Source organism: Virgibacillus sediminis (assembly GCF_042643265.1).
GTDB classification, from domain to species: domain Bacteria; phylum Bacillota; class Bacilli; order Bacillales; family Amphibacillaceae; genus Virgibacillus_O; species Virgibacillus_O sediminis.
This window is the reverse complement of sequence record NZ_JBHRRZ010000038.1, coordinates 115,343-173,013: the sequence shown is the minus strand read 5'-3', so window position 1 is coordinate 173,013 and position 57,671 is coordinate 115,343. Positions and strand designations below refer to the sequence as shown.

The window sequence follows — 57,671 nt, the reverse complement described above, 5'->3', positions numbered from 1 at the left end:
GCGAAGCGGCCGGATCCCGGGCAGTGAACATGTTTTTTTCGGGTCCCATTCCAATCCGGAAACACAGGAGCTTCTGGAAGATAACAGAATCAGAGAGAACTTTGAGAAGGCTGGCGCATTAGATCCCGATAAAAAGGTCATTACCTACTGTGGCAGTGGAATTGCCGCCACCTGGAATGCCCTGCTATTGAATAAATTGGGACAAACTAATGTAGCAATGTATGACGGTTCGATGACTGAGTGGACGGAAGATCCATCCCTGCCATTGGAAAAAGGAGAAAAGTAAAAACGGGGTTCGACAAAACAAACTAATTTCCCGGGAAATAATTGAGATAGTGACATATAAGGGGAGCTTTGCGGCATGACCGCAAAGCTCCCTTTTAGCATTATTTCGGATCTCGGCACATCCCTGGGATAAGAAAGATATCAATCACGAGCCAAACCCACAGAATCGCCAGCGGAATCCAACCTATTAGGATGGCTGTTGTCGCCCAGCCGCTGATTCCAAGGAGCAGCTGGATGATACCAGTCCCGGCCCTGCCTGTATAGAAACGGTGGACACCGATTTGACCAAGGAAAAACCATAGGATATATGCAATTGCCAAACTTTTTTTATACATGCGGTCACCTCCTGCTTCTATATATATAACCTAAAATGAAGGAAGTGAATCAGGGCCGGTAGTATTGCTGCAATTTTGTATCTGGTATTTTTATAGAGTGATGGCTGTAATAGTCTTGACCAGGCCCGGCAAATCAAATAAAGTAGAAGATAAATTAAAGAATGAAGAGGGAAGAAATATGACTAGTTATGCAAAAGAAACACTAAAGAATTATCAACAGAAGAATGCTGATCGTGCACGGTTCCTGATCAACTGTCCGGACCGGCCGGGAATCGTAGCCGCAGTATCCCAGTTCCTGCAGGGGCATGGAGCGAATATTGTAGAATCCGATCAGTATACAATGGACCCGATGGGCGGGGAATTTTTCATCCGTATCGAATTTGACTGCCCGAATCTGATCCAGAAGTCCAAAAAATTGGAAGAGGATTTCCAGCCAATTGCAGAAGAATTCCAAATGGATTGGAAGATCATGTATGTGAGTGAAATCAAAAACATGGCGATCTTCGTATCCAAGGAACCTCATGCACTATTGGAATTGCTATGGGAATGGCAGTCCGGTGATCTGATGGCCAATATCGGTCTGGTGATCAGTAATCACGAAGATGCCCGTGAAATGGTAGAATCGCTGGGAATTCCGTTCTATTACATACCGGCAAATAAAGAAATACGCAGGCAAGTCGAGGAGAAACAGAAGGAATTGCTGGCCGAGTATGATATTGATGTGATTGTATTGGCCCGGTATATGCAGATCCTGACACCGGACTTTGTCGAAAGCTTTGAGAACAGAATCATCAATATCCACCACTCTTTTCTCCCGGCATTCGTAGGAGCAAAGCCATATGAGCGTGCCTACCAGCGCGGGGTAAAGATGATTGGTGCAACGTCCCACTATGTAACAAATGATTTAGATGAAGGGCCGATCATCGAGCAGGATATTGGAAGGGTGAACCACCACGACGATGTCGATGCCATGAAAAAGATCGGGCAGAAGATCGAGCGCAGTGTTCTGGCCCGTGCGGTGAAATGGCATCTTGATGACCGCATCATAGTCCATGGCAATAAAACGATTGTCTTTTAAGTAGATAACAGCATAAGCTTTCATGCTGACCAGGGATACGAGTCACTATCGATGTCGTATCCCTGTCTTTATATGTCTCCGAAATAGGTCGGCGGCAAGATAGGAGGGATTAAGTGGATATCAGACTGGAACAAGTCACAAAAAAACCAAATGATTGAAAATATAAAGGGTTACTTTGAAGAGGAACATGGAGAGAACTTGGGTAATCTGGCAGCAGAGAACTTTCTTGACTTTATCACGAAAGAAATCGGACCGTACTTCTATAATCAGGGCTTGGATGATGCTGGTGAAATGGTGGATCAGAAACTGGTGAATATGGAAGAGGATATACAATCATTGAAAAAAGCTGTTCATCATTTTGGAAAGAGGTAAAAGGAGACGAAGGAAGGCTGCAATTTTATATTATCCTGCTCAGAAAAAACAGGCCGCTGACGGCCTGTTTCTTTGATTATTATTTCTTTGGTTCTTCTGTCGGCTTCTCGTCGTCCATGATTTCGCTGGTTGCTTTTTTGAACGAGGAGAGTGTTTCGCCGAATGCTTTACCGATCTCCGGGAGTTTCTTCGGCCCGAAGATGATCAGGGAGATGAGCAGGATGAGAATCAAACCGGGTATTCCGATATTGGATAGTCCCATGGCACTGGCTCCTTTACTATCATGCGTATGGAGAATTGTTCTATAGCTAAAGTATAACCGTATGTATGGAAATATATACTTTACTAGAACCCGCTGCGGAAATATGCTTTGCTTTCCGCAGGGGGCCTAGGTGAGCCTCCTTATGTTATCGTACTGCGGGTCTCGCCTAGAGCTGTCCTTCCGCAGGAGTCTGCGCATATTTCCTCCGCTGATTCCGTGCATCGTTACACTTTTGATAGAAACAATTTAGTAGGTCCTAGCCCTTTTAATATCAAGATTGTTCTTTTTTAGGTTTTTCTGCAGTATCATCATCCTCCATTAAATCAGCTGCTGCTCTTTTGAAGGAGTGCAGTGTTTCCCCGAATGCTTTGCCAATTTCCGGCAGTTTTTTCGGTCCAAAGATGATCAAAGCGATAACTAGAATGAGAATCAGGCCGGGTATCCCTATGTTGGAAAGTCCCATGGTAGTCCTCCTTTTCTTACGATTTGTTGGGAAAATAATAAATTTCTTTGTATTTCCTTTACCCTAAATGTTTCGTTTTAAAGCAAAAGAGTAATATATAACAACAAAAAGAAAAAAGGTACAGGTTAATTAGTTAAAAATTTAAAGATAAGGATGAGGCTACCATGAATATTCTAATATGCAGTACAGGAAGCAGAGTGAAATTTGTGCAATACTTGAAAAAAGCATTAGAAAATGAAGGGGGCGGCAAGGTGATTGCTGCCGATTGGGATAAATATTCTCCCTCTTTATATACAGCAGATGAGGCGGAAGTAATTCCTCGGACGGACGAAGAGGGATATATTGATGAAGTGTTGGAGGTATGCCGCAAACATGACATCAAGGGCATTGTTCCTGTGCTTGATGAGGAAGTTCCATTACTTGCCCAACACAAGGAAAAGTTTGACAAACTAGGTGTGACCTTGGTACTCTCCAAACTGGAAATCGTGGAAATGTGCTGCGATAAATTGAAAACCTATGAATATTTGAAAGAGCGGAGTCTTCCTGGAGTACCGACCTATAATTTGCTGAAAGATGCAAAGGCTGGATTGGAAAGAGGGGAACTGGACTTCCCAATGGTAGTCAAGCCGGAAGATGGCAAAGCCAGTCAAGGTGTCCAGATAGTCGAGTCGGAGGCTGAACTGGAGGATGCGTTATCCCAAGAGGGGGAGTACATCATCCAGCCGCATCTCAAAGACCGTGAATATGGGGTGGATGCCTATATAGATATGGTCAGTGGAGAATTGGTGGACCTGTTCATCAAGGAGAAGTTTGAAATGACAGGCGGCGCCACCAGCAAGTCAATTTCCGTGAGAAATGAAGAATTGCAAGGACTTGTCCAGGACTTTATTTCCCAAGCGGAATTTGCCGGTCCGATCGATATCGACTGCTTTGAATATAATGGGAAGTTCTACCTTTCCGAGGTAAATCCCCGTTTCGGCGCAGGTTATCTCCACGCCTATGAGGCAGGCTGCGACTTTATGACCTACATTGTCCGCAATCTGAAAGGAGAAGAGAATCCTCCTTATCAGGGAAGCAGCTATGAGGATGGTGTAGCGATGCTGAAGTATCCGGAAGTGGTGCTTCACCGAATCGAATAGATTTCTTCAGGCAAAGGAGGCAAATGTTTGAGGGAAATTTATGACCAACTGAAACAGGATGAGGAGATGATGGTAGATTACTTGCAAAAAATAGTAGAAAAGGAATCACCATCTCTCGATAAGGAATTAGTCGATAAGGTAGCCGATTGGGTTGCGAAAACCTTTGAGGACCTGACCGGCGGCAAGAGCACCATCATTGAAAATGCCATTTACGGAAATCATGTGAAAGCGGAATGGGGCGAGGGAGAGGAGCAGATTCTCGTCCTGGCCCATATGGATACGGTCTGGCCACGTGATACCATTAAGAAAATGCCATTCACCATCAAGGACGGCAAAGCCTATGGCCCGGGCGTATTTGATATGAAAGGTGGTCTGATCCAAGGGATATTTGCCGTCAAGGCGCTGAAGGATTTAGGCATCAAGCTCAATAAAAAGGTAGTATTCCTTTTCGATTCCGATGAGGAAATTGGCAATCCTTCCTCTAAAAAAATGATCGAGGAAGAGGCGGAACAAAGTGAGTTCGTCTTTGTACTGGAACCGGGCATGTCGGAGAAAGGCAGCCTGAAGACAACAAGGAAAGGTCTTGGTGTATTCCATATTGAAGTGACCGGAAAGCCGTCTCATGCGGGCATGGATCCGGCTAAAGGGGTGAGCGCTATCGAGGAGATCGCCCATCAGACCCTTTACCTCCATTCCCATAGCAACCTGGAGACGGGAACTACCTTCAACGTAGGGAAAATCGAAGGAGGCAGCGCAAGTAACGTAGTAGCCGAAAAGGCCCGGGCGGAAGTCGACCTGCGCGTGGAGTCCGAGCAGGAGCTGGAGCGGGCGGTGCCGCTTATCCGTAATCTGGAGCCAAAGCTGGAAGGTACAAAAATCCAGGTGGAGGGCGGTATCAACCGTCCTCCTCTCGAGCGTACGGACAGAGTTGCCGATCTATTCGCCACAGCTAAAAAGCTGGCCAAAGACCACCTTGGTTTCGAACTGACCGAAATGGCCAGCGGCGGTGCGAGCGATGGCAACTACACGGCCCCACACGCACCAACCTTGGATGGCCTTGGCCCTGTAGGAGATGGGGCCCATGCCAATCATGAACAGGTCGTGCTGGACCAAATGCCCGTGCGCAGCGCCCTGTTCGCTATGCTGCTCGCTGAATGCGGCGGCAAGAAATAAAGATTCTTAGTAAATGGACCCGGGGGAAATGCACCCCGGGTTTTATATGGAATAATGGCGGAGCGGCATATACGTGCCGTAGCTATGTTCACTCGGGCGCCAGTCCCCGCAACTTGTGCCGTAGCCATGCTTACTCGGGCTGCAGCACCACACACTCCACTTAATGCCTCAACCGAATCAGTGGCCGGATGTCGTCCGGGGGATGATCCAGCGGAGAAAGCAGCAGAAAACTAAAAATGGATAGATTCAGAGAGCCTCGTCTGTTGCCGAGGCTTTTTTTATGTGGCAGTGGTGCTCGCTAAGGAAAGATAGTCAATTAAATGACAATGGGGCCCGGAAATTCATCCGGACCCCATTTGCTATACTCGGGCGCCAGCACCCAAACTCGAGCTTCAACCAGTCTCACTCGGGCGCTAGCCTTCCGTACTCGGGCCTCAGCACCTTACACTCAGGCGCCAGCATCAAAACTCGTGCGGCACCCCAGCTCCCTCGGGCGCCAGCACCACACTATCCAACTACTTTTTCTCTTCCTTCATTTGATAAACGCGCACCAATTTTTCCAGCCTCTCCAATTCTGTAAACAAATCAATGATACTGTTGGCGACAGGGAAGACTTTCGTCCACTTCTGGAAATCAGAGCCCTGCAGTTCAGTAATCAGATCATTAATCGTCAACCTCATTGCCGACTTCGTCTCACGCTGCAAGTCCTTATCCAGGATGATTTTCCCTTCAAACATCATCATGATATTCTCGCTATAGTTATTGATCTCTTCCATCAGCTTCTTGATGAGGAACGACTTATTTTCCGACATTTCCTCAATCTCACTCAGCTTCCGATCGAGGCTTTCAATCAATGTGTACTGTCTTTCAAGCACAACAATCATCTGCTTATATACAACAATGGTCCGGAGAAAACTCAGCCGTTCCTTAATGAACATTCGATTCCGCTCATCATAAATCACTTGATAATAATCTCTTGCTTTTTTATTTTGCTCTTCCAAAGTTTCCTCGTCTTCCTTCATCTGCGGAATGCTCATTTTCTTATTTGGAATCGCCCGCAACAGCAGATGGGAGCGGTCACTGGAAGTCTTAATCATCTTATATAGCATTTTCTTATGATTTGGCGGAAAAATGAGTGCATTTACCACAAAAGCTGATAGTACACCAATTGCCACAAGGCTTACCCTTTGTAAAGCGTAGAGCAAATCGATTTCATTGCCGGTACTGGATGCCATCAGGGTGACAACCATCAATACGACCAGGTTTACGGTACTTTCCAGATCCAGTTTAATTACCACTGCAATGGAAATGATTACTACGAATCCGATGGCTATTGGCTCCGTGCCGAGCAGAATTGCTCCGAGAATAGCGAAGACGATGCCGACCGTATTCGCAAGAGCGACGTCCTTGATGTAGGTAAAGGAGCGCATGATCGACGGACGCATGGCCATGATGGAGGCGATCGCCCCGATGAACCCAAGCTCCAGGGAAAGGAGGGAGGTCACCATTAATGTCAAAGCTACAGCCAATCCGGTTTTAACCATTCTTGGCCCGATTGTAAAGTCCATGTATGTTTCACCTCTGAGTTGATGATCACTCTTTTTCTTACAAGAGCGATTGGAACACGTATTTGATTATACACGTTTTCCATTGATTTAGATGTTATAAACGTCTACTTTCATCTTTTTCCCATAGAAAAATCTTAAAAACTTCTCTCTCTCTCTCTCTCTTATATTCTAAGCATTACTTTTCCGCTATTTAACAAAACAGATCAAAAAGCCAGCCGTCCCAATCTTATGGGACAGGCTGGCTTTTTCGTCATTCTAGTGCCCGGATGCGTTGGAAAGCCCGCCGATCTTGCTTTTCAGCTGCTTGCTTTCCGCATTCAAGCCTGTATAGGAAACGTGAATGCCGTTTTGCTCAAATTTCATTTCTATCTTATCAAGTGCTCCAATTGCCGAGTCATCCCAGAGGTGGGCGTTTGTCAGGTCGATTTCTACTTCCTTGACTGTATCTGTATAATTGAACTTCCCTGGGAAATCATTGACAGAAGCAAAGAAAAGCTGTCCGTCTACATGGTAGATTTTCTTTTGTTCCGTCCAAACCAGTTCTTCTGTTACTTTCACCTTAGAAATTTTAGCGGCGAAGAAGATAGCACTCAAGAGTACACCTGCAAGTACACCAATGGATAAGTTGTGGGTGACAAGCACAATCGCAACAGTAGTCACCATGACAGCGCCATCCGTCTTAGGGAGCTTGCCAAGATTCTTGACAGAGGACCAGTCAAATGTACTGATCGATACCATGATCATGACACCGGCAAGAGCTGCCATTGGAATCTGAACCACCACACCGCCGAGGGCGATAATCAGGAACATGAGGAAGACACCAGCTACCAGGGTTGAAAGACGTCCATTACCACCGGATTTTACATTGATGACGGACTGGCCGATCATCGCACAGCCGGCCATCCCGCCGAAAAATCCGGTAACCACGTTGGCAATACCCTGTCCGCGGCTTTCTTGGTTCTTGTTGCTCTCTGTATCTGTCATATCATCAACGATATTCGCAGTCAGCAAGGACTCAAGCAGGCCGACAATCGCCAAAGATAGGGAATATGGGAAGATGATCATCAATGTTTCCCATGTAAACGGAATGGATGGAATCAGGAATACCGGAAGCTGCTGGGTTAAGGAACCCATATCACCAACCGTACCCACTCCCAAATTTCCGAAGATCGCAATAGCGGTAACTACCACAATCGCGACCAAAGTGGAAGGTACTGCCTTGGTTACTTTGGGGAAAAGGTAGATGATAGCAAGAGTCAATGCCACCAACGCGTACATTACCCATGTTTCGCCGACAAAATGCTGCAATTGCGACATGAAAATCATGATTGCTAAAGCATTGACGAAGCCTACCATGACAGAACGCGGTACAAATTTCATTGCTTTCGCCAATTTAAAGATACCGAATAAAATCTGAATAATACCGGTAAGAATAGTTGCTGCAAGTAAATACTGTAGTCCATGATCAGCAATAAGGTCGACCATCAGCAGAGCCATGGCACCAGTGGCGGCAGAAATCATTCCCGGTCTGCCTCCGGCGAATGCGATGACGACTGCCATCGTAAAGGATGCGTATAATCCGACCATCGGATCGACACCGGCGATGATGGAGAAAGCGATAGCTTCCGGAATCAGCGCCAGCGCTACAACAATCCCGGCCAAAATATCGCCTCGGACGTTGCCGAACCATTGTTGCTTAATTGTTTGTATATCCAATAAAAGCACCTCTCTTTAATATAGTTATAGATTACTTCTGCCCCTGACAGAAGTCATTTCCGCTTTCAATAACACGAATCATACCATAGGCTTTGTTGGTTGCAAAATGCTAAGAAAACGCGAACATTAACCATATGCTTTCAAATTCGCCACTTTACTTCTATTTTCATGCCAAATCTATAAAATGCACTTTTTCTTTATAATGAGTATAATGTTTTATAACTGAGTATAATTGACTGATAAAGTTATTAAAAAAGGGCAAGGTTTATGGTATGATGGTGGTATGTTAGGAATTTGGAGGCACTTTTATGGAAAGGGAAATCATGACGGTCTCGCAAGTGGCAGAATATCTGCAGCTAAGTGAAATGACCACTTATAAACTGGTGCAGGACGGGAAGATTCCCGGATTTAAAATTGGCCGGCACTGGAGAGTCAAGAAGGAAGATCTGAACGAATTTATTGAACGCCTGAAAAATGGAGAAAGATTATAAATACAGACCGGGCCCCCTTGCTTGGGGGCCTTCGTTGTGCCGGCAGATGAAAGCTCCGGTCCAAATTAAAGAGAAGAGTACAAGCGAGTGCTTACTATATAGAGAAGGGAATTTTTTAACATGAGTATTGGAGATGAAGTTGGCCAGCGGAAGACGTTTGCCATCATATCCCACCCAGATGCTGGGAAAACAACGCTTACCGAACGAATTTTGCTGTTCGGTAATTTGATTCGCTCGGCAGGGACAGTAAAAGGAAAGAAGTCCGGAAAGTTTGCGACATCGGACTGGATGGAAATTGAGAAGCAGCGTGGAATTTCCGTTACTTCCAGTGTCATGAACTTTCGCTATGACGGCTATCGGGTAAATATTCTTGACACTCCAGGCCACGAGGATTTTAGTGAGGACACGTACAGGACGCTGACGGCAGTGGACAGTGTGGTCATGATCATCGATGCCACAAAGGGGATCGAGGCTCAGACGCTCAAGCTATTTAAGGTGTGCCGCATGCGTGGCATCCCGATTTTTACATTCATTAACAAACTGGACAGGGAGGGCAGAGAGCCTCTAGAACTTTTGGAGGAAATTGAAGAAGTGCTGGATATCGGCACGTACCCGATGAACTGGCCGGCTGGGATGGGCAAACGCTTCCTCGGTATCTTTGACCGGCAGAATGAGCGGTTCATTCAATATAACGGAAACGAAGAGGAGACCTACATTCCATATAGCGAACTGGATCAGCCGGAATATGAGGATCTCGTTTCCCAAGGATCGTACCAGGCTGCTAAGGACGAGTTTTCTTTAGTGGAAGAAGCAGGAGATGATTTTTCCTTGGATTCCGTACTTTCTGGTGAACAGACACCGGTGTTCTTCGGCAGTGCCTTGGCGCCATTTGGGGTGGACACTTTCTTCGATACGTTCATAAACATGGCGCCAGTTCCTGCTCCGAGGAGATCAACGGAAGGACTTGTTTCCCCGGATAATCAGGATTTCTCCGGTTTTGTCTTTAAGATCCAGGCAAATATGAACCCTGCCCACCGTGACCGTGTAGCCTTCCTGCGTGTCTGCTCGGGCAAATTCGAGCGAGGAATGAGTGTCACTCTGTCACGGACCGGCAAGCAACTCAAGCTTGCCCAATCCCAACAGTTTGTCGCCTCCTCACGCGATACAGTAGAGGAAGCTTATGCGGGTGATATCATCGGCATCTATGATCCGAACATGTATCAAATCGGTGATACGCTGACAGAAGGCAAGGGCGGCTTTGAATATAACGAACTGCCCCAGTTCCCGCCAGAGCAGTTCAAGCGTGTTTCCGCCAAAAACGTCATGAAATCGAAGCAGTTCTATAAAGGGATCGAACAGCTTGTACAGGAAGGAGCCATCCAGCTCTTCCATGGCAGCCGAGGGGGATCATTTATATTGGGTGCCGTCGGCGAATTGCAGTATGAAGTATTCCAATATCGGATGAAAAATGAGTATAATGTCGAAGTGCTTCTCGAGACGATCGGCGACAGAATACCACGCTGGATGAAAGAGGAGCAAGTCGACGACTCCCTTTTCGATGAGCGGAATATGCTTGTACGGGACCGGGAAAACAACCCAGTAGTCCTGTTCAAAAATGAGTTCTCCCTTAATTGGTTCCGCGACAAGCATCCCGATATTGAACTGATCGATCTGTTTGAAGTGAATGCCTACGATCAGGCACATGAGTAGAAACAAATAAGCGCAGCCGGAGCGGCTGCGCTTATTTGCTTTCTAAAAAAACTCGGGCGCCAAAGCAGGAACTCGTGCCTCACCGCCGTTCACTGGACGCCGCCATGCTCAAAAATTGCCCAATCTACTTCTTCTTAAATTTGCTTCCCTTGCTTTTTGCACGTAACTTGGCCATTAGGTCGGATGATTTGCCGGACTGTTCATCGGTTTGTTCTTCATCCTTTGACATCACACGGTATTCGCCGTCCCGCTCCTCCACCCGAAGTACTGTATTTACATCACTTCCAGCTGGAAGCTCACTCCGATCGACAATCAGCTCTTCCTTGATTTCTTCTAGGAGAATGACGGCTTTATCATTATCCTCAAATCGGTCCACTATGCCTTTCATTTTTTTCCTCCTATTCTATGCACATGCTTTTCCTTCGGCTTTGATATCGTCTATCCTGGCTGGGCCGATGCCATTGATGCGTTCCAGGCCTTCCACTGAGTTATAAGGGCGGCGTTCAATAAGCTCACCTGCACGCTCAGGCCCGATATGGATGATTTCCTGGATTGCTTCCTCTGACGCTTCATTGATATTTATGCATCCATCTGCTGTACTTTGTTCTCCATCCGCTTCCGTTTGATCCTCCGCTTGCTCTGTTTCCGTCTGCTCGGTGGCACCAGTGCTTTCCGGACTGATGGTGCCGTCCGCCCGGGTAGCAATACTGTAGTCCTGGCCGTCCGTGGTAACTACAATTGTCCCATGGATGTCGGTGCCATACAATTCAATGTCCCTGTCTTGGATGGCCGAAACCACCTCCGGACTAGGATGTCCATAGCTGTTATTTTCACCGGCACTGTAGATTGCCACTTCGGGGTCTACCGCATCGATGAAGGCCGGAGCGCTGGATGTGTTGGAGCCGTGGTGTCCCAGTTGCAGGATGTCTGCGTCCACACTTATTTCACTGTTCATCATATATTGCTCTCCATCTCTTTCCGCATCCCCGGTGAACAGGAATTCGATGTCCCCATAGGTGAATTTCAATGAGAGAGATTCCTCATTGCTGTTGCCGGAGATGGTATCAGGGTATAAGACATCAATTTCCAGCGGCCCGATGGCAAACTCGTCGCCTGCCCGTGGCTCCTCATAGCTTGCATCACTTGCCAGTACCGCCTCCATTGCTCTCTGGAAAGTCTGGGAGGTGCTTTCATTTCCAGTCATCCATACCTCTCCCACTGGATAGGTGCCGATGATTTCTTCCATTTGCCCGATATGATCCGCGTCCGGATGGCTTATAGCGAGGACATCAATCTCTGATATATCCTGTGTGGACAGATATTGAACCACGTTATTGCTGCGCCAGTCGCCGGTATCGTAGAGGATGCTGTATTCCTCACTGCCATCTTCATACTGGAGCAGGGTAGCATCCGCCTGTCCGGCATCAATATAATGAACCTCCAGGTCGGATAACGGCTCATTACTTGCCGATTCATCTGGCTCGTCTGCAGGAGTCTCGGCTTCTATGTTATTGTCTGTCTCTATGTCTTCTCCTTCAGTTGTTTCCGGTTCCTCGTTTTCCTCTTCCTGAACTTCTTCCGTCTGATTTTCTCCTGTATTTGCCTGCTCTGCGCTTTCTGATGTGTCTTGCCCGGTCTCCTCCCCACAGGCAGCTAGCAGGAAGGCAAATATGATTGGCATGAAAACTCTCCGGTACAATTCCCTACCTCCCGTCTGTCTATTATTTATTTTATAGGTTATCAAACTCTTATTCCAGATTCTAGCAGATTAATTCCATAGCCCAGGCAAATTAATTTGAAAAAGGATGAATTATAGATTTCTCATGATTACATCATTTGGTTTTGCTGTTTTTCCTATATGAAATTGCAGTTCATCTATGTTTTTTGAGGCCAATTCTATATTTTGGCAAGATGCGCTTTTGGTAAAACCCTGAAATAATGGAAAAAAAGGAGGTGAGATTATGACCCATATTATCGCAGGAAAAATATTGCTGACGTCCCTATTGCATTTGTCCACATTGCTCTCCGGATATCCTTTGCAACAAGATGGAGTCTCGGTCAGTGTGAAAGCAGTTGTCGACCGCATGGAAGGGGAGTATGCTGTTATCCTCATGGAAAACGATGAAGCAGAGATCGTTGTCCCTGCAGCTGATCTTCCAGAAGGTACGAGAGACGGTGTCTGGCTGGATATCGAGTTAGAGAATGGAACACTTGCAAATGTAGCAATCGATTATGAGTTAACAGAAGAAAGAGAACAAGCAGCACGGGATATGCTGGAAAGGTTAAAGGCAAAATGGAGATGAACACCAGAGAGGGTAAGGAAATAAATTAACACTCATATAAATTACCATGTTCCCTCCAACACCCACTCGGGCGCCAAGCACCGCAACACGTGCCTCACACCCACCCACTCGGGCGCCAAGCACCGCAACTTGTGCCCCCCCGCTCCCACTCGGGCGCCAAGTACCCCAACTCGTGTCCTACATCCACATCCCCAGCATGCAATCCCCCCCTTAATCCCATCAACACCACAGAACATTATCTGTCTCTCCAATCACTTGATAGAAATGCTTCTGCAGTTTAGACTTTAAGTAGCTGATAAAGAACGGTGGCAAGGAAGGGGAGGATGCTGTTGGGAAAGCTGTTCATTCATAATACGACCATCCACAAGGAACAAGAAGTCATCCATAATGGCTCCATACTTTTAGACAATGGCAGGATTGCTGAAATATATAAACAGCCGCCATCGGAATTTCCGCAGAATGCCCATTTCATTGATGGCAGCGGCTATCAGGCTGTTCCGGGTTTCATTGATGGACATATCCACGGAGCGAATGGTGCAGATGTTATGGATGCTACGGAAGATGCGCTTGATTCCATTGCAAGTGTGCTGCCGGAGGAAGGGACCACCAGCTTTCTGGCGACTACTATCACCCAGTCACAGGAAGCCATTGAACAGGCACTTGCCAATGTTGCTTCTTATCAGATGAAGCCCGGGCATGCCGAAATGGTTGGTGTGCATCTGGAAGGGCCGTTTGTGGAGAAGGAACGGGCGGGCGCCCAGCCTGTGGAGCATATCATCCAGCCGGATCTTTCCCTTTTTCGGAAATGGCAGGAAATTTCGGGCCATCGGATAAAAACAATCACCATGGCACCTGAGCATGATGCCGATGGAGAATTCATCCGCATGTTGGCGGATGAGGGGATCAATGTCTCAGCGGGCCACACCGGGATAGATTTTGCTGGAATGAAGAGGGCGGTCGAGTCGGGTGTCCGTCAGGTTACTCATTTATGCAATGCCATGTCAGGCATTCACCACAGGGACATCGGAGTGGTCGGTGCTGCATTTCAGCTCAAGGATCTTAGGGCTGAATTGATTGCAGACGGCATTCATGTTGCTCCAGAGATGTTGGAGATTATTTATAAGAATGTCGGCCCCGAGCGGCTGATCTTGATCACCGATGCCATGCGGGCCAAGTGTTTATCTCCTGGTGATTATGAACTTGGCGGCCAGCCGGTGAAGGTGACGGAAGACCGTGCCGTACTTGAGGATGGAACATTGGCCGGAAGCATCCTGAAACTGAAAGATGGTGCAAAAAGGATGCTGGGGCTTGAAGGAGCGACACTGGAGGCTGTCACTCAAATGGCATCCGCCAATCCGGCCAAACAGCTTGGTATGTTTGATCGAAAGGGCAGCATTGCAGTTGGCAAGGATGCCGACCTGCTGCTTCTGGATGATGAGTTGAATATCAAATATACTATCTGCCGTGGAGTGATAGGGTATCGGGAGGAGCAGGAATAATGGACATCATAGAAGTGAGAGACTATCAAGAAATGAGTGAAAAGGCTGGAACAATCGTCATGGAGCAGGTGAAAGAGCGGTCACATCCAGTGCTCGGCTTGGCGACAGGGTCCACGCCGGAGGGGGTCTATCAATTTTTGATCCGCCAGTTTGAGCAAGGTAATCTTTCTTTTAAGAATACCTCCAGCTTCAACCTCGACGAATATGTCGGAATAAGTGAGGACGACCCCAACAGTTATCACTATTATATGAAGGAAAAATTCTTTCAACATGTAGATAATCAAGGGCCAATACCCATCTGCCAAATGGGGCGGCAGACGATCTGCAGAAGGAATGCCGGGATTATGAACAAAAAATCCGGAATGCCGGCTATGTGGATGTGCAGCTTCTCGGCCTGGGCATGAACGGCCATATTGGCTTCAATGAACCGGGCACATCCTTTGGCAGCAGAACACATGTAGTAACATTGAAAGACTCCACCCGAAAGGCAAATGCCAGGTTCTTCTCCTCTCTGGAGGAGGTGCCGGAACAGGCAATCACTGCGGGAATTGCCACCATCATGGACAGCAGGAGAATACTGTTGCTTGTATCAGGTGAGAATAAAAGGGAAGCACTCGCACGGCTGGTGGAGGGAGAAGTAAGTGAGGAGTTTCCTGCTTCCATCCTTCATCAGCATCCGAATGTCCAACTTATCGTCGATCAGAAGGCCTTGGGTAAATAATGCATCAAACCGGGAGATCCTCCCGGTTTTTTAATGCTGCTAATTTTTCCGTCCAAATCAATGTCCATCTGACCACTGGAAAAATCGCATATACGGTGGTATGATCAATCAGTAATCTGTCAGGCTTAAGGGGATAAAAATTGTGAGCAGCTATTTGATCAATAAAGTTTTAAATAATAATGTGCTGATCGCAGAAGGCGAAGACCAGCAGGAAGTCGTTGTCATCGGCAAAGGGATCGGTTTTAATAAAAAGAAAAAAGACAGGATACAAGCAGAGACGATTGAAAAGTTATTTGTCCTCCGAAGCCAAGAAGAGCAGGAGCAGTATAAACAGCTGGTGCCGCAGATGGAGGAAGAGACGATGGATGCCATCATTTCTTCGATTGAGATGATCCGCGGGCGGACAGATGCAATCCTCAATGAACAGGTGCATGTGGCCCTCACGGATCACTTAATGTTTGCAATCCACCGGCTAAACAGGGGGATGCAAATAAGGAATCCTTTCCTGAAAGAGACGAAAGCCTTGTATCCGGCTGAATACGAGATAGCGTCCGACGTAGTGGACTACATCAACCAGTCCCTGGAAATTAACCTTCCGGAAGGGGAAGTAGGCTTTGTCGCTCTCCATATCCACAGTGCGATTACCAATAAGACGATTTCCGATATCAATCAATACTCCCAGCTCGTCACAGAATTGATTGATCTGACCGAGCGGCAGCTGGGTATTACGATTAACCGAGACGGGGTAGAATACATTCGGCTTGTCAGGCATCTCCGTTTTACCATTGAACGGGTACTTCAGGGAGAAAAGCTGGATGAACCGGCAAAAATCGCCAGTCTCTTGAAAACGGAGTATCCGTTGTGCTATAATTTGTCCTGGAAGCTGATTAAAGTGATGCAGCAAGCACTCAAGAAGCCCGTCTACGATGCAGAAGCGGTTTATCTGACGATGCATCTGCAGCGGCTTAGCACTAAATTTGAATAATAATTTTTCTTACGTGTAACTGATTCGATCAGGCATGAGTGGGAAATCATCAACTGTCTAAAGTATGGAGGAGAAGTATATCTCCCATACTTGTAGTTGACTGGTTTTTTACTCATGCCTTTTTTAATGGTTCCAAAAAACTGTAAATTCCTGGGCCAGTTTGTGCCTGTGTTTTGGGGTTTAGGAGGGATTTAGGCATTCTCCTTTTCCTATGCTGCTTCATTTTAAGCGCTTACTTTACTAACTGGAGGTTTTATTATGAAAAAGGCTTTTGGTGTCCTGCAAAAAGTCGGTAAGGCACTGATGTTGCCAGTGGCCTTGCTGCCGGCAGCGGGGCTTCTGCTCGGGTTCGGTAATGCAGCCCAGCAGGATACCATGCTTAATTATCTTCCGTTCTTGGAAGCAGGATGGATACAGCTTCTGGCCACGGTAATGGAAGATGCTGGCGGAATCATTTTTGACAATCTTCCGCTTATCTTTGCCATCGGTGTAGCAATCGGTTTGGCAGCAGATGGTGCAGCGGGACTTGCTGCGCTTGTCGGTTACTTGGTGCTCAATCAAGTGATGGGCTCATGGATCGGAGTGACACCGGAGATGGTGGAGTCCGACCCGGGGTATGCAAATGTTCTTGGCATACCTACCCTGCAGACAGGGGTGTTTGGCGGAATTATCGTCGGGCTGATTGCGGCGTTCTGTTATCAGCGCTACCATGATATCGAAATGCCGTCATTCCTCGGTTTCTTTGCCGGTAAACGATTCGTGCCGATCATGACGGCGGCTGTATCATTTGTAGCCGGACTGCTGCTCATGATTATTTGGCCTCCAATCCAGGAAGCCATGAACAGTGCGTCCCACTGGCTGATGGAGGAAAGCACCTATCTGGCTGTGTTCTTCTTCGGTTTCATTAAACGGTTGTTGATCCCGTTCGGTCTTCACCACATATTCCATGCACCGTTCTGGTATGAATTCGGCTCGTATACTACTGCAGCGGGAAATATTGTCCGAGGCGACATGACTATCTTCTTTGCTCAGCTCAGGGATGGTGTGGAGATTACAGCCGGTAACTTTATGGCTGGTGAATTCCCAATCATGATGTTCGGTCTCCCTGCAGCCGCACTTGCCATGTACCATGCTGCACGTCCGGAAAGGAAGAAGGCGGTTGCCGGCTTGCTTGGTTCGGCGGCATTGACCTCATTCCTGACCGGGATTACAGAACCGCTGGAATTCTCGTTCTTGTTTATTGCACCGGTCCTGTTCTTCATTCATGCCGTACTTGATGGTTTGGCCTTTGTGCTGATGGCCATGTTTGATGTGAATATCGGTTATACCTTCTCTGGCGGCGCCATCGACTTTATACTCTTCGGCATCCTGCCGGGACAAGAACCATGGTGGATTGCCATAGTGCTCGGTCTGATATTCGCTGTTGTCTACTACGTCCTGTTCCGTTTCTTCATCTATAAGTTTGATTTGATGACACCAGGCCGTGAAAAAGCGGATGCAGAGCAGGAGAAGGAAATGGAAGGAAAAGCGGGAAAAGGAGAACTTGCTTATAATGTTCTGCATGCGATGGGCGGACAGGAGAATATTTCCCATTTGGATGCATGTATCACCCGTCTTCGTGTGTCTGTAAACTCAATCAGTGACGTAGACAAAGAGGAGCTGAAAAGGCTGGGGGCTTCCGGTGTGCTGGAAGTGGGCGACAATATCCAAGCCATTTTCGGACCACGTTCTGAAACAATTAAAGGACAAATGCAGGATATCATATCAGGAAAGACTCCTCGCCCGGTGGAAACCGACCAGCAGGAGGAAGTACAGCAGCAGATTGAGGAAGTCAATCCAGAAGCGCTGCAAAATGATTTCGTCCATGAAGACATCATTTCTCCCCTGAAAGGGAAAATCATTCCGGTTACTGATGTACCAGATGAAGTATTCTCAGGAAAAATGATGGGTGACGGATTTGCCATCGAGCCTGCAGAAGGACAGGTCGTTTCTCCAGTCAATGGAAAAATCGTCAACGTTTTCCCGACAAAGCATGCAATCGGCATCCAGTCCGATGGCGGCAGGGAAATCCTTGTCCATGTCGGTCTTGATACCGTCAACTTGAAAGGCGAAGGATTCGAAGCATTGGTGGAAGAAGGCGATATTGTAGAAGCAGGCCAGCTGATCTTGAAGGCAGACTTGAGCTTCATCGGCAAAAATGCCAAATCGACCATTACACCGATTGTATTCACCAACTTGAAGGATGGCGAAAAAGTCGTACTGAACCAAGATGGGAATATCGATCGCGAACAGAAAAACATCATTTCTATTGAATAGTAGAGGATAGAGACTGTGGCATAATAGCTTAGAGGAAGCGAAAAGCATATATGTCCATTAAAAACAAGATTTTGAATTAGCTCGGGATTTCCTTGAGTGAACGCTCTTGTCCCAGTCCCTGTCCATGCTCCTTTCAGCTGCCGGTTAAAATTTATGCCTCTACCCTGCATGAACCTCCCCTTCTTTGGAAATAAAAGAAGTATAAGAACTTTTATTCTGCAGAATTTGCAGGAAATCTTATCAAAAGGAGCAGTGAAGCTGCATGGATAACGTAGAAGTAGGTGAAATTTTCACCATCACCGAGGAAAGTGAACAGGAACACCAGGCGGAGGTGCTGGCGAAAAAAGATATAGATGGCACACAGTATGTAGCCGTCGGGTTTGTAGAGGACATTCAAGAGGAGTCCGAGGAAGACATCGACATCTTTTTCCTGAGAGTCGACGAGGAGGGAGACTTCACTCCACTGGACAGTGATGAAGAATTCGAAAAGGTATCCTCGGCTTTCAGAGAAACCATTTAAAATAATCTGTTTACAGAGCCCTGCATGTGCAAGGCTCCCAGGCTGTCGTGAGAACTCGACAGCCTTATTTTTTTGCTCGAACTACTCGTGGGAGATGAATCAAAAATATATAGAAAAACCTAGGCTTAACAAATTAAGGCTTAAGAAAAACTAAACTCAAAAGTCGCATGTGTTGCAGTAAACCAGCGGAGGAAATATGCGGAGACTCCTGCGGGAGGACAGGCCTAGGCGAGACCCGCAGTGCGCTAGCACAAGGAGGCTTACCAGCCGCCCGCGGAAAGCGAAGCATATTTTCCGAAGCGGGTATCTCCACTAAAACAAAGTTAGTTTGGATTCTTCCATCGGTGATAGACTTCCATCCAACTCCCCTTTCTTTTCTTGTAATAAATTTTCCAAGCCAATTCATTCTGCTGTTGGTTTTCAACTACCAAACTAGAATCCTTGTCGAAAAAGATAGAAAAAGCACATTTTAATCTTGGTATTGCAATAATAATCCTGAATTATCCTGCCGGTTTGCCTTATAATTACCTTGTAAGCACTTACATCAATTGCCCAAGAAATTGTCCAGTATGGTTTTTTAAAAAGCATTCTCAGACAATTTTTGGCGAAATGTTAGCAATATTGGGTAATGAAATTGCTTACAAAAAGTGAAATAATAGAGATAGTTCCGCAGAGGAGGTCAGTTTCATTGGATGAACCTTTAATTGTGAACTATCGGGTTCATGAAATTTGGGATCATGTCGATTATCACTCACACAGGGAATATGAAATCTATCTATTTCACTCCGGTTCATGCAGGTACTTGATTCATAACCAAATTTATGATTTGGAGCCTGGTGATATTCTGCTGATGGATGGATTGGCATTACATAAGCCAAATATTCCTCTGAATAGTGAATATGTTCGCAGTATCATTCACTTTTCACCACAGTGGATAGAAGGTTTATTGGGAGAAATCGGTGGCTCATACCTGTTGGAAGTGTTCGAAAGGCTTCATCATTGCCTGATTCGGACGAAAGAAAACGAAGAATCCAAGCAGTTGGAGAAAGTAATTTGCCGGTTGGAAAAGATGAAGCGGGCGTTCCGTCCAGGTGATGTGAATGCAGAACTTGAAATGAAAGCGCTGCTTTTGCAGATTCTGACGATTGTGCATCGTCTGGGTGATTTGGAATCAATCAAAGCTCCCAGTGAAAAATTGGAGAAAGCGGAACATGCTGAGAACATTGCAGATTATATTCAAATGAATTACATGAAGAAATTGACCATTGATTCTATTGCCGAAGCACTTAATATCAGCAGATCCTATGTTTCACATGTATTTAAAGAAATGACCGGGTTTACCATTATGGAGTATGTAATGGGTACCCGCCTGACGCAGGCAAAATATTTGTTGGAAGCAGAACCAAAGAAGTCCTTGAAAGATGTTGCTAGTGAAAGTGGGTTTGAAAGCGCTTCGCATTTCAGCCGCTATTTTAAAAATAAAGTAGGCGTGACGGCGAAGGAATACCGCAGTATGCGCCTAAAAATATATAGTGAGGAGAATTGACTATGAGTAAAGTAAGACTAGGTATTATTGGTCTAGGAGCCCAAGGTGGAGCCTACGCAGGATTTATCACTGAAGGTAGAGTAAAAAACATGGAGATTGGTGCAATCTGTGATATCGATCCAGAAAAGAAAAAGGAAGCAGAAGAGAAGTATCCGAATGTTCCGTTCTATGACAACTATATAGATATGCTGGATAGCGGGGACGTAGATGCGGTTGTCACGACAGTACCGCATTACCTGCACCCTGAAATGGGGATAGAATCTCTCAAAAGGGATATCCATGCATTGGTAGAAAAACCGGCTGGTGTCTATACGAAACAAGTAAAAGAACTGAATGAATTTGCAGCAACCAAACCAGAAGTAACATTCGCCATCATGTTCAACCAAAGAACAAATGAATTGTATCAGAAGGTAAAAGAAATCGTGGATAATGGGGAAATCGGCAATATTCGCCGTACAAACTGGATTATTACTACATGGTGGAGACCACAAGGCTACTATGACCAGAGTGCATGGAGAGCGACATGGGAAGGTGAAGGCGGAGGAGTGCTGGTCAACCAGGCACCACATCAGCTTGATCTTCTGCAATGGATTGCCGGAATGCCGAAGAAGGTATATTCCAACGTGAAATACGGTTACCAAAGAGATATCGAAGTAGAAGACGAAGTAACTACATTGCTCGACTATGGAAATGGTGCAACAGGTGTATTTGTAACATGTACACATGATGTAATCGGAACCGACCGTTTTGAGATCTTAGGCGACAATGGAAAGATTGTGGTGGACGACAGCAAGAAAGTGACTGTCAAGCGCCTTAAGACACCGGAACCGGAAATGAATAAAACAATGAGCATGATGGAAGTCGCCAAGATTTTCATGGGCGGAAGCACCGATGATATTTATGAGACAGAAGTATTGGAGTTTGAAAGTGTCTGGGGCGGCCAGCATGTAGCAGTATTGGAAAACTTCGCTGCCAATGTTCTAGATGGAGAGCCACTGATTGCTCCGGGAAGTGATGGCATCAACGGAGTTGCCTTGGCAAATGCCATCCACCTGTCCAGCTGGTTAGGTAAAGAAGTGGAACTTCCAGTCGACGAGGAAGTATATCTTCAGGAATTGAATAAGCGCATAGAAGAAAAATAAGCAATGGATCACAAGCAGGAAGATCTGTATTAGAAAAATAGAGGGCATATCCTTTATTTTTCTAATACTTTCTCTTGCCAGTCTGGATAAGTTTTCTGAGAAGGGGGCATAGCCAATGCTTAAGGTAGCAGTTATCGGGCTTGGTGATATATCAAAAATCCATATACCAGCTATCGAGGAAAGTCCACACGCAGAGTTGACAGCGGTATGTGATATAGAAGAATCACTGAAGAATGCCGTTCCAGGAGTGCCTTTTTATACAAACTACGAAGACATGCTTGAAAAGGAATCACTGGATTGCGTCCATATTTGCCTGCCGCATCACCTTCATTATCCTGCTACAAAAGCTTGCGTGGAAAAAGGTGTCCATGTCTTTCAAGAAAAGCCGCTGGCACGGAATGCGGAAGAGGGTATGTTCTTAGTGGATCTGGAGGAAAAATATACAGATGTAAAGATCTGCGTCAGCTTCCAAAACCGAATGAATGCAACTTTCCTCAAACTGAGGGAGCTAGTAGAAAGCGGAGAGTACGGGAAAGTAATAGGTATCAAGGGATTGGTCACATGGTTCAGGCCAAAGGCTTACTATGATGAAAAACCATGGAGAGGCAACATGAGGCAGTCCGGCGGCGGTGTGATGATCAACCAGGCTATCCATACATTGGATCTGATGCAAATTATTGGCGGAGACATCAAAACCATCCGTGGATCCATCGATAACCTATTTGACTATGGATACGATGTAGAAGACACTGCTACAGCAAATATCCAATTTGAGAACGGTGCCACAGGGCTGTTTTTCGCCACGGTGACAAATGCGGTGAATTCCTCGGTAGAATTCCAAGTCATCCTCGAAAAGGGAAAACTGACGATTAAAGATAGTATCTTGACTACAACGGGTGAAGACGGCCAAAAAGAGCGAATAATGGAAGATGAAAAGCTTCCAGGCAAGAAATTTTATTATGGGGCAAGCCATGCTAATTTAATCAACCACTTTTACTCCTGCATTGAAAATGACACGGATGATTACATCCATGTGAAGGAAGCCCAAACATCGATGGAAATGATCAGTGCCATACGCAGGTCATCTGAAATAAAACAAATAATCCCAATGGAGGTATACCAATGACAAAAGGCAAAATCGGAGTGCAAATGATGATGTTGAAGAATAAGGTAGAAGAGATCGGTGCCTATGAAACAATGAAAAAATTGCATGAGCTAGGGTTTGGGGCAGTAGAAGTCTCGCAAATTCCTATGACCGAAGAAAATGTTGCCGAACTGAAACGTGCCAGTGAAGAATTTAATATTAACATTGCGGCACTTTCAGCAGGCCTTGAACCGATGCTTCCGGGCGCACCCGGTGAAACGTTGATCAATGATTTTGATAAAATTGTACAAGATTGCAAAACATTGGATTGCAACTTTATCCGCATTGGAATGCTCCCTTTGAGTATAATGGGCGACAAGGACGAAATCATGGCGTTCATTGACAGAGCAGAAGCAATGGCCGAACGGTTGGCAGAGCATGGAATCGAGTTATACTATCATACCCATCACATCGAATTCCAAAAATATGATGGAGAATATTTGCTGGATCTGATGAAAAACAACACGACAAGATTAGGATTTGAATTGGATGTCCATTGGATTCAAAGAGCTGGTGTCAACCCAGTAGAATTTGTGAAAGAATACAAAGGCCGGATTTCCCTGCTTCACCTGAAAGATTATCGAATCGGTCAACTGGATGTACAGGAAGACGATCTGCAGGACATGGAGAAATTCTTCCATAAGTTTACGAACCTTATCGAGTTTGCTGAGGTTGGCGAAGGAAATCTGGATATACCGGCAATTATGGAAGCGGGTCTGGAAAGCGGAGCACAATACTTCCTTATTGAACAAGATGACACTTATGGAGTAGATCCATTTGACTGCTTGGAAACATCCGCTAAAAACCTGAAAGAGCTGGGATACTCAGACTGGTTTTAAGAGATATGAAGAAAGTTGGAAATAGGAACTGGTAGTCTGCTAGTTTCTATTTCCATTACTCAGACATGAAATTGTGTTGGCAAAGGAGCGAATGAATATGGGTAATAATGACGGAATGAATTATGCACCAAAGGGGAAGCCGAACCCGGTCGTTAAAGAGGGAGAATTCCAAATTGCGGCCGCGGCATTGGATCATGGCCATATCAACGGTATGATCAACGGCCTGCTTGAAGCTGGCGCCACTTTAAAATGGGTGTTTGATCCCGATGCAAAGAAAGTGGAAGAGTTTATTGAAAAGTTTCCAGACGTACAAGTCGCTGAATCATTGGAGCAAATATTGGAAGATGATGAGATTAAACTGGTAGCAGCAGCAGCAATTCCTTCTGAACGCAGTGCGTTAGGAATCAGAGTGATGGAGGCTGGCAAAGATTATTTCACAGATAAAACGCCATTTACTACACGGGAACAATTAGAAGAAACAAAACAAGTAGTAGAACGCACCGGGCAGAAATATATGGTGTATTTCAGCGAACGCTTGCATGTAGAAGGGGCTGTTTTCGCTGGTGAACTAATTAGGGATGGTGCCATTGGTGACGTCATCCAAGTTACTGGGTTCGGCCCGCATCGTTTGAATGCGCCAAGCCGTCCTGATTGGTTCTTTAAAAAAGAACAGTATGGTGGAATTTTATGCGACATTGGCAGCCACCAAATTGAACAGTTCTTGTACTATACAGGAAACAAAGATGCAGAGGTTCTGCACAGCAAGGTCGGCAATTACAATAATCCAGAATATCCTGAGCTCGAAGATTATGGGGATGCGACACTGGTTGGAGATAATGGGGCAACGTTTTACTTCAAAGTGGACTGGTTTACCCCGGACGGCTTAAGCACTTGGGGAGATGGACGGACGTTCATTACCGGGACAGAAGGCACCATCGAAATCCGCAAATATGTCGATGTAGCACGCGAGGAATCGGGAGACCATCTTTATTTGGTAAACAAAGACGGAGAAAAGCATTATGAACTGTCAGGGGAGGTCGGATTCCCATTCTTTGGTGAATTGATCAAAGATTGTTTGAACCGTACAGAAAACGCCATGACCCAGGAGCATGCTTTTAAAGCAGCAGAATTATGCTTGAAAACACAGGAAGAAGCAATTGTTGTAACAAAATAAGCATGGTTAAAAACGACTCACACCTTTATTGGTTTGTTGAGTCGTTTTTTATTGCGGGAGGATGAGGTAATAAAGCCCCTATTTCTAGCTTGGAGGAATATTAATGACCTGCCCGGCATAGATAACGTCTGGATTGGTAATCTGCGGGTTGATCTGCAGGATTTCTTCGACGGTAGTGCCGAACCATAGGGCAATTTGGAATAAACTGCTTCCCGGCCGGACGATATAAGGTGTAACAGTTGGCCTCGGTTCACACTGTGCTCCCAGGGATGCCCATGTTTCTTCATCCGCCACCCCTGTCACCTCCAATTCTCTTATGGAAGACTGCCATGTAAGCAGTGCCTGTTGCGTCCTTGGACCGTAGATGCCATCAATGGGCCCGGTGTATAGGCCAACAAAGGCCAGCAGATACTGCAGCCTTCTGACGGGGGCACCCCGGTCACCCTGTTTCAGCACAGGGCATAATTCCGATGCTCCATTGTCTGGTATAAAGATGACTTGCCCAGGGTAGATGAGGTCGGGGTTCTGAATTTGAGGATTTAAGGAGAGAAGGATATCGGCCGTCGTATGAAAATTTCGGGCAATACTGGACAAAGAGTCACCCGGCTGTACGATATAATTCATCAATTCCACCTCATTTCCATTGTTAACATACCCTATTCGGATATCGGGGGCAATGTGCCTATCCACCGGCAATCCATTCTGATAAATATTGAATTGGAGAAATGGAACCGTGTCGGCCATAACAAATGGCAAAAACCATGTTTGTGCTGGCGGATACTATTTCCACACTGCCAAGAGAGGCACTTCTTTGAAAGGGGGCCTTTTTCTTTTTTTGCTCTCCGCCTGAGGAATTCATAATAATTCCCTCAGTAACTCATACTAAGGGAAAATTCAGGAGGAGTGTGGATAATGGGTGAACAATCTATGTTCAAGGCAGGACAGAAAGCGCCGAATAATGGCATTTATGTAGAAAACGGTGAAACAGGCAGCAACGTAAATGACCCGCGGCAGGTGGAAATGGAAGCTGGGCAGGAATTTCCGCAGAACACCAACCAGGACCGTGTTTGGATCAAGAAGCGCGATCTTCATAAGCCGGGTGTCCAGGGGAGAAGTAATAACTGAGCTTCCTGCTAGTTGAAGAGGCTGCTCCAGTGGGGGGCGGCTTTTTGTTTAATAAACACCCTGAGGTTAAGAATGGCTAGTGAGGTATGGCACAGGCAGCGTTGCGAGCTTCCGTTTTGAGAGATATGTATGGGAATCCTGCGCGGAACATAGATAAACCCCATATGGTGTTGGGCACAAGGATGGACAAAACTAAAAGTATTTAATTCAAAAGGCGAACGATGCACTGAATCAGCGGAGCATATTTCCGCAGCGGCAATTTACCCCCATATATTGAAGTTAGATTAAACAATCTTGTCCCAACCTCGTGCCTTTAACCGTTATGGGAACGATGTGATAAATCATGCTGTTTATAGACATGATGAGGATAACATAGCAAAAGGAGAGTTTGGCGGATGGATCCTTTATTTGTGACGCAGGAGGAAGTTTTTAGCTTTTATACGAAAGATGGAGAAAAACTGGAACGGAAAACGGAGGTGCGGTTTGATCCTCTCACAGGAGAATCTTCCCGGCTGGTTGTTGATCCGGGGATGAAGCAGCTGGAAAAGGTATACCACCGTAATCAAATGAAGGAGAGCAGGGAGAATTGTCCACTATGCCCAGAAAATCTGGAGAAACTGACACCGGTATTCCAGAAAGTAATCAATCCGGAAGGCCGGATCAGGCAGGGATCGGCCGTCGTATATCCAAATATGTTTCCCTACGGCAAGCATAATGGGGTGGTTGTGGTTTCTGAGGAACATTATCTTCCGCTGAAGGAGTTTACTGTGGAAATGATCCAGGATGCATTCCAGGCAGCACAGCAATATATCCAGCAGGTACTCCGGGCGGAACAGGACGTAATGTATGTCTCTGTTAATTGGAACCACCTGCCGCAAGCGGATGGCAGCACTCTACACCCACAGTTGCATGGGGTTGTTTCAGAATCGGCCACCAATTATCAGAGTCTCTTTGACCGGAAATCACGTGCCTTTCAAGAAAATCACAGACGCGAGTATCTCTCTTGGCTGTATGAGCATGAAAAAGGCGGCGAGCGCTGGGTTGGGGAAAAAGGCAGCGTAGCATGGATCCATGCGTTTGCTCCAAAGGGGCATTATGATGTTCAAGCGATCTTCAAAGGTGTCACAGATATCAAGGATATTAAGCAGCAGGATTGGAATGACTTCGCCCATGGACTGAAGGCAGTGTTCCATACGCTTGAACAGGAGGGTCTGGACGGTTTCAATCTATCCCTCACCTTTTCCAATGAAGGCTCACCTGCCCATGCCAGAATTATTCCGGTAGGGCATAGCACTACTGGCATCCATGCCTTCCAGACACTTCATCAAGAGCCGATCGTCTATAAAAACCCGGAAGAAGCTGCTCGGAAGGTCAAGAAATATTTCTAATTATACCGTAAAGGAAGTAAGAGAGAGTTGGCACTACTATCGGGAAGCATCTCCCCCACATATATATGGTGAAACGAGCCATATGAGGAGGGTTCTGGAAATACTATAAGTGCCGCGAAACCGCCATTTCGGCAGAGAATAACCACTTCCTGTAAAATTCCGAAAATATGTTGACATTTTTGTCGAATGGCTATAGTATTAAGTCTATGAAAATTACATACAGCTTATCAAGAGTGACTGAGGGAACAGGCCTGAAGACGTCACAGCAACCTTCCGAAACGGAAAGGTGCTACCTCCTGCAGAATGAGCGAATCCATTCTGAAAGATAAGGGTTTGAAAACAGATATTCAGCCTCTCTTTCGCATATGGAAGAGAGGCTTTTGTTTAGGTGAATGGGGGGGAGCAGCATGATTGAACTTCGCAACGTAGAGAAAGTGTACAAGGTCAAGAAAAAGCTGGTAACTGGCGTAGACCAAGTGAATCTGCACATCGATAGCGGGGAAATCTATGGAATTGTCGGATACAGCGGTGCTGGGAAGAGCACACTGCTGCGTTGCATGAATATTCTGGAGCGGCCGACAGCAGGCGAGGTGCTGATTGATGATGTTGATCTTCTGAAGCTTCCGGCCAAAGAACTGCGCAAGGCCAGACAGTCGATCGGAATGATCTTTCAAGGATTCCATCTCGTGTCTTCCAAAACAGTGGCCGAGAATGTAGCGTTCGCTCTGAAAGCGGCCGGACTCGGAAAGGCGGAACAGCAAAAGCGGGTGGAAGAACTGCTGGAACTTGTGGGGCTTGCTGATAAGGCAGATAATTATCCGTCCCAGCTCAGCGGCGGACAGAAGCAGCGGGTCAGTATTGCAAGGGCACTGGCCAATAATCCGAAAGTACTACTATGCGACGAGGCAACCTCGGCATTGGATCCCAGTACGACCAAGTCTATCTTGCGCCTGCTTAAGAAAATCAACGAGGAACTTGGCATCACGATTGTTATCATTACGCATGAGATGGAAGTCGTGAAGGAAATCTGCCACCGATGTGCAGTCATGCAGAATGGAAAAGTCGTGGAAGAGGGAGAAGTGTTCGACATCTTTTCCAATCCGAAAGAGGAACTTACTAAAGATTTCATCCAGACCGTCCTGCAATTCACTTTGCCGGAGAAGCTGTTGGAAGACTGCAAGGGAACCTTGGTGAAACTGCAGTTCCGCGGGGATCTGGCGAAAGAAGCAGTCGTCTCCGACATGTTGCAGGCCTACCCGGTCAGCGGCAATATCCTTCACGGAAAAGTAGAGTATATAAGGGACATGCCTCTTGGCGTGTTCATCATGGAATTGACCGGTGAAAAGGAGCAGGTGGAAGAAGCGATTGCGTATTTGGAAGAGCGGGTTCAACAAGTGGAGGTGATCCGATATGGATAGACTGATAGAACTCCTGCCGGAACTGAATCAAGCATTCTTTGAAACCTTATATATGGTGGGAATTTCCCTTGGGATAGCTATCTTTGTCGGGCTTCCGCTTGGGATCCTCTTATACGTAACCGATCGGGGGCTTTTCCTGGAGAACCGGTTCGTTAAAGTTGCAGCGGGCATCGTCACCAATCTGGTGCGGTCGATACCATTTATCATTCTGCTTGTCTTCCTGCTGCCTGTCACCGATGCCCTGCTTGGAACGACCATTGGGCCGACAGCGGCTGCCGTGCCATTATCTGTTGCCGCCATCCCGTTCTTTGCCCGGATTGTCGAGACCTCGGCAAGGGAGATAGATCAGGGAGTAATAGAGGCTGCCGTATCTGTAGGTGCGTCACCATGGATGATCATCAAGGATGTCATTCTCCCGGAAGCAAAGCCGGGGATTATCAGCGGTGTGACGATCACGACCATCAGCCTGATCGGCTTCTCTGCCATGGCGGGGACGGTAGGTGGAGGCGGTATCGGCGATCTGGCCATCCGCTACGGCTATTACCGCTATGATGACCTCATCATGTATACCACCGTTATTATACTGATCGTGCTAGTCCAAGTTATTCAATATGCCGGGGACTTCATTGCCAGGGTAGTTAATAAGCGATAGAAAACATATATCCATAGAGGAGGAAATTTGATGAAAAAGAGTGTAGGAATCATTTTTACATTGATTGCATTAATAGTTTTGGCTGCATGCGGAGGAGAGGAAAGTGCTTCTGGTGCCGATGAGGGCAAGAAAGAGACGATCCGCTTCGGAGCCACTTCCGGACCATACAGTGATATGGTCAATAAAGCATTGAAGCCGTTGCTGGAGGAAAAAGGATACACGGTGGAAAACACGGAATTCAGCGACTATATCCAGCCGAACAATGCTTTGCATAACGGCGACATTGATGCCAACCTGTTCCAGCATAAATTGTATTATGAGTCATTTGCCGAGGAAAACGGCATGGACCTGTCCGAAGTGAAAATTGTACCGACTGCACCAATGGGGCTGTATTCCAATACGTATGACTCCATTGAAGATATTGAAGAAGGAAGCAATATCACTATTGCCAATGATCCAACCAATCTGGCGCGCACACTGATCATGCTCGAGGATGAAGGACTCATTACATTGGATGAAGAGGTAGACCAGCTGCGTGCTAGCCTGGCTGACATCAAAGAAAACCCGAAAAACCTGCAGTTCAAGGAAATTGAAGCAGGCCAACTGCCACGGACTGCTGACAGTGAAGACCTGGCAACTGTTCCAGGGAACTTTGCACTTGCTGCCGGCATGGATCTGCTTGACGCTCTGGCACTTGAAGATATGCCTGATGACTATCGGAACCGTGTCGTAGTGAACACCGAGGACCTCGATAGTGAGTGGGCTCAGGATATTAAAGAAGTTATCGAATCACCGGAATTTGAAGCAATCATTGATGAAGAGTTCCAAGGTTTCGGCAAACCGCAATGGATGACGGAATAAGTGTAAAAGGCTGTGCTGCCCTGTCGGGCGCACAGCCTTTTTACATGGTGAAATCTAAAATATCACCCGAACAGGCCAAGCTTTCCAATGCGTTCCGCAGCTTCGGCGAGCCGTTCTTCGCTGTCCAATAGTCCTACTCGCACGTATCCTTCTCCTTGCTCGCCAAATCCATTGCCTGCTGCAACGGCTACATGGGCTTTTTCCAGGAGGAGGTCTGAGAACTGCTGGGAAGTGTAACCTTCAGGGACAGCGAGCCAGCAGAAAAAGGTGCCTTTTGGAGCGCCCAAATTCCAGCCGATGGACTTAAGTTTTTCAATAAAAACATTTCTTCTGTTTTCATAGGTTTCCACGAGCTGTTCAACTGCCCGCTGGTCGCTGGACAGCGCCTTTTCCGCGGCCTGCTGGATAGCACTGAACAGGCTGACATACAAATGATCTTGAATCAGGTTGAGACTCTCAATCACTGAAGGGTTGCCTACAGCGAAAGCCACACGCCAGCCTGCCATGTTGTAGGTCTTGGACAAGGTATACATCTCGACGCCGACATCTTTGGCTCCCTTAAACTGGAGAAAACTGAGCGGCTTTTTGCCGTCGAATCCAATCGCACCATAGGCAAAATCATGGACCACACAAATGTTGTGCTGCCCAGCCACGTCAATGGTTTCCTGGAAAAATTCCTCTGTTGCAGTGCCTGCGGTTGGATTGTTCGGGTAGTTTAAAAACATCAACTTTGCCTTATCCAAGTTTTCTGCGGAGATTTCGCTGTAATCCGGCAGAAAATCATTCTCGGCTTTCAGTGGCATGAACGCAGGTTCTGCATCTGCCAGGGCAATTCCGGACATATAATCCGGGTAGCCGGGGTCGGGGAGAAGGGCAGTATCTCCGGAATTCAGCAGGCATTGGCTGATTTCCACTAGTCCTGTCTTCGCTCCTGCCAAAATCGCCACTTCCTGTTCCGGATCTATCTCCACCCCATACTCCCGTTTATAAAAATCGGCAATCGCCTGTTTGAGGAACGGCTGTCCTCGAAATGGGGAGTACTTGTGATATTCCGGGATGCCGGCCGATTGTTTCAGATCTTCCACTATATGCTCAGGTGTAGGAAGATCTGGATTTCCCTGCCCGAGGTTGATGACATCATGTCCTTGATCCTTCAGCCTCTGAACCTTTTGAACCAAACTGGCAAAGAACTGTTCAGGCAGCCGTTTCAATGCCTCTGATTGCTCAAATTGCTGCATGCTTTCACTCTCCTAAACTATGTACATGAATATTTTCTTCTTGGCTGGATTGCCATCGCCGTACGGTCAGTGGCAATCCAGCCGTGCCCCAGAGATGTTTCAGTCATACATCTCCGGCACACGGCTGTCGAACACAGGTACATCCTTCCTGATTTTCTCTACGGCGGAAAAGTCAAGGACGGCTGTTACGGTTTCTGTAAGGCTATCACTTCCAACAGCGAGTTCCTTGCCCCATGGGTCAATAATCATCGAATTTCCGGCAAAGTCCGTACCCTTATGAGAACCGACCACATTACTGGACACTACAAAGAATTGATTCTCAATAGCCCGGGCTAATTGGAGGTATTTCCAATGATCAGTCCTGGCTGACGGCCATTCCGCTACAATGTGGAGAACTTGGGCATCCATCAGTGCCAGCTTCCGTGCAAGTTCCGGGAACCGGAGGTCGTAGCAGATAATCAGGCCCATCTTGATTCCGTCCAGCTCAAACGTACTCGCTTTTTCCCGGCCGCCTGCCAGAAATTCCGGTTCATCCAGCATGGGAACCAGATGGATTTTATCGTATTGATAGACCCGCTCGCCTTTGCGATTGAAAACAAGGCTGGTATTATAAAACCCGCCCTCTTTTTTGTTGCCGATCGAGCCCCCAATGATATTGACCTGATGCTGTTTCGCCAGCTCACTGAGCAATGATCCGCTTGGCTCTTCATTGCGGTCTGCTGTCTCCTCGAGCTTATCGAGGGCATAGCCAGTATTCCACATTTCCGGAAGCACCAGTGTATCAGGCTGCTCCTGCTTGACCGCCTCCTCGGCCCATTCCTTTACAAGACGCCGATTTTCCTCCGGGTCTGCCGGCACTACTTCCATCTGATAGATTGCATATTTCATAAACCATCCACCTTTCCAAGAAATTATAAATAAAAACGTTACGGCCGTGATTGCCCGGCAAGGGCTTCGCATCCTCAGGGCACTGCACCCAGCCACATCCTCCACAGTGGCAGCATGTACTTGGCTGCCAGTCCACTGCCAAGCCTATTACATCAGCAAACATCCGATCGCGCCGGCATGGCCGCCCCGTTGGAGGAATATCGGCTCATATGGCAGCATTTCCTGAAAGCCTGCCAGCACATTCCTTAGTGGCAGGTTGCCATTCAGAGTACTGCCGGTGAAGACAATCTGCCCGACCTGCTGCATGGACGCTGCCTGGCCTGCCAGCATAATAATGGTCTCCCCGACAAGCTGGGTCAGACTGGCCATATGATCTGCTGATGTGGCATGGTCCATGACATGCGCTTTTCCGTAATTGGCGGCGGTCAGTTCCCCGGAAATTGGCGGAGCTTCCCCACCGGCATAAATATCTTTGACCAGTAAATCATTCTTGCTACGGTCGCCTTGTTCAGCAAGCTTAACCAGTTCCGGAAAACTCTTTTCACCTGTCAGGCGAATGCCGAGTCCATACCATGTACCGCCGCCGATCCCCGTGCCGAATAGTCGCTCATAGCTGTCTGGTGTCACCCGGAAAATCGAAGTCCCTGTGCCGACACTGACCAAGATGAAGCTCTTCACTTCATCCCGTTTTTCTTCTTCCAGCAAAAAGCGGGTCCCTTCCGTCAGAGCTGTGAATTCATCGACATTTTCTACAGGAACACGGGATTTCTGTTGGATGAGTCCACTTTTTCCACCGGTCACTGTCAAGCGGGCTTCCGGATAGGTGAACTGCAGCCACTGCAACATGGCATCCAGCTGTCCATTCGGGTAGGCCTTCGTATGTATCCGCCCCTTTTCTTCATAAGCCAACTTTGTCAGTGTGCCTCCTGCATCGATACCAATTCTGGTTTCCATCATTCCGCCTCCACTAGAAAAGTGATTACTTTTTCTTACTATATAGTGTAAAGGAATCTGTCACATAATTGTATGTTTTTCTAGGGCTGTTTACGGAAAAAATGGATATAAGCTTCATAGCGAAGATTTGATTGGGGTTTTTCGGAGTTTGTTTTATAATGGAAGTGAAACCTTCTGCCTATTTGTATCGTATGAGAAGGAGAAGGTGAGATTCTAATGGAGACAGTTACGTTTTTATATAAATCATAGGAGTGAAGAAAAATGAAGGCATTTTTCCAGTTTATTCTCCGTTCAACTTTTGCCACTTCAGCAGCCGTAATCACTGCGCTGATCAGCTTTTTTGGATTTGATGCGGCGATGCTGCTATCGGGTGTATATGGCCTGTTGGGCGGGGGAACAGCCTATGTTTCCGCCAAGCAGATTTCCGACCACCGGGAATTGAAGAGTCAGGGGTTGAGCCGCAGGGAATATAAATATATCAGGGAAAACCTGAAAGAGGCAAAACCGAAGATAGCAAGGCTTCAGCGTTCATTGAAAAGTGTTCGCAGTTTTGGACAGGCCAAGGAAAATTTGGAGATCCTCCTCACTGTCCGCAAAATCTATTCCAATACGAAAAAAGAGCCGAAACGGTTCTACCAGGCGGAATCCTTCTTTTATAAGCATTTGGATTCGCTGGTTGCCTTAACAGAGAAATATGCCTATCTATCCTCCCAGCCGGCAAAGACAAAAGAAATGGTTCAATCTTTGAAAGAAACCCGCCGGACTGTCAGAGAAATGGGGGAGACGGTGAAAAAGGATCTTTATGTCATGCTGAATGAGGATATGGACACGTTGAATTTCGAATTGGATGTCGCCAAACAGTCGTATCGACATGTAAAGCAAACCGACAGGAGGGTGCTTAAATGAACGAACCGGAAAAAAATAAACAGTCCCGGCAATTAGATGATCTGCTCGCCAATCCGTTTGGGGATGAGAAGCAAGCGGAAGAAGTTCGCTCTAATGAGCTGCAGGAGGACAAGCCTGCCAAGCTGATAGATAGGCTGCCAGATGAAAGCAGGGAAAAGGCCCGTCAGCTGGCACAGCAGATTGATCCGAACAATTATCAGTCCATCACCCAATACGGAACAGAAGCACAGTCCAAATTGCTGGATTTCTCCCACGCCATGCTGGAGCATGTCCAGCAAAATGATTCGGGGGAAGTCGGCCGGATACTGGAAGATCTGATGAAACGGCTGGAACAAGTGAATCCGGATGAATTACAGCCAGAAAAACGCGGGGTCTGGGCAAAGATGTTTGGGAAAATTACCGGATCTGTCAATGAAATCCTTTCTAAATACCAGAAGACAGGAGCCCAGATTGACCGGATCAGTGTCAAGCTTGATCATCATAAAAGTACATTGACCAAGGATAATGAGATGCTCCAGCAGGTTTTCGAAAAGAATAAGGATTATTTCGATGCTCTGAATATCTATATTGCTGCCGGCGAACTGAAGCTTGAGGAGCTGGAGACCAAACTGATTCCGGAATTGAAGCAGAAAGCAGATCAGACAGGCAGTCAAATGGATGTCCAGGCCGCTAATGATATGATGCAATTTGCCGAGCGTTTGGATAAGCGAATGCATGACCTGAAGCTCAGCCGGCAGATCACGACGCAGAGCGCTCCGCAGATCAGGCTAATCCAGAACACCAACCAGGCATTAGTGGAGAAAATCCAATCCTCCATCCTTACAGCAATTCCATTATGGAAGAATCAGATTGCTATTGCCCTTACGCTTCTGCGCCAGCGAAACGCTGTCGAGGCCCAGAAGCAGGTTTCCAAGACTACGAATGAGCTGCTGGTCAAGAACTCTGAGATGCTGAAAAGCAATTCAATTGAGACGGCCAGAGAAAATGAGCGTGGGCTGGTTGATATTGAGACATTGAAACAGACGCAGGAGAATCTGATGAGTACGATTGAAGAAACGCTTCAAATTCAATCAGAGGGGCGTAAGAAACGTAGTGAAGCGGAGAAGGAGCTATTGGGCATGGAGAATGAGTTGAAAAATAAACTGTTGGAATTGAAATAGGATTAGAGGGCTAGGACAAAAGAAAATTCTCAAATAACTAAAGATCCAGTTTAGTGGAGATTGCCGCTACGGAAATATGCTTCGCTTTCCGCGGGCGGCTGGAGAGCCACCTTGTGCTTCGCACTGCGCTGTCTCGCCTAGGCCTTTCCTCCCGCAGGAGTCTGCGCATATTTCCTACGCTGGTTGAGTGTGCTGTTCATCATTTCGGGGATAGTTTAATATTGCCTCTCCTCTATTAAACTGGGAAGAGAGGGGAAAGATAAACTAACTCGAAATCTTGGTTAGTGGGCCGCTGCCGCTGCGGAAATATGCTTCGCTTTCCGCGGGCGGCTGGTGAACCTCCTCACGCTGTCGCACTGCGGGTCTCGCCTAGGCCTTTTCTCCCGCAGGAGTCTGCGCATATTTCCTCCACTGGTTTAGTGTGTGTTGTTCATCATTTAGGGGGATAATTTCCTCTCCTCCTGTCTTCCGTTCTATCTTTTTTGCATGTGTATCAACAGCTGTTTATAGGCAGCTGCTTCCTCTTTCTCTCCTTTTTCCGTACATATTTTCACTAAGTAATTGACTGGCTTGGGGTTTTCCGGATGCAATTCCATCTCCCAGGTAAAACAGTCAATGGCCTGGTCCAGCTGACGAAAATGAAAATACAGTTCTCCGAGGTCATACTGCCTGTCGGGGTCTTCTGCCAATGACTTCATTCTATGGAGTTTCTGTTCAATCGGCAGATGATGTCCAGCCTGGGATAGTGGTGCGAGCCAATCAAGAATGTCATCAGGCGAGTATTCTTTTAAGGCAGCTCTGACAAACGGGGCAGCCAATTGTTCCAAGAGATGCGGTTCGTGTTTGCTAATCTCCAAAAGACGATCGATGGGGCGGTTCATTAGAGAGGCCAGCAATAGGTCATCAGCCTGTTCAAATGCTTCTAGCACATTGGGTAGATGTCTTTCTTGAAGGGGAAGGTCGCTGGCCATTACGTACTCCACAATCGAGTCAGCGTCACCCAAAGCGAATAGGGACTCGGCCAAATGCTCTGCCACTTGAGGATGGCGGCAGGAATTGTAGAGGTCAAGCAGAATATCCAGCTGTTCTTGTTCTGTGAAATTTTTAGCCAGCCCTTGGATGGCGGAGAAGTTATCAGACGTAAAACGGTTCCCGAGCAGATGGATTCTCAGCGTGAGTTCATCCATCCACCGGCCTTGCTGCTGATAGAAGGAGAGGAGCTTTGTTGCCTTTGATGGATCAAGCAGGTTGCTGAAGCAGATGGATTCCAGCTGGATTGGAGCTTTTTCTGCTGCCTTATCCAAGTGCTGATACATTTCTTTATAGGGCTTGAACTCCAGTTTGTTGATCATATCTGTAAAAAATTGAACAGATGGCTCACATTCTGTCCCCAGCAGAAGAATTTGGTATGCCTTGAAGACCTGGCCGTTGCGCTGGTAATGATAATAGATCTCTTTGAGTATGCGATTGATTTCTCCGGAGGATGCAAAGGTATCGAAAAAAGTGGCAATCAGTGCGGTTTGGGTATGGGAATAGGTTTCTTTGAGTCTTTTAAAAAATAAGTGAAAGGATGTAAAGGAATAGCTGTCACGTTGGCGGAGCAGCTCGCCAGCTAATGGGTGGGTGCCATCGAAATGGATGCCGTGCTTCCATGCGCGATGGATGTGGGTGCCGAGTTTCATGTGATCGGTGGATGTACCGTTTAGGAACTGATCTTTATAAAAAAGTAAATAGTAATATCTTCCTGACTGGTCGACTGCTTCTATTACTTTACTTTGCTTATAAACCGTTATTCGCTTCGCGGTCAATGGGAACTTCTTCTTGTTGATCTGTACTTCCATAGAGTGGGCTGTCATTATTCATTCCCCCTTTTTTCCCATCCTATCACAGGTACCTAGCAAATATCACTCTAAAGAAATAGAGAAATCTCTCATTTACGATATAATTGGCAGAAGAAGGGGAAAGGAAGGTGGAAAAAATATGCAGTTGATTGCGATTGACTTGGACGGAACTTTGTTGTCTGAAGAAGGGAGCATCAGTCTGGAAAATCGGCGGGTAATCCGGGAGGCTCAGAATCGGGGGAGGATAGTTGTTATTTCTTCCGGCCGTTCATTGCATGATACGCAAGAACTTTTGAAGGAGGCAGGCTTGGATTGCCCGATCATCACTGGGAATGGAGCGGTTGCCTTCCACTCTAGTGAAATTATCCAAAACCTCTATCTGCCGGTCCATATCTCCGAGGAAATGATGGATTTGGCTAAAAAGCATCACCTCTATTATGAGGTGTATACCAATGAAGGTGTTTACATAGAAGAAGGGGGAAGGGAGTTTCTCGAACGGGAGGCCCGTGAGGTATTCGAAGCGAAGGGAGAGCCGGCACCGGAAGAAGCGGCATCCATCATTAACACGCAGCACGAACAGCGAGGCCTTCACTATGTCAGAGATTATCGGAGAATCGATTATACTGATTTGCAAGTCTATAAGATTTTTGTCCTTTCGTTTGATCGAGAGAAACTGTCCAAGCTGAAAAAGGAATTATCCGGCAGGGTGGATATCTCTGTTACCACCTCTGGCCAGCAAAAGCTGGAAATAGGCAATCCCCGCTCCAGTAAAGGCAACGCCCTAAAATTCATCGCCAATTATTTTGAAGTGGACAGCGATGATACGGTAGCAATAGGAGATAATCTGAATGATTTGTCCATGTTCGAGGTTGCCGGCACTTCGATTGCCATGGAAAATGCAGAACCTCAGGTGAAAAAAGCGGCAGACCACATCACGAGGCATCACAATCAAGATGGAGTGGCATATGGAATCCGCAGATGGATCCTCGCGTAATGATTGGCAGAGGAACATCATCCATACCTGTTGGCGCACAGTTAGGAGACTCCATAAAGCACGAAGCCGTGACTGACTTGTCAACAGGTATGGACATGTCCAAGAAACCAGCGAAATCTTCATCACCACCGTATAATTGGAACAAACCCAGCGCTGTACTGGATGCCGCCTGAAAGCCGGGTATGGGCTTAAAAACCCACTACCCGAAAATGGGCGTGTCAGCTGCATCGCCACTGGATGTTCCAGCCCCCATCTGTTCAGGCAAACTTTGTCTGCTGGGCAGCCTCATTCAAAAATCTTTCCTGGGTTCAATATTCCATCCGGGTCAAACAACTGCTTTATTTCCTTCATGATTTCCAGCGCTTCTCCATGTTCCCTCTTTTGAAATTTCTTCTTGCCGATCCCGACGCCATGCTCACCTGTACAGGTGCCGCCGGAATCGATCGCTTTGATGGCCAGCCTTTCCAATATTTGTTCTGCTTTTTTCTGCTCTTCCGGCTTTTTAGGGTCATAAACAATCAATGTATGGAAATTTCCGTCGCCAACATGGCCGAATACCCCTGCCTTCATATGAGCATCTTCCGCCAGTTCTCTGGAATAATCGACAAGCTCAGGCAGCCGGGAAACCGGCACACAAACGTCTCCGCCCAGTACCTCCTTGCCACTGGTATGACGATAGGCATACGAGAGCTCATGCCTGGCTTTCCAGATGCGCGCCCGCTCCAACGAATCCGCTGCGACTTCCCAGTCCTCGCATTGGGCATCCCTCATCAATTCTTCTACAAGTCCTGCCTCATCCTCCACTGTTTTTTTGGAGCCGGCAAACTCGAAGAACAGCGAATGTTTTTCCGGGAACTGGTAGCCGCCAAAACGGTTGACTTCTCCCACACTGACAGCATCCACCAATTCCAGCCGCATTACCGGTATGTCATGGAGGAGTACCAGTCTTGCCGCTTCCGCACAGGCTTTTGCAGTAGGGAAGGTGCATCTGGCGGCAATGGTATGTTCGGGAATGCCATGGAGCTTGAGTGTAATGGAAGAAACGATCCCTAAGGTGCCTTCCGAACCGGCGATCAATCCGCTTAGATTATAGCCGGATGAGGATTTCTTTGCCCGGCTTCCTGTATGTATTACCCTTCCATCCGCCAAAACGACCTCCAAATCGAGGATCTGCTCACGCATCGAGCCATATCTTACCGCAGTAGTGCCGCTGGCGTTCGTGGAGACCATCCCGCCGATGGATGCATCTGCTCCCGGATCGTTCGGAAACATCAATCCATGTTTATTGATGGATTCATTCAGCTCCTTGCGTGTCACTCCCGGCTCGACGGTCACAGTAAAATCCTCAGGGGAAAAATCAATGATCCGCTTCATCCGTTCGGTATTCAGGATGATGCCTCCATGAACAGGGATGCTTCCGCCCTCCAGACCAGTCCCTGCTCCATATGCAGTGACAGGGACATGTTGCTCCTGGGCAATTTGAAGAATAATCTCTATGTCACTCCGGCTTTCAGGGAAGCAGATGACCGCTGGTTCCACTCCCGGATGGCAGGACTCATCCTGGCTGTGGCGCGTCAACTCTGTTTCATTCATACTCACTTTCTCAGAACCTAATTGCTTCATAAGCTCTTCAATCATAATGACCCCCTTTTGTTTGAAAGTGGAATTTTAATAGAATGTAAATATTTTATTTACAAATACTTTATCATGGTTTAAAGTAGTTGTATACAGTATACAGAAAATTACGAGGAGAGCGATTATGGGGAAAATTAAACAAGCAGAATCCCTTAGTGACCAGGCTTATCACCTGCTGAAAAGTGAAGTTATCTCAGGGAAGCTGCAGCCGGAGCAGGACCTGCCGGAAGAAAAGCTTGCCAGTGAGCTGGGGATCAGCAGAACTCCGTTGAGGGATGCCCTGCGAAGGTTGGAGATGGATGGACTGGTCCATTTGCGAAAAGGAAGATCAGCGAAAGTAGCCTCCTTTACCATGGAGGATTCCCTGCAATCGATGGAAATCCGCCAACTGCTGGAAATACATAATATCAAGAAAACTGCGGCGAGGTTCAGCAAGGAAAGAATGGATGAGGTGAAGGCAAATATGGCTGCTCAATGGAAAGCAGTCGAGCAGAGGGACTATCATTCATTCATCGAATTGGACAGGGAATTTCATCTGATGTTGGCTGCTCCAAATCCGAATATCAAGCTGAAGGAAATGATCTATCAAATGAACACCGGATCCTACAGGGCGTTCTTGATATTGTCAAATACACTCCACGTTAGTGCCGTACAAGCCTGTGAAGAGCATGAAGGCATCATCAAAGCATTGGAAAAGCAGGATATTTCCCTCGCGGCCGCACAAATGACTACCCATATGAAAAACATCGAGACTCGTATTTTATCTAGTACAAGCGTTGGCGCACCAAAGACTTAAAATACTGTAGATGAAAAAGTTGAGCCGCACATGCCATGTTTTACCATAAAGAATACAGGAGGAATACGATGAAGAAATTATTATTAGTGCTATTAGCAGGAATATTATTACTTTCAGCATGCGGACGCCCCTCCGGCGGCAGTAACTCCGCCAATGGGGAAGAGGGAAGTGAAGGAAATTCTGAGCAATATACCATAAGGATTGCCCACCTAGTATCTGAGGAGCAGTCATCCCATATTGCCGCAGAGGATTTCAAGGAAAAATTGGAAGAAGAGTCTGATGGACGTTTAAACGTGGAAATTTACCCAAATGGCCAGCTATTCCCGTCCGATAGGGAAGCAATTGAGGCAGTACAGCTAGGAAATGTAGAGATGACCATTCCAGCCATTGCACCACTGGCTTCTTTCAATAGCGGCTTTTCGGTTTTCGACCTGCCATTTTTGTTTGATGATTACGATGCCGCCTATGCAGCGCTCGATGGAGAGCTTGGCCAGGGACTGCTTGACAGTCTGGAGGAGGACGGCATGAAAGGATTAGTGTTCGGGGAAAACGGCTTCCGCCACCTTTCCAATAACGAAGGCCCGGTCGAGTCTCTTGAAGATATCCAGGGACTGAAGATGCGGACATTGGAAAGCTCGTTGCACACCGATACTTTCAAACAGCTGGGAATGAACGCTTCCCCGTTTGCATTCGGTGAATTATACACCGCTTTGCAGCAAGGAACTTATGATGCAATGGAGGCGCCGATTTCTCTGTATTACACCAATAAATTCTATGAAGTTCAGGATTATCTGACACTCACGAGCCATGTCTACCAGGCTACGATTCTACTGATGAATAATGATTTCTATCAGGGGCTTCCCAAGGATCTCCAAGAACTAGTGATGGAAGCGTCTGAAGAATTCAGAGAGAACCAGCGCCAGCTTGCCCAGCAGCAGGACACTGAGTTCCTTGAAGATCTGAAAGAGAACGGCATGAAAGTTAACGAACTTACAGACGAACAACGTCAAGAATTCATTGATGCCGTCCAGCCTGTCTATGATAAATATGAAGAAGAAATTGGACAGGATCTAATTGAACAGGCACAGTCTGCAAACGAATAAAAAAAGGGGGAAAACCAGGCCGTTGGCTTGGTTTTCCCGTTCTATTAAAGGGTGTGAATAGAATGGCGAAGAAATTCGCTAAGTTTGAGGAAGCATTTCTGATTTTTACACTTGCACTGATGGTTGCCCTCATATTCGGGCAGGTGATCGGCCGTTATATATTCCAATCTGCTCCGAGCTGGACAGAAGAAGCAGCACGTTATCTTCATATTGTACAAGTATGGGTCGGAGCAAGCTATGCAGTTAAACTGCGGGAGCATATCCGGGTGGACGCATTCATTATTCGATTATCCGGTCTTCCAAGGAAGTTGATGGAGTCGGTTAGCGTTATCATCTGGTTTGGATTGGTTCTTTTCCTTGCAGTCTTCGGCACCCAGTTAGTGCTTCAGACCATTCAATTCGGACAGGTATCCCCGGCCATGCAAATACCTATGTGGATTCCAATGCTTGCGGTACCGCTTGGTTCTATTGGTATGACGATCCGGCTCCTACAGCAGCTGAGAGATGTCTGGAAGGGAAAATACGGCAAAGAAGAAAGTGAGGAGATTATGATATGAGTGTAGGACTGTTGTTCGGGACATTATTCATCTGTCTGCTGATCGGAGTGCCCATCGCGTTTTCCTTAGGCGTTTCCGCGTTAGTGGCCATCTACTTCGGATCCACACTGCCCTTGGATATTATTGTTCAAAAGGCGTTCACCTCACTTGATTCCTTTCCATTATTGGCCATTCCCTTCTTCATGCTTGCCGGGGTACTTATGGGGAAAGGAGGCGTATCCAAGCGGCTATTGGACCTCGCCACTGCCATGGTTGGCTGGATGACCGGCGGTTTATCGATGGTGACCATTGTTGCCTGTATGTTCTTTGCGGCTATATCCGGTTCCGGCCCGGCAACAGTAGCCGCAATCGGCGGTTTTATGATTCCGGCAATGATTGCCAGGAATTATGGCAGTGGATTTGCTGCAGCAGTACCGGCAGCAGCAGGTTCGATCGGTGTCATTATCCCGCCGAGTATTCCTTTTGTCATCTATGGGGTCACTGCCAGTGTTTCTGTCGGGGATATGTTCCTGGCAGGTATTTTTCCGGGTATCATCATTACTTCAGGTTTGATGCTTACCGCATACATAATTGCCAAAAGAAACGACTATAAGCCACAGGAAGGGGAAGGTGCTACCTTCAAGGACGTATTCAAAGCGTTGAATGATGCAAAGTGGGCACTGCTGATTCCGGTGATTATTCTCGGGGGCATTTATGGCGGGGTTTTCTCCCCGACGGAAGCAGCGGTAGTCTCCGTTGTCTATGCCCTGATTATCGGGACATTTGTCTATAAAGAACTGAACTGGCAGAACATCTATGAGGCGTTTCGGGAAACGATCGTCATCAATGCCACTACCATGATTATTATCGGGTTGTCGGTATCCTTCGCCTATTTCATGACATTGGAGCAAATACCTTCTCAGATATCAGCTTTTCTGACGGATCTGTCCACCAGCCCTATTTTGATTCTGCTTGTGATCAATGTCTTACTTTTGATTACCGGTATGTTCATTGACACCATCTCCGCCGTGGTCATTCTGACACCGGTATTGCTCCCTGTCGTAACTGCACTCGGAGTAGACCCCGTCCATTTTGGTGTTATCCTTGTGGCCAACCTTGCTATAGGATTCGTAACCCCACCGCTTGGTGTCAATCTGTTCGTGGCTTCCACGGTGGGCAAAGTGAAGTTTGAAAAAATTGTAACGGCAGTCATTCCATTCATCATCTCGATGATCATTTGCCTCTTGGTGATTTCATACATCCCAGAGCTCTCCTTATGGCTTCCGGAACAATCGGAATAATCTTTTGATCAAAGGAAGTGGAAACATATGGCAATTTCGATAAATCAATATGCAACAAAACTGGTTGTCCCCGGGATCAGGCAGTTTTCCAATCAGTTGGTGGATTATCCGGATGCGGTAAACCTGACGATCGGGCAGCCGGATTTCCCGACACCTGTTTCCGTTAAGCAAGCTGGGGTAAGAGCGATTGAAGCCGATCAGACAGGTTACTCCCATAATGCCGGTCTATTGGAACTACGGCAGTCCGCCTCCCGCTTTTTTCAAGACACCTATGGCTTCTATTATGACCCGGATACGGAGATCATCATTACCAATGGAGCCAGTGAAGGGCTGGATTCTGTCTTTCGCACGATTTTATCAGAGGGGGATGAAGTCATTCTCACCGCCCCCATATATACGGCTTATGAGTCCAATATAGAACTTTGCGGGGCGAAGGCTGTATACTTGGACACTTCCGACACAGATTTTCTTCCTTCCCCGGAGCGGCTGGAAGAAATGATTACACCGCAAACAAAAGCTGTCCTGCTCAATTATCCATCCAATCCGACAGGGGTGACCATCCCGGCGGAGGTGATGGATCGGTTGGTGGAAGTGCTTGCTAGGCATGAAATATTTATCGTAAGTGATGAGATCTACAGTGAGAATACATTTTCCGGAAGGCATCTGTCCTTCGCAAATTATCAAGAGCTCCGGGACCGCTTCTTTCTTATTCATGGACTTTCAAAATCCCACTCAATGACCGGGTGGAGAATTGGGTTCATCCTAGGCCCGTCCCAATGGATGGAGCATGTCCTCAAGGTTCATTTATATAACGCCATTTGTGCCTCTCTTCCCAGCCAATATGCCGGGATTGAAGCCTTGGACAATTGCCGGGACGTGCCTGCTGAAATGAACCAGGAATATATCAAGCGCCGGGATTTTGTGTATAGCCGTCTGTCAGAAATGGGGCTGGATGCTGTTAAGCCGAATGGAGCATTTTATATATTCCCTTCGATCCGCAAGTTTGGTATTCCATCATTTGACTTCTGTACCAGACTGTTGAAGGAAGCCGGAGTAGCAGCAGTTCCAGGAAGTGCCTTTACAGAATATGGGGAAGGCTTCATCCGTATTTCCTATGCTTATTCCATGCCCGTTCTGGAGAAAGGTATGAACAGACTGGAGAAATTTATCGAATCTTTGAATGGAACACCGATCAGCAATAGCTAAAGAGGAGGTATTTTATGGATAGATTGATGTGGAATACACCGGAAGCATTGAAAGATCTGTTGTGTGAGCTGGTCAGCTGGCAGAGCCGGAGCCTCACGGAGGGGGAACGGACATTTCCTGATAAATTGGAGGCAAAGCTGTGCCGCCTCCGTTACTTCAAGCAGCATCCGGAACAACTGCAGCTTCATGCTACAGGAGATGGGCGGCATGCCGTAACAGCATTATATAAGCATGACAAAGCGGTTGATACGATTGTGATGATCAGCCACTTCGATACGGTAAATACGGAAGAATACGGCCATCTGGAAGAACTTGCATGTAAACCGGCTGCCCTTACCAAGGCTTTGATGGACCACCGCAATGAACTGCCGGAGGAAGCGCTCCGCGACCTGGAGTCTGGAGACTACTTGTTCGGCCGGGGTACGATGGACATGAAAACTGGGCTTGCTCTGCATATGTCCCTGTTAGAAAAGGCAAGCGTTGAGGACTGGCCAATCAATCTTCTGCTGGTGACAGTGCCGGATGAAGAAGTGGATTCTGTCGGAATGAGAGCAGTCGTCCCCCAATTGGTCATGCTGAAGGAGCAATACGGTCTTAGATATCGACTATTCCTCAACAGTGAGCCGACCTTCCAAGCACCTGGTGACGACAACTACTACCTATATACCGGTTCCATCGGGAAAATCATGCCTGCAGCTTTGTTGTACGGGCAAGAAACACATGTGGGAAATCCACTTAGCGGTCTTACAGCAAACTATATGGCGACATTTTTAACCCAGCAGATGGAGTGGAATCCAAATTTCCGTGAAGCAGATCTCGGGGAAGAGACTCCACTGCCGATTTCTCTGAGACAGAAAGATCTGATGACCATGGAGTATTCCACGCAGACTCCATATAGGGCCCAGATTCTCTACAATGTATTTTTGATGAAAAGAAGTGCTCAAGAGGTGATGGATCTTTTCCGCCGTGAAGCAAAGGAAGCCGCTGCAGAGTGCAACCGCAAGTACCAGGCCATCTGCAAACGCGAGAATGTTGACCCAGTCGGTGAAGTGCAAGTGCTTGGCTATGAAGAGCTGATTGAATATGCAGAAAAGAAGCTGGGCAGACAGCAGGTTGCCGAGTTCAGGAAGGAAGCCCTCGGAAACCCGGCTTGGGATGACCGTGAGACATCGATCCGTATTGTCGATAAGCTTATGCTCCATTGTCAGGAACTAGGTCCGGCTATCGTACTTCTATATGCAACTCCATATTATCCGCCAGTGAACTCCTCTAATCATCCGACAGTGAAACAAATGGTGGAATTGCTGAAGGAAACTGCCAGGGAAAACTTGGAGCTGGATGTACATCAGGTTCATTATTTCAACGGTATTTCCGATCTAAGCTATGTGAATTACCAGGATGAGAATGGTGATTGGAAAAGCTTCGAGAAGAATGCACCTGTGTGGGGCGATGCCTATACGATTCCATTTGAGGAAATGCTGAAACTGCAGGGGCCCGTAATCAACATTGGCCCATATGGCAAGGACGCCCATAAGCGAACAGAACGGCTGCATATGGAAAGTGCCTTCGTCCATCTGCCTCATCTGCTGGAAGCGGCAGTACGACAGATTATGACAGGAAGTATAGCAGTGAAAAAATAATAGAAGACAAAAATCGGCTATTTCCCAGGAAATAACCGATTTTTTTATCGTTTAAGCAGCTGCAGAACAGGTCATTGGGAACTTAAAGAGTGGGCCTTAACCATTATTCTCAAAAATCAGTTGATTCATATGGTATGATAGGTAGGAGAGAAGACACAGGGGGATGCGTATGTTTGAACTTTCTATATGGGAATGGCTGATTGTTATCCTTTGTGCGGTCTTTATCGGATTTTCCAAATCAGGGCTGCCGAATATGGTCATATTGGTGGTAACTATTCTGATGTTTATTTTTCCGGCCAAGGAATCTGTCGGAATTCTACTGCCGATGCTGATGGCCGGTGATCTATTTGCAGTAGCTTACTATCGCCGAAATGTGGTTTGGAAGTATCTGGTGTCGCTCATTCCCTGGGTTCTTGCCGGAATATTGGCCGGCTATTTTGTCCTTATGCACATTAATAGTGAACAGCTTAAACCATTGATTGGTGTCATTGTTCTAGCAATGATCGCCCTTCATCTGTGGCGTGAAAAGTTGGGGCAGCGATTCAATGAGATGCTGCCGACCTCCTTATGGTTTACGTCCGTGATGGGTATACTTGGCGGGTTTACTACCATGGTAGGGAATGCTGCTGGCGGAGTGATGTCCGTCTATCTGCTGGTCAAAGGCCTTCCGAAGAAGGAGTTTGTCGGGACGGCTGCCTGGTTCTTTCTGATGGTGAACCTTATCAAAGTACCTTTTTATCTCCAGCTTGGACTGATTAATGGCTCCTCCCTTGCGTTCAACCTATGGATGGTTCCTGCCATTATTATTGGCGCCCTTATCGGTGTGAGAATTCTTCCGCTGATTCCGCAGCAAGTATTCGCCCGGCTGGTCTTGGGGCTGGCTGCTTTAGGAGGAATAAATCTGCTGTTCTAGAATAGGGCAGGTTGTCAGGTCTGATACATAATGACCATGTTCCCAAATTATAATGTCATGTTGAACCAATTGAAAAAGGAGATTTATAGATATGGCTCCATTCATGAATAGAAGACTTTCTACGAAGGACTTTGTATATTCTGAGATAAAGAAACAAATCATTGAAGGTACCCTTGAGCCTGAACAGGCAATTAACGAGGGGAGCCTTGCTTCTGAACTGGACATAAGCAGGACGCCGATCAGGGAAGCTTTGCAAAGGCTTGAAATTGAGGAATTGATTATCAGGCTTCCCAATGGGAGGTTGAAGGTGGCTCCCGTTTCTATAGTAGAAGTAAAGGAGCTATTTACCGTCAGAAGCCTCCTGGAAGGTCTGATCATTAGGGAGTCAACTTTAAAAGCGGGACAGGAAGATTTAGAGGCATTAGAACGGTATACACAGTTGATCACCGAAGCCTCGGAGGCCGACCGATGGAAAGATGTCGTGTCATTTGGAAGCCAATTCCATAATCATCTATATGAAATAAGCAAAAATAGAACAGCCGTCAAAATGCTGAATCAGATCAACGACCATATCTCTAGATACCGCAGGCTTGGACCAGCCAATGACCGGAACCGTAGCAGGGAGGCCGCTAAGGAGCATAGGGAGATGTATGAAGCTGTTGCTTCTCGCAATGCGGACAGGGCGGAGGAGCTGATGAAAGAGCATATAGATAAAAGTCTGAAGGCGGCCATCCACTCCATCGAGGAGCATATTTCAGATCAAGAAAATCACTAGCAATCAGCTTACTTTAGGGTAGGCTGATTTTTTTAGTTGAAAGAGGTTGAGACATATCTAATCGTTGAACTCTAAAGGCGAACAATAATCTAAATTTCCAGAGCGGTTTATATCCCCTAATCAAAACTTTATAGTTAAGTTCGGATTTATTATTGGATAAAACACTTTTGTCCCAATCTCAATTGAAATGTCGATAGAATACAGAATATTCTATTGACAACGTTAAAACGTTTGCATTATGATATACATAATATGTATACAATTATACTTAATGAGCTGGTCGGAAATAGAAGGCCTGTTAAAGGAGGAAAAAAAGATGTCGTGGATGGTAACAAACGAATCGAGTCAAGAAGAATTGGCAAAGCAGTTTATTAGACTGATGAAAGCTCCCTCCATCATGAAAATCCCTGGAGCACATGATGGCATGGCCGCCCTAGTGGCAAGAAAGGTAGGGTTCGAAGCCCTATATCTCTCCGGTGCAGCCTATACAGCGAGCCGTGGCATGCCGGACTTGGGAATCATTTATTCCGATGAGGTTGCTGACAGAGCCCGTGAGATTGTACGGGCAGCAAATCTGCCGCTGCTTGTGGATATAGATACAGGTTATGGCGGGGTGTTGAATGTAGCAAGAACCGTCAAGGAAATGATGGAAGCCCGAGTTGCAGCTGTGCAGATCGAAGACCAGGATCTTCCGAAGAAATGCGGCCATCTTAACGGCAAAAAATTGATCAGCCCGGAAGAAATGGCTCAGAAGATTAAAATCATCAAGGAAATCGCCCCTACAATGGTAATAGTGGCTAGGACGGATGCATTGTCTGTTGAGGGAAAAGAGGAGACAATCAAACGAATTCACACATACGTGGAAGCTGGCGCAGACGCTATCTTTACCGAGGCCTTTTCAAAGCAAGAAGATTTCGAGGAAATGAGCCGGCTGGTGGATGTTCCGCTGCTCGCCAATATGACGGAATTCGGCCGTACCCCTTATTATACGGCAGAGGAGTTTGAGAGATTCGGCTATCAGATGGTGATCTATCCAGTTACATCGCTAAGAGTTGCCGCCAAAGCATATGAAAAAGTGTTTAAAGAAATCTTTACCACTGGCAGCCAGAAGGAGATGTTGGATGACATGCAGACACGCGAGGAACTTTATGAAACGATCCACTACTATGAATACGAAAATTTAGATGAACGAATTTCAAAGACCGTCTTACCGCAAATAGAAAAATAGTAAACAGATTATTCGGTAAATAATTCGAATTGGTGGTATAATTAAATATCGCCATTAACACACCTGATGAAGATGCTCGCATGCGATCATAGGAGAGTACGAAGATAATTTGCTCGGTAAGGGGAAAAGCCCCTAAAGATTTATCACTAAAACCAGATTTAAAAGAGCCAGACCTATGGAGGGTGTGGCAATGGCAGGCTATTCTCCATAGGTTCGGTATTTTGACGAAAGAGAAGGTGATAGATTTGAAGTTCTTTACATATTATGAGGGCAGCACCCTTAAACCAGGGGTAAAAACCGTCAATGGCTTATTGGATATTTCAGGGGTCGTTTCTAATATCAATGAGTTGGTCCAACTGCATTCCAATGAAGCGAATTGGATGGAATTAACAGGATTTATTGAGGAAAAAGAGAACAGTAGCCCTGCCTATCTGGACGAGTCTTCAATAACGATGGGTCCTTGTGTAGACAAGCCTGGAAAAATAATCTGTGTCGGGCTGAATTATCAAAAGCATGCAGAGGAGTCCGGCATGGCTGCACCGAAATTGCCAGTGCTGTTCAATAAATATCATAATACCTTGGCCGGGACGGGAGAGGCCATCACTATTCCGGCCCATGCCAGGGAAATTGATTATGAAGCCGAACTGGCATTAGTGATCGGTAAGAAAGCAAAGAATGTGGCCACAGAAGAAGCAAAGGACTATATTTTTGGTTATAGTGCGGCGAATGATTTATCCGCAAGAGATTTGCAGTTTCTCACCAATCAATGGCTGCTCGGCAAGAATCTGGATGGCTTCTGCCCTTTGGGCCCGTATCTTGTCACGCATGATGAGATACAGGATGCGAATGCATTGGATATAAGCTGTAAAGTGAATGGCGAAGTCCGCCAGCAGTCCAATACAAGTGATATGATCTTCAACTGTGAGGAAATTGTCAGCTTCATTTCTCGTCATATGACCCTTGAACCAGGTGATGTTATTTTAACAGGGACGCCTGAGGGGGTAATCCTTGGGTATGAAGAGGAGAGGAGAAATTGGCTGCGTGCCGGCGATGAGGTTGTGGTGGAGATAGAAGGGCTGGGGCAATTGAAAAATGTCTTGCAATCATAACAGAATAGCAATGGAAAATAGCTGTTGGGAGCATTCCCAGCAGCTATTTTTATTTGAAGCTGGGACGAAATGTTGCCTGCTAGAAGCCTTGTTTAGTGGATATTGCCGCTGCGGAAATACGAAGCATATTCTCCCAGCGGGTATCCCCCCTAGTATTTTTTACTACTACTCTTTGAGTTGGAAATAATGATTAATCCTTATTCTATTACTAGCCGAAGATTGCAATGTCCACCGCCATCTCCGCGCAATTCCTGTATCTCCTACGAGAAAGTTACCAATCGGTACACAGCTTTTTTAAATTAAAATATATAATTGCGATAAAGTTATTGACAATTCCCAAAATACTAACTAAAATTACAGTTAGTAATTAGAAAACGTTTACAAACGTAAAACTATGGCTTAATTCCTTGTTTTTCCGTTAACTGAAATTTTAGTAATGGAAACTAAAATTTAAGCAGGGGGTGTTAGTGAGTCGAAAAACCCAGTGCGAAAAATACAACTAGCAGAAAGGCAAAAAAGCAATAATGGATTCTATCTAGGAGAGGAAGGTATATATGGCAGTTAAGACAGAAAGTATCGAGACAAGGATGATCCAGACAGGTGAGTATAAAACCTTTGTCATGGAAGGAGGAAAGAGGGGGGCTGAGACCGAGACACTTTTATTCTTGCATGGCAGTGGACCGGGAGTGAGCGGTAAAAGCAACTGGCAGAAAGTCCTGCCGGAGTTTACAGCTAACTTCCATGTAGTAGCACCGGATATGTTCGGGTTTGGCCGTACAGAACATCCAGAAAATCCACCGACCAATGGAGTTGTATGGCTGCGCGAGCGTGTCGACCAAATAATCAATTTAATGGATGAGATGGAGATTGAGAAGGCCAATTTAGTCGGCAATTCCCTTGGAGGAGTCATTTCCCTGCATCTGCTCATGCATGCTCCAGAGAGATTTGGCAAGGTCATCCTTATGGGAGCAGGCGGCGGATATTTCGAGCCGACTCCTGAATTGATGAAACTGCAGAATTTCCACAAGGATCCGAATCCAAAGGCATTTGAGAACCTGCTGAGCTGGTTCCTATATGATGAAAGTGCCTTGGAGGGCGATTTGAAGGGAATAGTGGAGGAACGGCTGGAACTGTTTATGCAGCCGGAAGTACGGCGCTCCTATGAAGCTACTTTCACCGGTGCGACACTCGCTGACTTGGCCGTACCGCCTTCAGCCTTTAAAAAGATGGATCATGAATTTTTGATGATCCATGGCAAGGAAGACCGGTTCGTTCCATTAGAAAGCAGCCTATATATGCTGGACTACTTGGAGAATTCCCAGCTGCATGTGTTCAAGCGTTGCGGCCATTGGGCTCAAGTGGAACAGAAAGACCGGTTCATCAAGCTTGCCAAGGACTTCTTTACCGGGGAGCTGTAGACATTGCTCCCTTGGTTCCCCTCCATTTGATAGAATAATAGGATGAACACAAATGGAGAGAAGGTGCAGCAATGAAGAAAGATATTGCTTATAAGTACATTAAACAGCAGATTTTGAATGGGGAATGGAAAACGGATAGTGCCATCAATGTCAACCAAATAATGGATGAGTTGAGCCTCAGCCGGACACCAGTAAATAAAGCGCTTCGCCAGTTGGAATATGAGGGGTTCTTGAATATCATCCCGCAGGTTGGCGTATTTGTGAAACGGCCGGATGCACAGGAAGTTTATGAACGGCTGCTTGTCTGTGTCAGACTGGATGCTTATATGACAGGGATCGGTGCTTCTAAAATCAGTGAGGAAAAGATTCGGGAACTGGAAGAGCTCCTGGAGGTAATGGACAACCCCGAGCTGACCAGTGATCAATACGCCCAATTGAATGTCGATTTCCATTCCGCCATCATCTATTCATCCGGCCTTGAGTACATGATCCAAATGACGAAGCAACTATGGGATTACCTGAATTACGTAACAACTCCAACCGAGTTATTTCTGGAAGAAGTACGGCGGAGATCACAGACCGAGCATTGGATGATCCTACAGACATTGAAAGACAGGGACGTAGATATGGCAACAAAAATGATGGAGAAGCATATGGGCAGGGTGGCAGAATTTGTGAAAGGGTCGTTGGAAAATATTTATTCTACCTAAATAATATGGGAGGTTTTATATTTGAGCCAGGAGACATTAGTAACAAGAGAGGAACTCGTCAGTCGGGCAAGCTCGCTTATACCAAACTTGAGAGAGAGGGCGGAGGAAACCGAAACAATAGGAAAAATGCCGGAAGCCACATTGGAAGAACTAACCAATGAAGGAATCATCAAGCTGTTCCAGCCGAAAATCTATGGTGGCTACCAGGAAAATATGCGGACATTTGTTGATGTGACAACTGAAATCGGCCGGGGCTGCGGATCAACTGCATGGTTTGTTTCGCTTACTAATATCAGAAGTTTCATGGCATCGTATGCTTTTGGCAAACAAGCACTGGATGAAATTTTCACCAAAGACAACCCCATACTTGCCGGGAACTTCAAACCGATCAAAATTGAAATTGAACAGGTGGATGGCGGCTATTTCATCAAGGAAGCACAGTGGCCATTCGTCTCCGGCTGCCTCCATGCCGACTGGCTGTATTTCGGTGTACCAGTTGATGATGGTAATGGTGGAAAGGAAATGGCCATCATCATCGTACCAAGCAAGGATGCGACCATTTTGGATGATTGGAATGTGATGGGCCTGAAGGGATCCGGCAGCAATAGTGTCCGTCTGGAAAATGTATTCGTACCTGAACATCGCGTTTCCCTTGACCGTCTGGCAAGTAAAGGGCATTATACAGCACCCGAATTAAAAGATGTCCCTGTCTATCGTACGCCATTCGTCCCAGCACTGACACTCTCCATTGTGGTGCCGGCACTGGGCATGGCCAAAGCAGCGATGGACATCCATATGGAAAGAGTAAGAAAAGCCGGGATCGGCAATACATTCTATGATAAACAGTCAGAGGCCGCGGTTACCCACTTCCAGATTGCTACTGCCCAGTTGAAAATAGACTCTGCCGAACTTCATTTGCACCGGGCGGCAGACATGTTGGATTCCTTTGCAGAAAGCGGCAAAGAAATGGGACAGAAGGATGTCGTCAAGGTAAAAGCAGATTTCGGTTATGTGAATAAGCTCTGCAAAGAGGCAATCGATGAACTGGTAGCCGGGGCAGGATCGGTTTTCGCCTATAACAAAAATCCGCTGCAACGTGTCTACAGAGATTATATGGCTCTACACCTCCATGGCTTTATCACACCTTCGAGCCTCATTGAAACCTATGGCAGGGTTTTATGTGACCAGGAACCAAACACGTATTTCCTCTAAGATATGACAAGCCAAAGAAAAATTTATCTAGTGTCCCTTATGTTTATCAAGATATAAATTAAATCAGCGTTTTTGAAAGCGCTTTATAGGAGGAATTAGGATGAATATACCTGAAATTGCAAAGCTTGGTCATGTTGCCTTGGAGACTACGGACATGGAAAAGTCCCTTTGGTTCTTCAAAGAGGTCATTGGACTGGAAGAAACGGAGACAAAGGATGGCGTCGTCTATCTGCGTGCATGGGGAGATTTCGAACATCACACACTTTCTCTGAAAAAAGGAAACGAGCCGCGTGTGGACCATATCGGCTGGAAAGCTAAGCGGCCGGAAGATGTGGCATTGTTTGCTGAACTGCTTGGTGAAACCGGAACGGCTGTAGAGTGGGTGGAGCCAGGGGAAGAGGCAGGCCAGGGAATGGCTATCCGTTTTCAACTGCCAAGTGAGCATACGTTTGAAATCTACTTTGAGATGGAAAAGACACCGGCAGATGAACCTCGGAAATCTATCCTGAAAAACCAGACATACCAGTCCTGGCGCAAGGGCGTTTCACCGAGAAGAATCGATCATGTAAATATCCTTACGTCTGCAGATGCAAGAGTAATCACCGACTTTCTGGCCAATAAACTCGGTTTCAAAATGCGCGAGTATGTAAAGGCGCCGGATGAATCGCTGGTAGGAGCATGGATGAGTGTCACCAACCTTGTGCATGATATTGCGGTGAGTCATGATCCACAGTCACCGACTCCAAACCAGATCCATCATATGTCCTATTGGCTGGACGACAGTCGGGATCTACTCAGGGCTGCGGATATCCTATCTGAGAATGGCATTAAGTTTGCCGGTCCAGGCAAACACGGGATCTCTCAGGCCATGTATATCTACGTGATGGACCCGGGCAGCGGCTTGCGCGTGGAGCTATTCACGGGAGGCTATCTGATTTTTGAACCAGACTGGGAGCCAATTGAATGGACCATCGATGAAATGGATGTAGGGTTTACCGTCTGGGGTGTCCAGATGGATAATAAATTGGAGAATAACCCGACAATCAAGGCATAGCCATTTGAAATGAAATAGGCATAGCAGGAGGCGGACCGCTGAATTGGTGGCAGGCTCCTGCTATTCCATTTCTGCTTCTTCTGCACAACGCCCCCGAAACACAACCCTGTTTTTACTCTTCAGTCGACTCGATCAGATAATATTTTTAACAGGCTTGGAGGATGATAGAATGGTTTCAAAAAGGATGGATTCGGTTTCTATAGAAGAAAACAATGTCCAACGGGAAGAGGATACCAAGGATATCTTATCCACCACAGAGGCTTTTGGTCTGCTGCGGCGGGAATTAATCGACAACTTGGGAGTGGACCGGGTGAAAGGCTTTCTGCTCCGCTATGGCTGGAGGCTAGGAGCACGGGATGCAGAAGAAGCAATGAAGTTGGATGATTCCCTCGATTTTCTCTTGAGGCAGGCCTCCCTTCTCCATTTAAATACCGGGCATGTCGGTGATATCCAGTCGGAACGGATGATTGAGAGGGAGGAGAATGAAGATATCAAATCCTTTCAAGGAATTGGCAAGTGGATCGATTCCTTTGAAGCAAAAGAGCATATAAAGCATCATGGAATCTCCAAGTCTCCTGTCTGCCATACATTGACCGGATATGCTAATGGTTATATGTCCACCGTCACCAAGGAGAAGATCCTAGTGGTGGAAACGAGCTGTGTTGGAAGGGGAGACAAGGAATGCATATATGAAACGAAGCTCCTTGAAGATTGGGATGCAGAGACACAGCAGGAGCAGAAGTACTATGAGGAGAAGCCGATTGTAGAAGAGCTGGAGTATACGTATGAACAGCTGCTGAAGGAACGTAATTATATTGACATGATTGCAGATTTCCATAAGCGGCTGACAGAGAGTGTTTCCAATGGGAGCAATCTGAAAGAGATAGCCAACAGTGTCCATGATTCTCTCCATGTCCCCGTTACTATAGAGGACCTTGGCTTTGAGAATATCTCTTATTCCGGCCTCCGCGAAGAAGAGTTTGCGAGCTTCCATGAAGAACTGCAGGAGGAACTGGAAAACAGGAAAAGAGGACAGGAGCTGCCTCGTTTCAGGAAGGCTGTCCAACTGAAAATGCCGGACCATGTACGCCTGGTCAATCCTATTTTTCTCCAAAAAAAAGTGGTGGGTTATTGTACATTTGTGTACCCGGCCGGAAAGAGCCGTGATCCACAACAGGACGTGCCCTTTATTGAAAGAATGGCTAATGCTGCCTCCTTGATCCTTTTGAATGAAAAAACCAGCTTTGAAGCCTTGGAAAAGATGAAAGGGAATTTGCTGGAACAAATGCTAATGGGAGATTATTCAAGCAGGGAAGAGATCCTCAGCCGCGGCCGGTATATGAATTTTGATTTTGACCAACCGTACTATATTGCTGTTGTGGAGGTTAATAAGAAGGGTCTTCACGAACGAGTAGTAGAGACAATCTCGAAATACCTGGACATACAGGGCTATAAAGCATTGACCGGGTTTTACGAAAACAGCATCACTATGTACATTCCGGCTGAATCGAGCAAAAAAGAGGATGTATGGAAGCTCTTGGAAAAACTGCATCAGCATATGGAGCATGCTCTTCCTGCTTTTTCTTGCAGGATTGCTGTCAGTGATAGGGCGACAGATATTGAGAAAATAGAGGAAAGCCGAGAAAAAGCGCTCATTGCGTTGAGGAGATCCGAGAAAACGAAAATTGCCGATTATGAAGACCTGGGCATTCTTGGCGTACTCATCAACTCCAAGAATACCAGCATTATTAAAGAACTGGCAGATAAGGAACTGGGGCCGTTGTTTGAAGCGGACAAAGAGAAGAATAATGAATTGACCAGGACATTGTATGTATTCCTCTCCAATGGAGGAAACCTCCAGCAAACCATGGACGACCTTGCCCTGTCGATGAGCGGATTGACGTATAGAAAGAACAAGATAGAAAAGCTGATAGGCAAGGATCTTCGTAATCCAGCACAAAGCTACCAACTGCTTTTAATCCTGGATTCTCTGATCGCTTTGGACGAAATCGAGCTGTAATGGACCTGTTTTTCTGCTATTCGGTAGTAAAACTAGTAAATATTAACGAAAATATCCGAGAAAACAACACTTTTTGTTCTAGAAATGCGGAGGGCAACTACGTAGAATAGAAAATAAGCAATAAAGTTTAAGTTTTATAAATATTTAAGTTACTTCATCAAACTTGTAAATGAAGAAGGCGAAACATTTTTATAAGTCAAAAATGTTAGCGCTTTCCAGTGGAAGTGGGAGACTAGGATTTTATAAAATATGAAGGAGGAATTCAACAATGGAAGATCGTCAGTTCCGTAATGCAATGGGGAAATTCGCAACAGGTGTCAATGTCATCGCAACAGAGGTTGAGGGAAAGGTTCATGGGATGACGGCAAATGCATTTATGTCCGTTTCCTTGGATCCGAAACTGGTTGTCATCTCCATCAAGGAGGATGCCTCCATGCTGGAAAGAATCAAACAGAGTCAAACATTCTCGGTGAATGTCCTGTCTGCTGAACAGCAAAAGGAATCCATGATTTTTGCCGGGCAGATCGAATATGACCAGGAATTCAAGTTTGATAGATTGGACGGTGTCCCGGTCGTGCCAAATGCTTTGGCCCAGATATCTTGTGAGGTTTCAGGAGAGCATGTGGAAGGTGATCACACACTGTTCATGGGAAGAGTTACCGATGTCAAATTGGAAGAGGGAGAGCCGCTTATCTTCTCCTGTGGCAAATATCGTCGGCTGGAGGAACAGCAAGTAGAAACTTCTGTATAAGAAATAGTCTGACCGGAGGGAGTGCAAAAAATGGAAACGATTATGTTGAATGAACAAA

At 46.5% G+C, this 57,671-nt stretch carries 55 protein-coding genes, 1 pseudogene and 1 riboswitch (2 of these 57 running past the window's edge); of the genes and pseudogenes, 43 read left to right on the top strand and 13 right to left on the bottom strand.

The window, feature by feature from the left end; translation table 11 throughout:
• A protein-coding gene (locus ACFODW_RS15715) for a sulfurtransferase (RefSeq protein WP_390307740.1) crosses the window boundary here: on the top strand, window positions 1-286 show its end. The gene continues 605 nt to the left of window position 1, outside the view; only the last 286 of its 891 coding nucleotides appear in the window; its start codon lies off the left edge, out of view; the stop codon is at window positions 284-286.
• 100 nt (window positions 287-386) lie between these two features.
• Here the strand turns inward: ACFODW_RS15715 and ACFODW_RS15710 are convergent, their stop codons facing one another.
• The gene (locus tag ACFODW_RS15710; protein WP_390307739.1) at window positions 387-620 is read right to left on the bottom strand and encodes a TM2 domain-containing protein; all 234 of its coding nucleotides are present in this window, start codon (window positions 618-620) and stop codon (window positions 387-389) included.
• Between the two features lie 178 nt (window positions 621-798).
• Between ACFODW_RS15710 and purU the strand changes: the two genes are divergently transcribed.
• Both purU and ACFODW_RS15700 read left to right on the top strand, forming a co-directional pair.
• Entirely contained in the window at window positions 799-1,698 is a 900-nt protein-coding gene (purU, locus tag ACFODW_RS15705) for a formyltetrahydrofolate deformylase (protein ID WP_390307738.1), read from the top strand.
• A gap of 99 nt (window positions 1,699-1,797) precedes the next feature.
• A complete protein-coding gene (locus ACFODW_RS15700) occupies window positions 1,798-2,070 on the top strand; it encodes a DUF2164 domain-containing protein (RefSeq protein WP_390307747.1) in 273 nt (90 codons plus the stop codon).
• A gap of 79 nt (window positions 2,071-2,149) precedes the next feature.
• Here ACFODW_RS15700 and tatA (ACFODW_RS15695) read toward each other — a convergent pair whose 3' ends face one another.
• Window positions 2,150-2,332 carry a twin-arginine translocase TatA/TatE family subunit gene (tatA, locus tag ACFODW_RS15695; protein WP_390307737.1) on the bottom strand — a complete coding sequence of 61 codons (183 nt, stop codon included), beginning with the start codon at window positions 2,330-2,332 and terminating at the stop codon, window positions 2,150-2,152.
• Window positions 2,333-2,603: 271 nt separating this feature from the next.
• Entirely contained in the window at window positions 2,604-2,795 is a 192-nt protein-coding gene (tatA, locus tag ACFODW_RS15690; protein ID WP_390307736.1) for a twin-arginine translocase TatA/TatE family subunit, read from the bottom strand.
• Window positions 2,796-2,959: 164 nt separating this feature from the next.
• Here tatA (ACFODW_RS15690) and ACFODW_RS15685 point away from each other — a divergent pair, with 164 nt between their 5' ends.
• Entirely contained in the window at window positions 2,960-3,934 is a 975-nt protein-coding gene (locus ACFODW_RS15685; protein ID WP_390307735.1) for an ATP-grasp domain-containing protein, read from the top strand.
• A 27-nt stretch (window positions 3,935-3,961) separates the two neighbouring features.
• Window positions 3,962-5,107 (top strand): M20 family metallopeptidase, encoded by a 1,146-nt coding sequence (locus tag ACFODW_RS15680; RefSeq protein WP_390307734.1) that lies wholly within the window; start codon window positions 3,962-3,964, stop codon window positions 5,105-5,107.
• Window positions 5,108-5,622: 515 nt separating this feature from the next.
• Here the strand turns inward: ACFODW_RS15680 and ACFODW_RS15675 are convergent.
• Together ACFODW_RS15675 and ACFODW_RS15670 are read right to left on the bottom strand one after the other, a co-directional pair.
• Window positions 5,623-6,675 (bottom strand): FUSC family protein, encoded by a 1,053-nt coding sequence (locus tag ACFODW_RS15675; protein ID WP_390307733.1) that lies wholly within the window; start codon window positions 6,673-6,675, stop codon window positions 5,623-5,625.
• 255 nt (window positions 6,676-6,930) lie between these two features.
• Window positions 6,931-8,391: a SulP family inorganic anion transporter gene (locus tag ACFODW_RS15670; protein ID WP_390307732.1), complete on the bottom strand. Its 1,461-nt coding sequence runs from the start codon at window positions 8,389-8,391 to the stop codon at window positions 6,931-6,933.
• Between the two features lie 308 nt (window positions 8,392-8,699).
• Between ACFODW_RS15670 and ACFODW_RS15665 the strand changes: the two genes are divergently transcribed.
• Window positions 8,700-8,882: a helix-turn-helix domain-containing protein gene (locus ACFODW_RS15665; protein ID WP_390307731.1), complete on the top strand. Its 183-nt coding sequence runs from the start codon at window positions 8,700-8,702 to the stop codon at window positions 8,880-8,882.
• 120 nt (window positions 8,883-9,002) lie between these two features.
• On the top strand, window positions 9,003-10,592 hold the full coding sequence (locus ACFODW_RS15660) for a peptide chain release factor 3 (protein ID WP_390307730.1): 1,590 nt from the start codon (window positions 9,003-9,005) through the stop codon (window positions 10,590-10,592).
• Window positions 10,593-10,716: 124 nt separating this feature from the next.
• Here ACFODW_RS15660 and ACFODW_RS15655 read toward each other — a convergent pair whose 3' ends face one another.
• Together ACFODW_RS15655 and ACFODW_RS15650 are read right to left on the bottom strand one after the other, a co-directional pair.
• Window positions 10,717-10,980 (bottom strand): DUF3006 domain-containing protein, encoded by a 264-nt coding sequence (locus tag ACFODW_RS15655; protein ID WP_390307729.1) that lies wholly within the window; start codon window positions 10,978-10,980, stop codon window positions 10,717-10,719.
• A 15-nt stretch (window positions 10,981-10,995) separates the two neighbouring features.
• Window positions 10,996-12,291, bottom strand: coding sequence for an MBL fold metallo-hydrolase (locus ACFODW_RS15650; protein ID WP_390307728.1), 1,296 nt, complete (start codon window positions 12,289-12,291; stop codon window positions 10,996-10,998).
• Between the two features lie 262 nt (window positions 12,292-12,553).
• Between ACFODW_RS15650 and ACFODW_RS15645 the strand changes: the two genes are divergently transcribed.
• The 11 genes and pseudogenes from ACFODW_RS15645 to ACFODW_RS15595 all read left to right on the top strand — a co-directional run bounded on the left by ACFODW_RS15645 (window position 12,554) and on the right by ACFODW_RS15595 (window position 24,781).
• Complete coding sequence (locus tag ACFODW_RS15645) at window positions 12,554-12,895, top strand: DUF3006 domain-containing protein (RefSeq protein WP_390307727.1); 342 nt, start codon at window positions 12,554-12,556, stop codon at window positions 12,893-12,895.
• A gap of 323 nt (window positions 12,896-13,218) precedes the next feature.
• Complete coding sequence (gene nagA, locus ACFODW_RS15640) at window positions 13,219-14,394, top strand: N-acetylglucosamine-6-phosphate deacetylase (RefSeq protein ID WP_390307726.1); 1,176 nt, start codon at window positions 13,219-13,221, stop codon at window positions 14,392-14,394.
• A pseudogene (gene nagB / locus ACFODW_RS15635) lies at window positions 14,394-15,115 on the top strand (glucosamine-6-phosphate deaminase). Before nagA ends, nagB begins: the two are co-directional and overlap by 1 nt.
• Before the next feature lie 142 nt (window positions 15,116-15,257).
• Window positions 15,258-16,100: a glucose PTS transporter transcription antiterminator GlcT gene (gene glcT / locus ACFODW_RS15630; RefSeq protein ID WP_390307725.1), complete on the top strand. Its 843-nt coding sequence runs from the start codon at window positions 15,258-15,260 to the stop codon at window positions 16,098-16,100.
• 255 nt (window positions 16,101-16,355) lie between these two features.
• On the top strand, window positions 16,356-18,416 hold the full coding sequence (gene ptsG, locus ACFODW_RS15625) for a glucose-specific PTS transporter subunit IIBC (RefSeq protein WP_390307746.1): 2,061 nt from the start codon (window positions 16,356-16,358) through the stop codon (window positions 18,414-18,416).
• 262 nt (window positions 18,417-18,678) lie between these two features.
• Complete coding sequence (locus ACFODW_RS15620) at window positions 18,679-18,936, top strand: DUF1292 domain-containing protein (RefSeq protein WP_390307724.1); 258 nt, start codon at window positions 18,679-18,681, stop codon at window positions 18,934-18,936.
• A 688-nt stretch (window positions 18,937-19,624) separates the two neighbouring features.
• A complete protein-coding gene (locus ACFODW_RS15615) occupies window positions 19,625-20,482 on the top strand; it encodes a helix-turn-helix transcriptional regulator (protein ID WP_390307723.1) in 858 nt (285 codons plus the stop codon).
• A gap of 2 nt (window positions 20,483-20,484) precedes the next feature.
• Entirely contained in the window at window positions 20,485-21,624 is a 1,140-nt protein-coding gene (locus tag ACFODW_RS15610) for a Gfo/Idh/MocA family protein (protein WP_390307722.1), read from the top strand.
• A 115-nt stretch (window positions 21,625-21,739) separates the two neighbouring features.
• Window positions 21,740-22,750: a Gfo/Idh/MocA family protein gene (locus ACFODW_RS15605; protein ID WP_390307721.1), complete on the top strand. Its 1,011-nt coding sequence runs from the start codon at window positions 21,740-21,742 to the stop codon at window positions 22,748-22,750.
• Window positions 22,747-23,607 carry a sugar phosphate isomerase/epimerase family protein gene (locus tag ACFODW_RS15600; RefSeq protein WP_390307720.1) on the top strand — a complete coding sequence of 287 codons (861 nt, stop codon included), beginning with the start codon at window positions 22,747-22,749 and terminating at the stop codon, window positions 23,605-23,607. The genes ACFODW_RS15605 and ACFODW_RS15600 overlap by 4 nt, the downstream gene beginning before the upstream one ends.
• Before the next feature lie 97 nt (window positions 23,608-23,704).
• Window positions 23,705-24,781, top strand: a complete 1,077-nt coding sequence (locus tag ACFODW_RS15595; RefSeq protein ID WP_390307719.1) for a Gfo/Idh/MocA family protein — start codon at window positions 23,705-23,707, stop codon at window positions 24,779-24,781.
• A gap of 84 nt (window positions 24,782-24,865) precedes the next feature.
• On the opposite strand, the gene ACFODW_RS15590 is transcribed toward ACFODW_RS15595, so the two are convergent.
• Window positions 24,866-25,405, bottom strand: a complete 540-nt coding sequence (locus ACFODW_RS15590; protein ID WP_390307718.1) for a LysM peptidoglycan-binding domain-containing protein — start codon at window positions 25,403-25,405, stop codon at window positions 24,866-24,868.
• Window positions 25,406-25,693: 288 nt separating this feature from the next.
• On the opposite strand from ACFODW_RS15590, the gene ACFODW_RS15585 reads away from it, so the two are divergent.
• From ACFODW_RS15585 to ACFODW_RS15565, 5 genes are all read left to right on the top strand, one after another.
• Complete coding sequence (locus tag ACFODW_RS15585; protein WP_390307717.1) at window positions 25,694-25,906, top strand: YjzC family protein; 213 nt, start codon at window positions 25,694-25,696, stop codon at window positions 25,904-25,906.
• 395 nt (window positions 25,907-26,301) lie between these two features.
• Window positions 26,302-27,294 carry a hypothetical protein gene (locus ACFODW_RS15580; protein WP_390307716.1) on the top strand — a complete coding sequence of 331 codons (993 nt, stop codon included), beginning with the start codon at window positions 26,302-26,304 and terminating at the stop codon, window positions 27,292-27,294.
• A gap of 221 nt (window positions 27,295-27,515) precedes the next feature.
• A riboswitch (SAM riboswitch) is annotated at window positions 27,516-27,626 on the top strand.
• A gap of 75 nt (window positions 27,627-27,701) precedes the next feature.
• Window positions 27,702-28,712 (top strand): methionine ABC transporter ATP-binding protein, encoded by a 1,011-nt coding sequence (locus tag ACFODW_RS15575; RefSeq protein ID WP_390307715.1) that lies wholly within the window; start codon window positions 27,702-27,704, stop codon window positions 28,710-28,712.
• Entirely contained in the window at window positions 28,705-29,364 is a 660-nt protein-coding gene (locus ACFODW_RS15570) for a methionine ABC transporter permease (RefSeq protein WP_390307714.1), read from the top strand. The genes ACFODW_RS15575 and ACFODW_RS15570 overlap by 8 nt, the downstream gene beginning before the upstream one ends.
• 30 nt (window positions 29,365-29,394) lie before the next feature.
• Window positions 29,395-30,225 carry a MetQ/NlpA family ABC transporter substrate-binding protein gene (locus ACFODW_RS15565; protein WP_390307713.1) on the top strand — a complete coding sequence of 277 codons (831 nt, stop codon included), beginning with the start codon at window positions 29,395-29,397 and terminating at the stop codon, window positions 30,223-30,225.
• A gap of 62 nt (window positions 30,226-30,287) precedes the next feature.
• Here the strand turns inward: ACFODW_RS15565 and ACFODW_RS15560 are convergent, their stop codons facing one another.
• The 3 genes from ACFODW_RS15560 to coaW all read right to left on the bottom strand — a co-directional run bounded on the left by ACFODW_RS15560 (window position 30,288) and on the right by coaW (window position 33,305).
• Window positions 30,288-31,463, bottom strand: a complete 1,176-nt coding sequence (locus tag ACFODW_RS15560; RefSeq protein WP_390307712.1) for a pyridoxal phosphate-dependent aminotransferase — start codon at window positions 31,461-31,463, stop codon at window positions 30,288-30,290.
• 99 nt (window positions 31,464-31,562) lie between these two features.
• Complete coding sequence (locus ACFODW_RS15555; protein WP_390307711.1) at window positions 31,563-32,351, bottom strand: carbon-nitrogen family hydrolase; 789 nt, start codon at window positions 32,349-32,351, stop codon at window positions 31,563-31,565.
• Window positions 32,352-32,498: 147 nt separating this feature from the next.
• Entirely contained in the window at window positions 32,499-33,305 is an 807-nt protein-coding gene (coaW, locus tag ACFODW_RS15550) for a type II pantothenate kinase (protein ID WP_390307710.1), read from the bottom strand.
• A gap of 261 nt (window positions 33,306-33,566) precedes the next feature.
• On the opposite strand from coaW, the gene ACFODW_RS15545 reads away from it, so the two are divergent.
• A complete protein-coding gene (locus ACFODW_RS15545; RefSeq protein WP_390307709.1) occupies window positions 33,567-34,211 on the top strand; it encodes a 5-bromo-4-chloroindolyl phosphate hydrolysis family protein in 645 nt (214 codons plus the stop codon).
• Complete coding sequence (locus tag ACFODW_RS15540) at window positions 34,208-35,371, top strand: toxic anion resistance protein (protein ID WP_390307708.1); 1,164 nt, start codon at window positions 34,208-34,210, stop codon at window positions 35,369-35,371. Before ACFODW_RS15545 ends, ACFODW_RS15540 begins: the two co-directional genes overlap by 4 nt.
• Window positions 35,372-35,844: 473 nt before the next feature.
• On the opposite strand, the gene ACFODW_RS15535 is transcribed toward ACFODW_RS15540, so the two are convergent.
• Window positions 35,845-37,227 (bottom strand): hypothetical protein, encoded by a 1,383-nt coding sequence (locus ACFODW_RS15535; RefSeq protein ID WP_390307707.1) that lies wholly within the window; start codon window positions 37,225-37,227, stop codon window positions 35,845-35,847.
• Window positions 37,228-37,351: 124 nt separating this feature from the next.
• Here ACFODW_RS15535 and ACFODW_RS15530 point away from each other — a divergent pair, with 124 nt between their 5' ends.
• Window positions 37,352-38,206, top strand: coding sequence for an HAD family hydrolase (locus ACFODW_RS15530; RefSeq protein ID WP_390307706.1), 855 nt, complete (start codon window positions 37,352-37,354; stop codon window positions 38,204-38,206).
• Window positions 38,207-38,491: 285 nt separating this feature from the next.
• Here ACFODW_RS15530 and ACFODW_RS15525 read toward each other — a convergent pair whose 3' ends face one another.
• The gene (locus ACFODW_RS15525) at window positions 38,492-39,844 is read right to left on the bottom strand and encodes an FAD-binding oxidoreductase (protein ID WP_390307705.1); all 1,353 of its coding nucleotides are present in this window, start codon (window positions 39,842-39,844) and stop codon (window positions 38,492-38,494) included.
• Window positions 39,845-39,965: 121 nt separating this feature from the next.
• On the opposite strand from ACFODW_RS15525, the gene ACFODW_RS15520 reads away from it, so the two are divergent.
• The 17 genes from ACFODW_RS15520 to ACFODW_RS15440 all read left to right on the top strand — a co-directional run.
• Complete coding sequence (locus ACFODW_RS15520; RefSeq protein WP_390307704.1) at window positions 39,966-40,637, top strand: GntR family transcriptional regulator; 672 nt, start codon at window positions 39,966-39,968, stop codon at window positions 40,635-40,637.
• A gap of 68 nt (window positions 40,638-40,705) precedes the next feature.
• Window positions 40,706-41,740 (top strand): TRAP transporter substrate-binding protein, encoded by a 1,035-nt coding sequence (locus ACFODW_RS15515; protein WP_390307703.1) that lies wholly within the window; start codon window positions 40,706-40,708, stop codon window positions 41,738-41,740.
• Window positions 41,741-41,802: 62 nt separating this feature from the next.
• On the top strand, window positions 41,803-42,297 hold the full coding sequence (locus ACFODW_RS15510) for a TRAP transporter small permease (RefSeq protein WP_390307702.1): 495 nt from the start codon (window positions 41,803-41,805) through the stop codon (window positions 42,295-42,297).
• Window positions 42,294-43,577 (top strand): TRAP transporter large permease, encoded by a 1,284-nt coding sequence (locus tag ACFODW_RS15505; protein WP_390307701.1) that lies wholly within the window; start codon window positions 42,294-42,296, stop codon window positions 43,575-43,577. The genes ACFODW_RS15510 and ACFODW_RS15505 overlap by 4 nt, the downstream gene beginning before the upstream one ends.
• A 27-nt stretch (window positions 43,578-43,604) precedes the next feature.
• A complete protein-coding gene (locus ACFODW_RS15500) occupies window positions 43,605-44,783 on the top strand; it encodes an aminotransferase class I/II-fold pyridoxal phosphate-dependent enzyme (RefSeq protein WP_390307700.1) in 1,179 nt (392 codons plus the stop codon).
• A gap of 14 nt (window positions 44,784-44,797) precedes the next feature.
• A complete protein-coding gene (locus ACFODW_RS15495) occupies window positions 44,798-46,423 on the top strand; it encodes a M20/M25/M40 family metallo-hydrolase (protein WP_390307699.1) in 1,626 nt (541 codons plus the stop codon).
• Window positions 46,424-46,592: 169 nt separating this feature from the next.
• Window positions 46,593-47,336, top strand: coding sequence for a sulfite exporter TauE/SafE family protein (locus ACFODW_RS15490; protein WP_390307698.1), 744 nt, complete (start codon window positions 46,593-46,595; stop codon window positions 47,334-47,336).
• Window positions 47,337-47,427: 91 nt separating this feature from the next.
• Window positions 47,428-48,111 carry a GntR family transcriptional regulator gene (locus ACFODW_RS15485; protein ID WP_390307697.1) on the top strand — a complete coding sequence of 228 codons (684 nt, stop codon included), beginning with the start codon at window positions 47,428-47,430 and terminating at the stop codon, window positions 48,109-48,111.
• A 316-nt stretch (window positions 48,112-48,427) separates the two neighbouring features.
• A complete protein-coding gene (gene prpB / locus ACFODW_RS15480) occupies window positions 48,428-49,339 on the top strand; it encodes a methylisocitrate lyase (protein WP_390307696.1) in 912 nt (303 codons plus the stop codon).
• A 245-nt stretch (window positions 49,340-49,584) separates the two neighbouring features.
• The gene (locus ACFODW_RS15475; RefSeq protein ID WP_390307695.1) at window positions 49,585-50,448 is read left to right on the top strand and encodes a fumarylacetoacetate hydrolase family protein; all 864 of its coding nucleotides are present in this window, start codon (window positions 49,585-49,587) and stop codon (window positions 50,446-50,448) included.
• A gap of 554 nt (window positions 50,449-51,002) precedes the next feature.
• The gene (locus ACFODW_RS15470; protein ID WP_390307694.1) at window positions 51,003-51,866 is read left to right on the top strand and encodes an alpha/beta fold hydrolase; all 864 of its coding nucleotides are present in this window, start codon (window positions 51,003-51,005) and stop codon (window positions 51,864-51,866) included.
• 71 nt (window positions 51,867-51,937) lie between these two features.
• Window positions 51,938-52,576 carry a GntR family transcriptional regulator gene (locus ACFODW_RS15465; protein ID WP_390307693.1) on the top strand — a complete coding sequence of 213 codons (639 nt, stop codon included), beginning with the start codon at window positions 51,938-51,940 and terminating at the stop codon, window positions 52,574-52,576.
• A 21-nt stretch (window positions 52,577-52,597) separates the two neighbouring features.
• A complete protein-coding gene (locus ACFODW_RS15460; RefSeq protein WP_390307692.1) occupies window positions 52,598-53,788 on the top strand; it encodes an acyl-CoA dehydrogenase family protein in 1,191 nt (396 codons plus the stop codon).
• A 100-nt stretch (window positions 53,789-53,888) separates the two neighbouring features.
• A complete protein-coding gene (locus ACFODW_RS15455; protein ID WP_390307691.1) occupies window positions 53,889-54,842 on the top strand; it encodes a VOC family protein in 954 nt (317 codons plus the stop codon).
• A 169-nt stretch (window positions 54,843-55,011) separates the two neighbouring features.
• Window positions 55,012-56,862, top strand: a complete 1,851-nt coding sequence (locus ACFODW_RS15450; RefSeq protein ID WP_390307690.1) for a XylR N-terminal domain-containing protein — start codon at window positions 55,012-55,014, stop codon at window positions 56,860-56,862.
• 268 nt (window positions 56,863-57,130) lie between these two features.
• Entirely contained in the window at window positions 57,131-57,613 is a 483-nt protein-coding gene (locus ACFODW_RS15445) for a flavin reductase family protein (RefSeq protein WP_390307689.1), read from the top strand.
• Window positions 57,614-57,643: 30 nt separating this feature from the next.
• On the top strand, window positions 57,644-57,671 hold the beginning of the coding sequence (locus ACFODW_RS15440) for an adenylyltransferase/cytidyltransferase family protein (RefSeq protein ID WP_390307688.1). The gene runs 794 nt beyond the window's last position; 28 of the gene's 822 nt are visible here — the first part of the coding sequence; its start codon is at window positions 57,644-57,646; its stop codon lies beyond the right edge, outside the window.

What these genes read in the sequence shown, in the direction of transcription:
- ACFODW_RS15710 (WP_390307739.1), bottom strand. Translation starts at nt 620, where the DNA reads ATGTATAAAAAAAGTTTGGCAATTGCATATATCCTATGGTTTTTCCTT.
- purU (WP_390307738.1), top strand. Translation starts at nt 799, where the DNA reads ATGACTAGTTATGCAAAAGAAACACTAAAGAATTATCAACAGAAGAAT.
- tatA (WP_390307737.1), bottom strand. Translation starts at nt 2,332, where the DNA reads ATGGGACTATCCAATATCGGAATACCCGGTTTGATTCTCATCCTGCTC.
- tatA (WP_390307736.1), bottom strand. Translation starts at nt 2,795, where the DNA reads ATGGGACTTTCCAACATAGGGATACCCGGCCTGATTCTCATTCTAGTT.
- ACFODW_RS15685 (WP_390307735.1), top strand. Translation starts at nt 2,960, where the DNA reads ATGAATATTCTAATATGCAGTACAGGAAGCAGAGTGAAATTTGTGCAA.
- ACFODW_RS15675 (WP_390307733.1), bottom strand. Translation starts at nt 6,675, where the DNA reads ATGGACTTTACAATCGGGCCAAGAATGGTTAAAACCGGATTGGCTGTA.
- ACFODW_RS15665 (WP_390307731.1), top strand. Translation starts at nt 8,700, where the DNA reads ATGGAAAGGGAAATCATGACGGTCTCGCAAGTGGCAGAATATCTGCAG.
- ACFODW_RS15660 (WP_390307730.1), top strand. Translation starts at nt 9,003, where the DNA reads ATGAGTATTGGAGATGAAGTTGGCCAGCGGAAGACGTTTGCCATCATA.
- ACFODW_RS15655 (WP_390307729.1), bottom strand. Translation starts at nt 10,980, where the DNA reads ATGAAAGGCATAGTGGACCGATTTGAGGATAATGATAAAGCCGTCATT.
- ACFODW_RS15645 (WP_390307727.1), top strand. Translation starts at nt 12,554, where the DNA reads ATGACCCATATTATCGCAGGAAAAATATTGCTGACGTCCCTATTGCAT.
- nagA (WP_390307726.1), top strand. Translation starts at nt 13,219, where the DNA reads ATGCTGTTGGGAAAGCTGTTCATTCATAATACGACCATCCACAAGGAA.
- ACFODW_RS15620 (WP_390307724.1), top strand. Translation starts at nt 18,679, where the DNA reads ATGGATAACGTAGAAGTAGGTGAAATTTTCACCATCACCGAGGAAAGT.
- ACFODW_RS15610 (WP_390307722.1), top strand. Translation starts at nt 20,485, where the DNA reads ATGAGTAAAGTAAGACTAGGTATTATTGGTCTAGGAGCCCAAGGTGGA.
- ACFODW_RS15605 (WP_390307721.1), top strand. Translation starts at nt 21,740, where the DNA reads ATGCTTAAGGTAGCAGTTATCGGGCTTGGTGATATATCAAAAATCCAT.
- ACFODW_RS15600 (WP_390307720.1), top strand. Translation starts at nt 22,747, where the DNA reads ATGACAAAAGGCAAAATCGGAGTGCAAATGATGATGTTGAAGAATAAG.
- ACFODW_RS15595 (WP_390307719.1), top strand. Translation starts at nt 23,705, where the DNA reads ATGGGTAATAATGACGGAATGAATTATGCACCAAAGGGGAAGCCGAAC.
- ACFODW_RS15590 (WP_390307718.1), bottom strand. Translation starts at nt 25,405, where the DNA reads ATGAATTATATCGTACAGCCGGGTGACTCTTTGTCCAGTATTGCCCGA.
- ACFODW_RS15585 (WP_390307717.1), top strand. Translation starts at nt 25,694, where the DNA reads ATGGGTGAACAATCTATGTTCAAGGCAGGACAGAAAGCGCCGAATAAT.
- ACFODW_RS15580 (WP_390307716.1), top strand. Translation starts at nt 26,302, where the DNA reads ATGGATCCTTTATTTGTGACGCAGGAGGAAGTTTTTAGCTTTTATACG.
- ACFODW_RS15575 (WP_390307715.1), top strand. Translation starts at nt 27,702, where the DNA reads ATGATTGAACTTCGCAACGTAGAGAAAGTGTACAAGGTCAAGAAAAAG.
- ACFODW_RS15570 (WP_390307714.1), top strand. Translation starts at nt 28,705, where the DNA reads ATGGATAGACTGATAGAACTCCTGCCGGAACTGAATCAAGCATTCTTT.
- ACFODW_RS15565 (WP_390307713.1), top strand. Translation starts at nt 29,395, where the DNA reads ATGAAAAAGAGTGTAGGAATCATTTTTACATTGATTGCATTAATAGTT.
- ACFODW_RS15560 (WP_390307712.1), bottom strand. Translation starts at nt 31,463, where the DNA reads ATGCAGCAATTTGAGCAATCAGAGGCATTGAAACGGCTGCCTGAACAG.
- ACFODW_RS15555 (WP_390307711.1), bottom strand. Translation starts at nt 32,351, where the DNA reads ATGAAATATGCAATCTATCAGATGGAAGTAGTGCCGGCAGACCCGGAG.
- coaW (WP_390307710.1), bottom strand. Translation starts at nt 33,305, where the DNA reads ATGGAAACCAGAATTGGTATCGATGCAGGAGGCACACTGACAAAGTTG.
- ACFODW_RS15545 (WP_390307709.1), top strand. Translation starts at nt 33,567, where the DNA reads ATGAAGGCATTTTTCCAGTTTATTCTCCGTTCAACTTTTGCCACTTCA.
- ACFODW_RS15540 (WP_390307708.1), top strand. Translation starts at nt 34,208, where the DNA reads ATGAACGAACCGGAAAAAAATAAACAGTCCCGGCAATTAGATGATCTG.
- ACFODW_RS15535 (WP_390307707.1), bottom strand. Translation starts at nt 37,227, where the DNA reads ATGACAGCCCACTCTATGGAAGTACAGATCAACAAGAAGAAGTTCCCA.
- ACFODW_RS15530 (WP_390307706.1), top strand. Translation starts at nt 37,352, where the DNA reads ATGCAGTTGATTGCGATTGACTTGGACGGAACTTTGTTGTCTGAAGAA.
- ACFODW_RS15525 (WP_390307705.1), bottom strand. Translation starts at nt 39,844, where the DNA reads ATGATTGAAGAGCTTATGAAGCAATTAGGTTCTGAGAAAGTGAGTATG.
- ACFODW_RS15520 (WP_390307704.1), top strand. Translation starts at nt 39,966, where the DNA reads ATGGGGAAAATTAAACAAGCAGAATCCCTTAGTGACCAGGCTTATCAC.
- ACFODW_RS15515 (WP_390307703.1), top strand. Translation starts at nt 40,706, where the DNA reads ATGAAGAAATTATTATTAGTGCTATTAGCAGGAATATTATTACTTTCA.
- ACFODW_RS15510 (WP_390307702.1), top strand. Translation starts at nt 41,803, where the DNA reads ATGGCGAAGAAATTCGCTAAGTTTGAGGAAGCATTTCTGATTTTTACA.
- ACFODW_RS15505 (WP_390307701.1), top strand. Translation starts at nt 42,294, where the DNA reads ATGAGTGTAGGACTGTTGTTCGGGACATTATTCATCTGTCTGCTGATC.
- ACFODW_RS15500 (WP_390307700.1), top strand. Translation starts at nt 43,605, where the DNA reads ATGGCAATTTCGATAAATCAATATGCAACAAAACTGGTTGTCCCCGGG.
- ACFODW_RS15495 (WP_390307699.1), top strand. Translation starts at nt 44,798, where the DNA reads ATGGATAGATTGATGTGGAATACACCGGAAGCATTGAAAGATCTGTTG.
- ACFODW_RS15490 (WP_390307698.1), top strand. Translation starts at nt 46,593, where the DNA reads ATGTTTGAACTTTCTATATGGGAATGGCTGATTGTTATCCTTTGTGCG.
- ACFODW_RS15485 (WP_390307697.1), top strand. Translation starts at nt 47,428, where the DNA reads ATGGCTCCATTCATGAATAGAAGACTTTCTACGAAGGACTTTGTATAT.
- prpB (WP_390307696.1), top strand. Translation starts at nt 48,428, where the DNA reads ATGTCGTGGATGGTAACAAACGAATCGAGTCAAGAAGAATTGGCAAAG.
- ACFODW_RS15470 (WP_390307694.1), top strand. Translation starts at nt 51,003, where the DNA reads ATGGCAGTTAAGACAGAAAGTATCGAGACAAGGATGATCCAGACAGGT.
- ACFODW_RS15465 (WP_390307693.1), top strand. Translation starts at nt 51,938, where the DNA reads ATGAAGAAAGATATTGCTTATAAGTACATTAAACAGCAGATTTTGAAT.
- ACFODW_RS15455 (WP_390307691.1), top strand. Translation starts at nt 53,889, where the DNA reads ATGAATATACCTGAAATTGCAAAGCTTGGTCATGTTGCCTTGGAGACT.
- ACFODW_RS15450 (WP_390307690.1), top strand. Translation starts at nt 55,012, where the DNA reads ATGGTTTCAAAAAGGATGGATTCGGTTTCTATAGAAGAAAACAATGTC.
- ACFODW_RS15445 (WP_390307689.1), top strand. Translation starts at nt 57,131, where the DNA reads ATGGAAGATCGTCAGTTCCGTAATGCAATGGGGAAATTCGCAACAGGT.